We start from the raw sequence: 56633 nt of genomic DNA, 5'->3' as shown, positions 1-56633 counted from the left end.
GCACTCGCCCGCCGGCTGGCGGTCATCATGCACCGCATGTGGGTGGACGGCACCGAATTCCGCTGGACGCGGGAGGCCTCGCCAGCCGCTATCTGACCGGGAAGGCCGTAAGGAGAGAGACAAGTTCCGCCACCGGCGGAAGCACGTCCTTCGCGGGACGATGGATGAGGCGAGTTCGTTGAAGCACTCGGACCGGTCGCTCACTGCAGCCGATCAGGCCGCGAATCAGATTGTGCCGCTTCATTCTCCTGATCCCATGCTGGGAGGGCTAAAGCCGATCCCGTAGAGAAGCGAGGCCCCGCGAAAGACGTCAAACGCCGGAGAAGCCGCAAGCTCGAAAGCGCTTGACCTCAACATGCCGAATAGAGAAGTGCTTCAGGACTGCTGCAACCCGGACTTTTTCAACACTATCGGTGTGGAGGTAACCTTCTGCCAGCCGTCGCCGAGGCGTTTTTGTTTTCAGGTTTCAAAATCGACTTTGCCTATTCAGCTCTGCGATCGGACCTGCTTGGCGGCAGCCTCGAGCGACCGTTCAAACGCGTCGATCACCTGGTCGACCTGCGGCTCGGTGATGATCAGCGGCGGGCAGAAAGCCAGCGCATCGCCCATATTGCGCGAGATGACGCCGTTCTGCTGCATGAAGCCGTTGACGAGCCCGCCCAGTTCACTGGTCTTCCCCCACGGCGCCTTGTTCGCCTTGTCGCCGACCAGTTCGACCGCCGAAATCAGGCCGATGCCGCGCACCTCGCCGACAAGCGGGTGCGAAGCGAGCGTGCGCAGCCGCTTCAGCATATGCGCGCCGACCGCACGCGCATTGCCGACAAGGTCGCGCTCCTCGATCAGCTTCAGGTTCTCGAGCGCGACCGCTGCCGCAACAGGATGGCCGCCGCCGGTGAAACCGTGGCCGAAGGTGCCGATACGGTTGCTTTCGTCGGCGATCGGCTCGAATACCTTGTCATTGATCAGCAGGGCTGAGATCGGCAGGTAGGACGAAGAGATCTGTTTCGATAACACCATGATGTCGGGCCTGATGCCGAAGGTCTGCGAGCCGAACATCTCACCAGTTCGGCCAAAGCCGCAGATCACCTCGTCGGCGATGAGCAGGATGTCGTATCTCGACAGGACCGCCTGTATCTTCTCCCAGTAGCCCGCCGGCGGTACGATGACGCCGCCGGCGCCCATGATCGGTTCGCCGAAAAAGGCGGCGATGGTTTCCGGTCCTTCGGCGAGGATCAGCTTTTCCAGTTCGTCGGCAAGCCGCGTCGAAAACAGCTCCTCGCTTTCACCCGGCAGCGCCTCGCGCCAATGGTGCGGCGTCGAGGTATGCAGCACATTGGCAATCGGCAGGTCAAAGGAAGTGTGGTTGTTGGGCAGTCCGGTCAGGCTTGCCGAGGCGATGGTGACGCCGTGATAGCCCTTCTTGCGGCTGACGATCTTCTTGCGCGCCGGCTGGCCGAGCGCATTCGACCGGTACCAGATCATCTTCATGGCCGTATCGTTGGCCTCGGAGCCGGAATTGGTGAAATACGCCTTGCTCATCGGCACCGGCGCCATCTGCACCAGTCTCTCGGCGAGATCGATCAGCGGCGAATGCGATTTGGAGCCGAAATCGTGATAGTAAGGCAGCTTCGACATTTGCCGTACTGCCGCATCGACCAGCCGCTTCTCCGAAAAGCCGACCGCGACGCTCCAGAGCCCCGCCATCGCCTCGATATAGCGGTTGCCGGCAAGGTCCTCGACATAGATGCCGTCGCCCTTCTCGATGACGAGCGGCCCCGACTCCTGATGCTTGCGCGCATTCGTATAGCCATGCATGTGAAAGCTTATGTCGCGGGCTTCGGGTGAATTCGGTCGTGCGTCCATGACGGCTCCTGATGCTGACGCGGAACAATCCTGCCGCCGGTCCGGCTCGGCAGGTCCCCGTGCGTTATGCCGTTTGATGCATCTTTCTCGAACGGTATAGTGTCAAGCGCTTTCGGCAGGGCCAGCGGATGGATGGACGCATGCAGAACTTCGGCTTGACCTAACCGTGGACCATGTCGACTGCATTGTCGCTGGCGCCGGCGTTGTTGGCCTGGCGATCACGCGAGAGATGGCGCAGCGCGGCATCGATACGCTGGTCCTGGAAGCCGAGAACGCTATCGGCACCGGGACAAGCTCGCGCAATTCCGAGGTCATCCATGCCGGCCTCCACTATCCGGTTGGATCGCTGAAAGCCCAGTTCTGCGTGGCCGGCCGGGAAAGACTCTATCGCTATTGCGAGGAGCGGGCGGTCCCACACGCGCGCTGCGGCAAGCTCATCGTTGCCACAAGTGCCGAACAGGAGCCGGTGCTCGCCTCAATCCGGGCCAATGCACGCGCTTGCGGCGCCGGCGACCTGTTGCGCTTGAGCGAAGCCGAGGCGCATACGCTGGAGCCCAGCCTTAAGTGCACGGCGGCGCTGCTGTCGCCCGCCACCGGCATCATCGACAGCCATGCCCTGATGCTCGCCCTGTTGGGCGACGCCGAGGAGCACGGGGCGGCACTTAGTCTCAACACGCGCATCGCCTCCGGCCGCATCGAAGCAGGCCGCGTCGTGCTCGAGACGGTGGACGCTGCCGGCGGCGAGCGCTTCGAGATCGCCACTCCGCGTTTCGTCAATGCCGCCGGGCTTGGCGCCGCAGCACTTGCCGGTTCGCTTGAAGGGCTCAATCAGCAATTCGTGCCAAAGCTCCATTATGCCAAGGGCAATTATTTTTCGGTGGCCGGACGGGCGCCGTTCTCGCGATTGGTCTATCCGGTGCCCGAACCCGGCGGGCTCGGTGTTCATCTGACACTCGACCTTGATGGCGTCGCCCGCTTCGGGCCGGACGTCGAATGGACCGATCAACTCGACTACCGCGTCGACCCGGCTCGTGGCGAGCGCTTCTACAGCGAGATCCGCAAATACTGGCCGGACCTGGCCGATGGCAGCCTGCAACCCGCTTACAGCGGCATCCGGCCAAAACTGTCCGGTCCCGGTGAGGCCAATGCCGACTTCGTCGTCCAGGACGTGGCGGTGCACGGCGTGGATAGCCTGGTCAACCTGTTCGGCATCGAAAGCCCCGGCCTGACCTCCTGCCTGACGATTGCCGACCACGTCGCGCAGTGCCTCGCGCCGAAGTTGTAGCGTGCGGCGCCCCGCGCCGCGATCTGCACTGTATCAAGGCGCATTGCGTGAACTTTCAGACGCAAGTCGCCTATGAGGCACATCGCGCACTTGCAGCCCGCTCCGCGCTCTGATTCCCTGCATTCTGGGGCTGTCCTGATTCGCACTGCCCGGTTCAGAGTTTTCGCAGTGCGCCCGGGACAAGCTTCCAGCGACCACTCGGCGTATCCAGGGAGAACGGCAATGAACACCGCGACGAGGCCGGTAATCTCGGAGATGAGGCCCAAGATCACCGTCGTCGGGGTCGGCGGCGGCGGCGGCAACGCCGTCAACAACATGATCGCCGAAGGCCTGCAGGGCGCGGAATTCATCGTCGCCAACACCGATGCCCAGGCCCTTGCCATGTCGAAGGCAACGAGGCTGATCCAGTTGGGCGCTCATATCACCGAAGGTCTCGGCGCCGGGTCCCTGCCCGAGGTCGGCCGTGCCGCGGCCGTGGAATCCATCGACGAGATCATGGATCACCTTGCTGGAACGCACATGTGCTTCGTGACCGCCGGCATGGGAGGCGGAACCGGCACTGGTGCCGCGCCTGTTATAGCACAGGCAGCGCGGGCAGCCGGAATACTGACCGTTGCCGTCGTCACCAAGCCATTCGTCTTCGAAGGCAGGCGCCGCATGTACGCTGCCGATGAGGGCATCGAGCGCCTGCGCGAAAGCGCCGATACCGTCATCGTCATTCCCAACCAGAATCTGTTCAGGATCGCCGACGCCAGAACCACGTTCGCCGACGCCTTTGCCATGGCCGACCGGGTCCTCTATGCGGGTGTCGGCTGCATCACCGATCTGATCGTCAAAGAAGGCCTGATCAATCTCGACTTCGCCGATGTGAAGTCGGTGATGCGCGACATGGGCCGCGCCATGATGGGAACCGGCGAAGCCGCCGGAGAAGGCCGCGCCAAGAAGGCAGCGGAAGCGGCAATCGCCAACCCGCTGCTCGACGAAGCCTCGATGATGGGCGCCAAGGGCGTCCTTGTCTCGATATCGGGCGGCATGGACATGACGCTGTTCGAGGTCGACGAAGCCGCTACCCGCATCCGCGAGGAGGTCGACAACGATGCCGACATCATCGTCGGCGCCATCTTCGACAAGGCACTCGCCGGAAAATTCAGGGTGTCGGTCGTGGCGACCGGCTTGCGGCGTGGCCTGGAGATCCCACTGCTTGCCGAACCGGAAGTTCGCATGAACTGAACGCGTATCGCTGCAACTCGCTCAGCCGACTGCCAGCCTCGCGTCACCAGGGCCGCGCGCCGTCGATGACTTCCACGGCGCGTACAGCAAAACAGCCGGCCAGCGGTGCCACATCCGCCGCATCGGCCGCAACCGCGCTGCCGGCCAGCACGCGGTCGGCGATGCCGACGAAGATCACGGCAAAGCGGAACATGGCAAACACCAGATGGAACCGCTGCAGCGGCGCCGTCGGCACGGCGTAGGCGAAGTAATGATCGAGGAATTCGCGCTGTGTCGGAATACCGAGGGCTGCCTGATCAAGGCCGAGGATGCCGCCATATTCGTCCGATGAGGAATGCCAGGGCATCGAGCAGAAGCCGAGATCGGCAAGCGGATGGCCGAGGGTCGATAACTCCCAGTCGAGTATGCCGATCACCTCGGGCCGCTCGGGATGGAAGATGAGATTGCCGAGACGGAAATCGCCATGCGCGATCGAAACGTGGCCATCATCTGGCGGAAGATGTCGCGGCAGCCATTCGGCGACGGCTTCGAGCGCGGCAATGCGCTCGCTCGGCGATTCCCGCAACTGTCTGGTCCAGCGCGCGATCTGTCGCTCAAAATAGTTCCCGGGACGGCCATAGTCGCCGAGCCCAACCTCTTCCGGCCGGACGGCGTGCAGCTTTGCCAGCGCCTCGGCCATGCCGAAATAGATGCCGCGCCGCTCGTCTGGCGTCAGTCCCGGCAACGCGCCATCGTGGAACACCCGGCCGTCGAGCCGCTGCATCAGATAGAACGGCGTGCCGAGCGGCTCGTCGCCGTCGTGATAGAGCACCGGCCGCGGCACCGGCACCTTTGTCGATGCTAGCGCCTCGATCACCCGGTACTCGCGATCGACCGCATGAGCGCCGCGCAGGATCGGTCCCGGAGGTTTCTTGCGCAGAACCATGCGGCGGCCGCCATAGTCGACGAAATAGGTCGGGTTGGATTGGCCGCCGACGATCCGCTCAAGCGACATTTGGCCATCGCCAAAATGCGCTCTCAGAAAATCCTCCAGGCGTACTGGATCGAAATCCATCCTCATTGCCGGCTCAGCGGTTCCCGCCGCGACCTGTTTCGTCTTGTCTGCCGGCTTCGACATGCCAGCGCCAGAAGCCCGCACCTTCCTCGTTGAGAAAGCGGTTGAGCACCATCTTGTGGACCTCGTCGGCGCCGTCGACCAGGCGAGCCTGGCGGGCGTAGCGGTAAATCCATTCGAGTACAGTGTCTTTCGAATAGCCGCGGGCGCCGTTGATCTGGATCGCCACGTCGGCGGCGTCATGCAGCACGTTGGCGACCTGGATCTTGGCCATGGAGACCTCCTTGCGGGCAAAGCCACCGCGATCGAGCTCCCAGGCCGCCTTCATCACCAGCAGCCGCCCGATCTCGATGCGCATAGCAAGGTCGCCGAGCATCAGCTGGATACTCTCACGGTCGGCCAAAAGCTGCCCGAAACCGCTACGCTCGGCGGCATAGGCGCGCGCGATCTCGATGCAGCGCTTGGCAAGACCGAGCCAGCGCATGCAATGGGTGAGCCGCGCCGGACCGAGCCGGACCTGGGTAACCCGGAGGCCGCTGCCTTCGCCGGCAAGCACGTCCTCGACCGGGACTTCCAGGCCGTCGAACTCCAGCTCGCAATGGCCGCCATGTTCTTCCGGTCCCATGATTTCGATGCGCCGCACGATCCGCCAGCCCGGCTGGTCCTTGTGGAACAGCAAGGCCGAAAGGCCGTGACGCGGATCGTCCGAAGTGCGCGCAATGAGAATGAAGTGGCTCGCCTCTTGCGCGCCGGTGATGAACCATTTGCGGCCTGTGACGACATATCTGTCGCCACGCCGTTCGGCTCTGGTCATGATCATCGACGGGTCGGAGCCGCCGCCCGGGTGCGGTTCCGTCATTGCGAAGGCCGAGCGCACCTTGCCCTCGACGATCGGTTTCAGCCATCTTTGCTTCTGCTCAGGCGTTCCCAACCCTTCCAGCATCATCATATTGCCATCGTCGGGGGCCGCGGAATTGAACACGACCGGACCGAAGATCGAGCGGTTCATCTCTTCATAGCAGACGGCCATATCCACCTTGGAAAGGCCGGCCCCGCCGGTCTCGGGTTTGAGCTGCAGGCACCACAGGCCGGCTGCTTTCGCCTTGCCGCGCAGCGTTTCAAGCAGCGGCAGCGCAATATTGCCATGGCCGTCATAGCAAGCCTTGTCAGCCTCGAGCGGCAGGATTTCGCGCTCGACGAAATCGGCGATCCGGCTGCGGAAGGCCTCGGTTCGGACGGAAATGTCGAAATTCATGGCGCTCACAAGGATGAAACGAGATGCCGCCATCGGCTCCGATGGTCGCGCCGGTAGTGTAACTGCCGTCGTTGAATGGGAGCAACAGCAGTTCGCCGGCCGTTCCTTGCGCACGTCAAAGCGCCGGTTCGATATGGATCGATGCCGGCGTGCTGCCGATGGCGGTCGAATTCCAGGATCAAAGAGTACTCAGGTTTCGTATCGCTGACGTCCGCGACAATGCTCAGATCAATTCGAGGACAGCGCAGCCATAGCCGTCCAGCGTCAACACTCCGGAGACAGGTCCTTCGCTATCGAGCAGGTTGCTGCCGAAGGGAACGCCGGTTACCGTAACGGGCGTGTCTTTGACGTTTTGCACGAACAACAGCCGGCGTTCGTCATTCTCGCGCATCGTGACCTCGACGCCGTCCGGCAGATCCGGAACCAGAGGCTCCACATTCGCATCCACGAAAGTGCGCGTAGCGAGTTGAGCTGTCAGCTCCGGCGTTAGATAAGTGCCGACATAGAGCACACGGCCCTTGCCGACGGCGCGGGAGGTAATTGCAGGCGTTCCCGCCGCGTAGCGGTTCGACCAAACCCCTACAATTTCGACTTCCGGTTCGACTGCGAGGTTCTCATAGAAATAACCGGCATCGAACTCGTGGTTTCCGACGGTGAAACGACGGATACGGCGGCTGGATTCGGCCGGTCTGTCGGGAGGAATGACGAGCCCGCCGGAGCGCGACATGGTATTGAACAGGCCATTGGCCCCAGGTGCCGCCAGCCGCCCGAAATCCTCGACGCGAACGCCGGTCAGCTTCGACAGCGACCGGCCCGGCGCTGTCTCGCGGATGACGTGGTTGTTTTCGTCGCGGGTTCCCGTGCGCGCGCCGATGATGACGGTACCGCCATTTTCGGCAAAGACTTGCAGCCGCTCGGTCCAGCTGTCCTTCCAGATCACCCAATGCGGCACGTAGAAGACCTTGAGCTTCGATAGATCGTCTTCCGGGTGGATGAAGCCGCAGGCGATGCCGCGGTCATAGCAATACTGATGCAGCAAGGTTGCATCATCCTGCGGACTTGGCAGGCCGATGGGGAAGGTCTTGTGGGCTTCCTGATTGTCGAAGTCCGAGCCGGCGATGCCGACATCCATCCGCACATGGGTGCCCAGGATCTTGTCTTTAAGCGCCGTCACCTCGGTGGCGAACTGCCTGGCTTCGTCATAGCGGCGGCGAGCGACATCATCGTGGTCGATGATGCCCATCCAGTATATCTCCGCACCGAAATGCGCGGGGCGCCAGCGGAAGAACATGATACCATCGGCGCCACGCGCAACCGACGACATCGCCATGCGTCGCATTTCGCCCGGCTCCGGCGTCAGCGTGCAGAAGCCCGGCTGGGCGCCAAAGCCCGACTGTTGTTCCGGCACTATGTAGTTGCCGGAAAATCCCCTGCAGATGTCGAGATGCAGCGCCTGGATCTTGGCGTGGTTGCCGAGGCGAAAGAACTCGTCATAGAGGAACGGATAGATGTCGTAGCCGACGAAGTCGAGATCGGTGGAGAATTGGCCGCGAAAGTCGATGTCACGCAATCCGCCGAGATTGTGGAAAATGAACCAACTGGCATTCGCTTTTCTCAGGATCTCGACCTGGTCGTGCTGGAACCGTGCTGTCGAAAAGGCGAGAAAACGGTGGTAGTCCTGGAGGTGACCGGGACCGGGAAAGGACGGGGAAAAATCCAGCGGGAAGACAATTTCGCTGAAATCGCCGTAAGCCGTCGCCCAGAAATCGCCACCCCAGGCGAAGTTCAGCCTGTCTATCGTCTTGTAGGTTTCCTGGAGGTAAGCCTGGAATTCCTTCAATGCCGACGGCGAATAGGATTCCGGCATGCTGGTGTTGAGTTCATTGTCGGTCTGCCAGCCGATGACATTTGCGTTGTCGCGGTAGTGGTCCGCCATCGCCCTGGTAATCTTGCGGCTGTAGTCGCGAAACACCGGGCTGCTGGTGTCGGCATACTGGCGCGAGCCGTGGCCCATCGACCGGCCATTTCCATCAAGCCGCAGGATTTCCGGATGTTTTGCCGTCAGCCAGCGCGGCGGGGTGGCGGTCGGCGTGCACAGGATCGTGTTGACGCCGTGACGCGCGAGGCCCTCGATTGCCCGGTCGAACAGGTCGAAATCGAAGGTGCCTTCACGCGGTTCGAAAATGTGCCAGGCGAATTCGCCGAGGCGGGCGACGTTGAAGCCGGCCTCGGCCATGCGCCTGGCGTCATTGTCCCAGTAACTCTCGTCCACATGCTCGGGGTAATGCGGCGCGCCGACCAGAAAGCGGTCGGTCTGGATCGTGCGCCAGACCGACAGGGCGCGGCCGTTTGAAGTCTTGTTCACGAAGGATACTCCTGCAGGTCAGTCGGTGATGGTGGATTTGCGGGCACTGATTGTCCGCTCATCGACAGAGGAAAAGAGATAGACGTCACGCGGCTCGACCTTGAAGCCGACGGTCGCATCGGCAGCGACGGCACTCGCATGGCCGATCTGGACGGTGACGTTGCCGCTGCCGCTTTCGGAACTGACGCATTGCAGCGGGCCGGCGTCGGCATAGAGGATGGTCTCGCGGCCGAGATGCTCGACCAGCCGTACCCGTGCGGCAAAACTCACCGTCTCTTCCGCGGCCAAGCTGATGCTCTCCGGCCGGATCCCCATCGTCACCCTATCGCCGACCTGTACGGATGCCGCTTCCGTCAGTTCGACAGTCAAAGGAGAAAGACCGGCGGTCGACAGCGTGGCGACGCCGCCGGAGACAGCGGCGACCGTCACTTCGAAAAAATTCATCCGGGGTGCGCCGAGGAAGCCCGCGACGAAGAGATTGGCCGGATTGCGGTAGAGTTCGAGCGGAGCGCCCACCTGCTCGACCGAGCCGCGATTGAGCACGACGATACGGCTCGCCATTGTCATCGCCTCGGTCTGGTCGTGCGTGACATAGACCATGGTGGCGCCGAGCCTGGCGTGCAGATCGGAAAGCTCGACGCGCATCTGCGTGCGCAGCGCTGCGTCGAGGTTGGACAATGGTTCGTCGAACAGGAACACGTCGGGCGAGCGGGTTATCGCACGGCCGATCGCCACACGCTGACGCTGGCCGCCGGAAAGCTGTTTCGGCCGCTTGTCGAGCTGGTCGGTAATGCGAAGGATCTTGGCGGCTCGCAGCACGGCGGCATCGATCTCGGCCTTGGGGCGATGCGCCATGCGCAGGCCGAAACCCATGTTCTCGGCGACGGTCATATGCGGGTAAAGCGCATAGGACTGGAAGACCATGGCAATGCCGCGCTCACCCGGCTCGGTGGTGGTGACATCACGGCCGTTGATGAGAATCTTACCGGTCGAGACGGTTTCAAGCCCGGCGATGATCTTCAACAGCGTTGACTTGCCACAGCCGGACGGCCCGACGGTGACAATGAACTCGCCCTGTTCGACGCTGAGATCGATGCCGCGCAGCGCGTGGTAGCTGCCATAATTCTTTTGTATCTGCCGGAGTTCAAGACTGGTCATGGAGCCCTGCTTGCGAAATCAGTTTCGGATCGGGTGGGCGACGCCTTGAAGCCATGATCGCTCATCCCTTGACCGCTCCCATGGTGAGGCCGGTGATGAAGTGCTTCTGCATTAGGAAGAACATGGCAACCGGCGGCAAAGCCACGACGATGGTGCCAGCCGAGATCAGGTTCCAGGCCGAGACCCATTCGCCGCGCAGGTTGGCTAGGCCGGCGGTTACCGGTTTGACGGTATCGCTGATGGTGAGCACGACCGCCCAGAAATAATCGTTCCAGATAAAGGTGAAGAGCAGGATGGCCAGCGCCGCGAGAGCCGGCCGCACCAATGGGACCACGACATGTACCAATGTCTGAAACGGCGTCGCGCCCTCGGCCCTGGCGGCCTGAAACAGTTCTCCCGGCAAGGCGGCGATGAAGTTGCGCATGAACAGTGTCGCAAACCCGGTCTGGAAGGCGATGTGGAAGATGATCAGGGCCGCCATCGTGTCGTAGAGATTGAGCCGCACCATGAGATCGCGCACCGGGATCATCATGATCTGGTGCGGCAGGAAGTTTCCGCCGACGAACAGGGCGAAGACGAGCATATTGCCGCGAAACCGGTAACGGGCGAGCACGAACCCAGCGAGCGTGCTCAAGATGAGAACGCCCATCACCGAGGGGATGGTGATCGTCAGGCTGTTGAGGAAGTAGCGGGCCATCGGCGTCTGGGTGAAGACCGCCGTGTAGTTGTCGACCAGGCCGAATTGGGTCGGCCAGCCCCACAGATTGCCGCCCATTACATCCTGCATAGAGCGGAACGAGGTAAGGATGATGGCAAAGAGCGGCGCCAGCCAGACAATCAGGATGCCGACCACCAGCACGACATAGAGGCCACGCTGCGAAATAGCAGTCTCGGGGATCGGGCGGGGAAACATCAGCCGCCTCTTTCATCGGCGCGGATCATCCGCGTCAGGTACCAGGCGATGAAGACCGCCATGATCACGAACAGCACCAAGGCAATGGCCGCGCCATAGCCGAAGCGGTAGGAAAATATGGACTGCTCGAACATCTGATAGGCAAGCACCTCGGACGAACCGAAGGGGCCGCCGCTGGTCATCACCGAGACCATGTCGAAGGAACGCAGTGCGCCGACGACGGTGACGGCGATGGCGATAAAGGTGACCTGCGTCAGCTGCGGCAACACGATGTGGCGCAGCATGTTCCAGCCCCTGGCGCCGTCGACCCGCCCGGCGCCGATCAGGTCCTCGCTGAGATTGTTGAGGCCGGCGAGATAGAGCACCATGCAGAAGGCGATCTGCGGCCACAACGCTGCGATCACGACGGCGAAGGTGACGAAGTTTTCATCCGACAGCACTGCCGGGGCGGTCGCGCCGAAGGTGCGGAAGATCAGGGCGAGAAGTCCGAATTCCGGCGTATAGACCCAGGTGAAGACAACGCCGACGGCAACCGAAGCCAGCACCAGCGGAATGAAGAACAGCGATTTGAGCAGGCGCATGCCGCGGATTTTCTGGTTGACGAGCAGCGCGATGGCGAGGCCGAGCGGCGGCGCCAGCATGAACATCACCAACCAGATCAGATTGTTCTTCAGCGAAACATAGAACTGCGGGTCGGCGAACAGTTCGCGGTAGTTGCCGAGGCCGATCCAGACCATCGGGCTGAAGCCGTCCCATTCGTGCAGGCTGATCCATAGGCTCTCGACCGCAGAGGCCAGAATGACGACGGAAAACAGCACAGCGGCTGGCAGGATCAGAAGTGTCGGTGTCAGCCACCAGCGATGGCGGCGCCAAAGCTTCGTCATTTTGGGGGACCTCATTCACGGAAAGCATCGGGGAGCAGAGCACGAACCCCGCTCCCCTCCGCTGGGAGGCGCTAGATCTTGAAGATCCGGCGACGGGTTCCCTCGAGACGCTGAAGAATGGCGTCCCGGCGCTCCGGCTTGGCCATGAATTCCTGGAAGCCGACCAAACCCGCCTGGGCCATGTCGGGATCGGTGTCACGGTCGTAATATTGCGACGTGCCGGCCACCGTCTTCAGGCTTTCCGCAGCCGCGTTGACCAGCGGGTCCTTGCTGGCCGGAAGGTCGTTGCGCGGCGGAACGTTGCCGCCGGGTTCCAGATAAGGGCCGAAATTTTCCGGCCGGTAGAAGAAGGCGAGGAACTCGCGGGCACCCGCCTTGTTCTTGGCGTTGGCCGGGATGTGGACCGAATTGACCGAGAATTCTTCGTAGCGTTCGAGGGCGCCGTCAATCTTCGGGAAAGGCGCGAATGTCAGCTGCTCGAGATCCTGCTCAGGGAAAGTAGCTTTCACGAAGGCGCCGAGGTTCATCATGCCGGCCTTCTTCTGGGCGAGGAAGGCGCCGGCCTCCTGCCAGCCGAACGACGTCTGATCCGGTGTGAAGAAACCCTGCTTGATCAGCTCTTCCCAGTGGTCGAAAACAGGCGTCAGCGCCGGGTCGGTGTAAGCCATCTTGCCTTTCATCAAGGCAAAGTGCTTGTCGAGACCGTTGATCCGCAGGTTCATCTGGTCGAACCATCCGGCCGCCGGCCAGAGTTCCTTGGTGCCGATGCTGACGGGAATAAGGCCGGCAGCCTTGGACTTCTGGCCGTAAGCAAGGAATTCGTCCCAGGTCGCCGGCACCGTCAGTCCGTGCTCGGCAAAGACGTCCTTGCGATAGAACATGCCCCACATCGTGCCGCCAGTCGGCAGGCCATACTGCTTGCCGTCGACAGTGACGGCACCGGTCGTGGCACCCAGCACGTCCTTGTACTTTTCCTTCTCGAACAGATCCGAAATGTCGTCGAACAGGCCGCGGGTGACGAAGGCGCGCATGCGGTTTCCGGAGAACCAGAAGCAGACATCCGGCGCGCCGGCGACAAGGTAGTTGCGGATCGCGGTCTTGTGAGCCTCGTGATCCATATTGTTGATCACAACCTTGGTGCCGGACTGCTTCTCGAAGTCGGCCGCGATGCGCCGCAAGATCCGCAGGGCATCGGCATTGTTTTCGTCTGAAATGATGGTGACTTCGCTCGACTGGCTGAGTGCCGGCATCGGGAAGCCCGCGAGGGCTCCAGCGGAAATGCCCCCAGCTCCCTTCAGGAAATTGCGCCGCGTCGACGGCTTTTCAATCCACTTGAACGTCATTGTTACTCCTCCCGTGTTGTCAATTCTCTACTGGCACACCGGCCGGCGCGGTTGTTCTTCTCACCGGCTCGGCTCACCTCCCGGGCAAGGCAATATACTTGCCCGCTCCTTCAGAGCGCGGTGACATTGCTAACCGGATTAATTTCGCTGACCCCCGGTTCGGGTGTTGAACAGTCGGGCAAACTTACGCATATGTTTTCTCGAGAGGCAATAATTAATTTACAAAATTAAGAAAGCAGATCCGTGAAGCTCAAGGGTGACCCGAGCACGACTCGGGCGATGAACCGCAGACTGATCCTCAATCTCTTGCGGCAGGAAGGAGCGCGCAGCCGGGCCGACATAGCGTCAGTTACCGGCCTTAGTCCGGCAGCGGTCACCTTCGTCGTGGCCGACCTCATCGAGGATGGCCTGCTGATCGAAGGCAAGACAGTCGTGGGCTCGGCTGGGCGCCGCCCTATCCCGGTGGATATCAACTATGCCAACGGCCTTGCCATAGGTTTCAAGCTGATGGTCGGATCGGTCGAATGCGTGGTCACCGATCTTGCGACCAATCCGCTGGGCTCTCTGCGCGTCAAGCTCTCGGACAGCGATCCCGACCATATCATAGCGACCTTGGCCAAGGCGGTACCGGAGCTGATTTCCATTGTCGATCGGCCCGCTGCCAAGCTTGCCGGGATCGGCGTTTCAATGCCTGGCGTCATAGACAACCAGAAGGCTGTGTGTATCCGCAGCAATCGCTACAACTGGGACAACGTTCCCCTTGGCCCGATGCTGGCCGAACTGGTGGACGTCCCCGTGTGGCTTGAGGACGACACCAATGCCTATGCCATTGCCCAGCAACTCTTCGGCCTCGGACGCCAGCACCGCCATATGGCTGTGCTGGCGATCGGTGTCGGAATCGGCTGCGCGCTCGTCTTCGATGGCAAACTCTATCGCGGCGCGAACGGTGCCGCCGGCAAGTTCGGCCACAGCTCTTATGAGGAGAACGGCCGCCTTTGCGAGTGCGGAAAACGCGGCTGCTTGATGGCCTATTACGCCGAGCCGGCGATCCTGCGCACTTGGCGCGAAGCCACCGGGCACAACGAAACGGATAGCAAAGTCAGCCTTATGGCAGCCTTGGCAGACCGCGAACCGCGAGCCGTCGCCATTCTCGAAGAAGCCGGACATGGCATCGGCCGGCATCTCGCCAATCTTGTCAACATCACCGACCCGGAGGTCATTGTCGTCGGCGGTGAAGCCGTGTCGTTTGGCGATGCGCTGTTTGGCCCAATGCGGCTGACGCTTGGGAAAAATACCTTTCGCGCGGCACCACCAATGCTGCTGGACTGGGAGGACAATTCCTGGGCAAGGGGAGCGGCTGCTCTCGTAACGCAGAAGCTCTTTGATTTCGAAACATCTGCCGGCAACGCCGCTCCGCTTTCAAAGCCGGCCCTATGGTCGGCATAGGCGAGTGAAATAGACAGCCCTGCGCCTCAGGCCGCTCGAACGCTGCGCGCTCCACGCGCCCATGCCGGCAGCCAATCGCCATGCGCAACCAGCAAGTCATCGACCAGCGACCATATCTGGTCGAGGTCGAGCTCGGCCGCCGTGTGCGGGTCCATCATCGCCGCGTGATAGACGTGCTCGCGGTTCTCGGTCATCAGCGCCTGGACCGTCAGCTCCTGGACGTTGATATTGGTGCGGATCAGCGCGGTGAGCTGCACCGGCAGGTCGCCAATGAACGTGGGTTGAATGCCGTAGGCGTCGACGAGGCATGGCACTTCGGCCGCGCAATTATACGGCAATGACGTGATGCAGCCATTGTTGCGGACGTTGCCGTAGATCACCGACGGCTCGCCGGTCCAGACCGAGTTCATGATCGAGGACGCATATTCCTTCGACTGCTCCACTTCGATCTTGTCAGCCGAGCGATAGGCTTCCGCTTGCCCCTTCCAGCGTTCGATCTGCTCGATGCAGCGCTTCGGGTATTCGTCGAGCGGGATACCGAATTTCTCGATCAGATCCTCGCGCCCGTCCTTGATGAAATAGGGCGTGTATTCCGCGAAATGTTCGGAGCTCTCGGTGACGAAGTAACCGAGGCGCTTCAGCATCTCGTAGCGCACCTTGTTCGGGCAGCGCGGATTCCATCCAGGCTTCGGCGCCCGCCCTTCGCTGTAGGCGCGCAGCAGATCCGGATAGAGATTGCGGTAGGAGCCGTCCGGCTGGCGATGCTCGAACTTCAGGTAGAAGGCCATGTGATTGATGCCGGCCGAGCGGTAGCGAATCTCCTCGTAGGGAATGTCGAGATCATGCGCCAGTTCCATCGCCGTGCCTTGCACCGAATGGCAGAGGCCGACCTGCTTGATGTCAGGGTATTTCTCCGCGATCGCCCAGGTGTTGATCGCCATCGGGTTGACATATTGCAGCATGATCGCCTGCGGGCAGACCGCGAGCATGTCCTCGCAGATCTTCCAGAGATGCGGCACGGTTCTCAAGCCTCGCATGATGCCGCCGACACCGAGCGTATCGGCGATGGTCTGGCGCAGCCCGTATTTCTTCGGAACTTCGAAATCAGTTACCGTGCAGGGCTCGTAGCCGCCGATCTGGAAGGCGACGACGACGAAATCGGCGCCCGCCAGCGCCTTGCGCTGGTCCGAATAGGTTTCGGCTTTGGCCTTTACGCCAAGCGTCGAGATCAGCTTACCGACGACGATTGCGCTTTCCTCGAGCCGTTGCGGATTGATGTCCATCAGCGCGATCGTCGAGCCGGATAAAGCCGGACGCTGCAATATGTCGCCGACGATGTTCCTCATGAACACCGTCGAGCCAGCTCCGATGAAAGCGACCTTGGGATTTCTTGCCACAACAACCTCCGGCATAAGCAATTAGGCTACCTCGAAAGCGGCTTTGACCAGCCGTTCGGTGTAAGCGGTCTTGGGATGGGACAGGACTTCGTCGACCGGCCCCTCTTCGACGATCTTGCCGTGCTGCATGACGATGACGCGGTGGCACAGCGCCCGCACGACCTTGAGGTCGTGCGAGATGAAGATGTAGCTCAGGCCCCGTTCGCGCTGCAGCTTGCGCAGCAATTCGATGATCTGCGCCTGGACCGAGAGATCCAGCGCCGATGTCGGCTCGTCGAGTACGATGAATTCCGGTTCGAGCGCGACGGCGCGGGCAATCGCAATACGCTGGCGCTGGCCGCCGGAAAACTCGTGCGGGAAGCGCGACAGGATATCGCCGGGCATGCCGGCGCTGATCAGCGCCTCGCGCACCCGCTCGATCCGATCGTTCCTGGTGGCGCCCATGCGGTTGACGACCAGCCCTTCCTCGATGATCTGGCCGATCGTCATGCGCGGGTTGAGCGACGAGAACGGATCCTGGAAAACGACCTGCATGCGCGACCGCAACGGCCGCATCTGCGCCCGCGAACAGCCATGGATCGGCTGGCCATCGAAATAGATCTCACCGCTGTCCGTGGTGTTGAGCCTGAGCAACGCCTCGCCGAAGGTGGTCTTGCCCGATCCGGATTCGCCAACGAGACCCAGCGTCTCGTGCCGCCGAAGGGTCAGGCTGAGGCTGTCGACGGCAACGAGTTCGCGCAGGTCCGGCCTCATGAACGTGCCATGCCGCAGCATGAAGGAGACGCGCACATTCCTAGCTTCAAGAATAACGTCGGCGCTTTCCGGCAACGGATTGGCCTGGCCGCGCGGCTCGGAGGCAAGCAGGTGACAGGTGTAGGGATGCTGCGGATTGGCGAACAGCTTCTCCGTCACATTGTGCTCGCGCATCTCCCCATGCTGCATGACGTAGACATAGTCGGAGAACTGCCGCACCACGGTCAGGTCGTGCGTGATCAGGATCACCGCCATGCGCAGTTTCTTCTGCAGGTTTCGGATGAGATTGAGGATCTGCGCCTGAACCGTGACGTCGAGCGCCGTCGTCGGCTCATCGGCGATCAGCACATCGGGATCGTTGGCCAGCGCCATGGCGATCATCACACGCTGGCGTTGGCCGCCGGAAAGCTGGTGCGGGTATTGTTTCAGCCGCGCCTGGGGCTCAGGAATCTGTACCTGCTGCAGCAGCTCGAGCGCTCTTGCTTCGGCCTGCCTGCGGCTCATCTTGCGATGCACCCGTATCGCCTCGACGATCTGGCTGCCGATCGTGTAGATCGGGTTAAGCGAACTCATCGGCTCCTGAAAGATCATCGAAATGCGGTCGCCGCGCAGTTTGCGCCGCGCACGCTCGGAAAATTTCAGGATGTTCGCCCCGTTGTATTCGACAGTCGATTTCGGCGACACGACTGCGCGCTTCGACAACAGTCCCATGACGGTGCGCGCCGTCACCGACTTGCCCGATCCCGACTCGCCGACAATGGCGATCGTCTCGCCGCGATAGAGCTGGAAGGAGATGTCCTTGACGGCTTCGATCATGCCGTGTTCGACCTTGAAATCGACGGCGATGTTGCGGGCATCAATGACCGGGTTTTCCGAACGGCCGTCATGGTCGAGCCGGACAGGCGGTGCGAAGGATTTGACGAGCGCGTGTTGCATCATCTCATGCTCAATAAGGATCGACCGCATCGCGCAGTCCATCGCCAAGCGCGTTGAACGCGAAGACGGTGACAAGCACGAAGCCGACCGGTGAGAGGATCCAGGGATAGGTGCCGATGACCGAATACGTCGCGGTGTCTTGCAGCATCAGGCCCCAGGAGATCAGCGGCGGCTTCACCGCGAAGCCGAGAAAACCGAGGAAGGATTCGAGCAGAACCACGCTGGGGATTGCCAACGTGACCGCAACGATCACGTGGCTCATCACGTTTGGAAAAATGTGTTGCATGATGATGCGGCCATCTGTGGCGCCGACCGCCATCGCCGCACGAACGTAATCAATCCGCGCCAGTGCCAGGGTCTTGCCGCGCACTTCGCGCGACATCTGCGCCCAGCCGAGTGCCGACATGACAACGATCACGAAGGCCAGGAAGACATTCGTCGGCGCCGTCACCGGAACCAGCGAGGTCAGCGCCAGATAAAGCGGCAATTGCGGAAACGCGAGCACCAGTTCGACGAAGCGCTGGACCCAGACGTCGAATGTGCCGCCGAAATAGCCCGACACCATGCCGACCGTCGTGCCGATCACGGTGACGATGAAGACCACGGTCAATGCGATCATCAACGAGATGCGCGAACCATAGATCGCACGAGCCAGCACATCGCGACCGAATTTGTCGGTGCCAAGGAAGTGCACCGGCTGGCCGTCGGTCGAGCCGAAGAAGTGCCGGTTCGCGGGAAGCAGGCCGAGCAGTCTGTACTCCGCTCCCTTGACGAAGAAGCCGAGCAGCCGCGGATGGTCGTAGTCCGGCCCGACGACGGGTTGGAAGGTGACCGGGTCGAGGTCTTCCGAATCCGCCAGGGCATAGACGCGTGGCTGGAAGACGAAGTTGCCGTCCTTGTCATGGAAGCTCATCATCTGCGGCGGGGCGAAGCCGACATCGGTCACCTTGGGATCCATCGGTGCGAAGAAGTCGGCAAACACCGCCAGCAGCACCAGAAACGCGACCAGGATGAGCCCGGCCATGCCGGTCCAGGACCGTTTCAGGCGGCGCCAGACGAGTGCGATGTAACTCTCATTGCCGCGCGGCTTGATCTTGGCCGGTTCCTCGGCAAGTGGCGGCAGCGAGGGCTCGAAAGCAAGCATCTCAGGACCCTGCATATTGGCGCACACGCGGATCGAGCATGACGAGCAGCATGTCGGCGATGATGTTGCCGACGATCAGCGTCGCCGACAGCACCATCATGAATGTCGCCGTGACATAGACGTCGCCGACCGCCATCGAGCCAACGATCGCCGGGCCGACGGTCGGCAGGGCAAAGATGATCGCGGTCTCGATCTCGCCGGTCAGCATATAGGGCAGCACCACGCCCTGATACATGACCAGCGGATGCAGCGCATTGGGCACCGCATGGCGCATCACGACCGCACCGCCGCTAAGGCCCTTGGCGCGAGCGGTTTCGACATATTGCGCGTTCAGCGTGTCGAGCAGATTGCCGCGCATCACCCGCATGTTGTAGGCGAGCCCGCCGAAGGTGGCGATGGCGACAACCGGCCAGACATGCCGGACGAGATCGACGAACTTCGCCCAGGACCACGGCGCCCCGCCAAATTGCGGCGAAAAGAAGCTGCCGATCTCGGAAACGTTGAACTGGAAGACCAGCAGATAGACGATGATCAGCGCCATCAGGAAGCGCGGCACCGTCATGCCGAGGAAGGAAATCGCTGACAGCGTACTGTCGATCCAGCTGTACTGCCTGGTCGCCGCCCATATGCCGAAGGTGATACCGAGGACCGAGGCCAGCAGATGGCACACCAGCGCCAGCAGCAGCGTGCGCGGCAGCCGCTCGCCCACCACATCGGCCACCGGCTTGTTGTAATAGAGGCTGTAGCCGAAATCGCCGCGGGTGATGATGCCGCCGATCCAGTTGAAATACTGGACGGGCAGCGGCTTATCGAGACCGTGTTCTATCCGATAGGCCTTGGCCTGCGCGTCGGCCTCGGCGAATGAGGCCCCGCCCTGATTGATCAACTGCGAGCGGATGTAGTCGGCATAGTCGCCCGGCGGCGCCTGGATGATGGCGAAGGTGACCAGGCTCAGAATGGCGAGGACCGGGATCGCCGACGCTATGCGCGTGAGCAGGAATCGCAACATCGGTCGGTCCGCTTCCTTGTCTGGCCGGTCGCTCTCTTTGAGCGTACGGAGGTTTGCTTTGTCCGGCCGCGCCAAGTTGCTGGCCCGGAGTTCTCAGTCAGGGGAGGTAAACCTAGTTCATCGGGCCCTTGTCTCCGGGCTTGCCGGGAAGCTCTTCGGGGAACAGCTCGTACTTGGCCTGCTTGTCGGCAGCGACAAAGACCCGCTCGCGGACGATCGAATCCTCGGCCCAGTTGAACATGAAGATCGGCGTGCCCTGCGGGATGTTGGAGAAGCGTTTGTTGATGATCAGCGCGCCGGGATATTCCGTCAGGCCGACATTGTAGACGTGCTCGGTCGAGATCTTCTGGAACTTTCTCATCAGGCTGGCGCGCTCGTCATTGTCCGCGGACGAGACAAACTTGTTGACGATGTCGACGAGGTCCTTCTCGAAAGGCATCATATCGACCTCGCCGTTTTCCGGCGCACGATGGTCCCAGCTGGTTCGTGGACCGACCGGGGCCAGCTGATCGGTATTCTGGACGACGGAAGTCAGCTCCTGATCGTTGCGCCGTACCAGCCAGTCGAAGCGGCCGGAGTATTGCGAGGCATCGCGCTGGGTGCCGTTGAGTCCGTTCAGCACGATCCGCAGCCCTAGCTTTTCCATCTGGGCGACGACACCTTCGGCAAGGCTCTTGTCGGTGGTGTAGTCGTTGTTGACGAGCATCACGATCTCGACATTCTTGCCGCCGGCGGTACCTGCAGGAAAATTGACGAAGCCGTCGCCATCCGTGTCCTTCAGGCCTGCCTTGGCGAGTTCCGCCTTAGCGCCTTCGAGATCGAAGGGGTAGTAGACCGTCGACTTCCGGTCGTAGAAGCTCGTGCCCGAGGATAAGCCGCCCGGATAGATGGCAGTGAACGGACCCTTGACCAGCGAGTCGCCGAGCGCCTTGCGGTTGAGCGCCATGGTGACGCCTTTGCGGAAGTCCTCGTTGCGGTTCAGCTCGCGTATCGCCTGTCCGCGCTCGTCGGGGTTGCCCCAGCCATTGGCTGAGAAATTCATGCGCAGATTATAGCCGATCAGCCGCGCGCCGAACGCAAGCCGTGCCGGTGCGTCTTTTTGCGCCGCGCGCTTCAGCGAGGCGACGAAGTTCTCTGGCTGCTCCAGATTGGAGAAGTCGCCCGCCCCCGATACCGCCTGAACGTCGCGGTCGGCCCAGGTCGACAATTTGTAGTGCAGTTCATTGAGATACGGCAGCTGGTTGCCCTTCTCGTCGACCTTCCAATAGTACGGATTGCGACGCATGACGATGATGTCGTCGGGGCGGTATGCCACCGGCACCCAGGCACCCATCACCGGCATGTTCATATATTCCGGCGGGAACGCGTTCTTGAACTGCTCGTAGGTGTTCTTCGAATATTTCGGATGCTGCGGCTTGAGGATATGCGACGGTCCCGGACAAAAGGTGCCGTAAGCCATGGCGTAAAGGTATTGTTTCGGAAAGGCGTCCTTGAACGTCCACTCGACGGTGTAGTCGTCGATTTTCTTCAACGTCGTGCCGACGCCGAAGGTCTCCTGCGTCGCGCCGTTCAGCGGCGACACATTGGGGTCGATCACCTCGTCGTCCCAGTAGAACATCACATCGTCGGCGTTGAACGGAACGCCGTCCGACCATTTGGCGCCTTCGACCAGATGCATCGTCAGCGTGTGGCCGTCCTTCGACCAGTCCCAGCTCTTGGCGAGGTTCGGCAGCGGCTCCGTGTCCTTGGCCTCGACCTGGAACAGCGGCGCGGTGCGCGTCAGGCATTCGGAAAGGCCGATGTCGATACCGCCCCAGCCTTGCGTCTGGCCGGCGCCGTAGTTCCAGCCCTCCGGCCGGCCGCCGATGACATGACGCATCGTATCACCGTAGACACCGACGCCGTCCGGCATATTGCCGGTCTTGAAGACCAGCGGCTCCTTCGGCAGCCGGTCCTTGACCGGCGGCAGCTTGCCTGCCTTGACGTATTTGTCGGTGACCCAATCGGGTTCGTGGTATTCCGGAAGTGCCTTGAACTCCAGGATGGAGTCGCGCGCGACGTATTTGATCTTTCCCTCGGCGGGAAATTGCGCAGGCACCGGCGGCACGGTCGGCTCGGATGCATACGCGTTCAGCGCCGAGGCCGAGACGCTAAGCGCCAGCCCGGCGAGAATGCCAATGTTTCGAAAATTCCTCATCGTCTCTCCTCCCTGTTGTTCAGGAGCGCGTTGACGCCGCTCCATTTCTCCTCGAACGAATGTACAGACGGGTGCGGAAAAATCCTCCCGAAAGCTCGGCGCGATCCGTCCTGGCGAAATTCAGACGGCCTGCTTGAGAGCCGTTTTTTCCGCACGCAATTCCTCGATCGAACGGACGTCGCGCCTTGCCGCACCGGCCCATTCGCGGGTCTTGACCCTGGATTTCGAAAGCCGCTCCCTCGCGGCCGGCACCGCATCGGCATATTGAGGCAGCCAGCGGGCCTGGGCGACGACCATTTCGTCCACCATCTGCCAAACCTCTTCCGGCGTCGAAACCGCGCCGACCAGCGGATCGTGCAGGACCGCGAGCTTCAGCAGGTCGATATCGCCGGAGATCGCCGCATGAACCGACATGCGCTGGACGTTGATCGAGGAAATGCAAGTGGCGGCGCAGGCCTCCGGCAGCGCGATGCCGGCGGCCATGTTGATGCCGAAGCGGTCGACGAAGCCGGGCGACTCGATGATCGCATCCTGCGGCAGGTTGGTGATGATGCCGTTGTTCTTGACGTTGAAATGGCCGCGATAAACGCGGTTCGTCTCCAGCGCCTCGAGAATGTGGCTGGCGTGCTCGTTGGAGCGCTTGGCGGGGTCGATCGGCCTCGCGGCGGACTCCAGAAATTGCGGGAATTCTGTTTCGAACCAGTTGCGCGTTTCGGTCGAATAGCGAAGGTAGCCGCCGGTCTCGCCGTGGATCCAGTCTGACATGTCGATCCAGCGGGTGATTTCGTCCGGCCGCTTGCGATACCAGGGCAGGTATTCGGAAAGATGGCCGTTGCTTTCGGTCGAATAGACGCCGAAGCGCTTCAGGACATCGATGCGCAGCTTTTCCTGCTGCGAATAGACCGGATGCGCCTCGAAGGCGGCAACCAGCTCGTCCTTACCGATCTTGCGGCCGTTGAGACGCAGGTCGATGAACCAGGTCTGGTGATTGATGCCGGAGCAGACGTAGTCGAGATCGGTGCGCGACTTGGCGCCGAGCACTTCGGCGATCTGGTCGGCGCCATGCTGGACGCCGTGGCAGAGGCCGACGGTATCGACCCTGCCATATTCGATCGCCGCCCAGGTGTTCATGGCCATCGGATTGGCGTAGTTCAGGAATTTCGCCCCAGGCTCGGCGACTTCGAGGATATCCTTGCAGAAATCGAGGATTACCGGAATGTTGCGCTGGCCATAGAGGATGCCGCCGGCGCAGATCGTGTCGCCGACGCACTGGTCGATGCCATACTTCAAGGGAATGCGGATGTCGTCCGCATAGGCTTCGAGACCGCCGACGCGAACGCAGCTGATGATGTAGCGTGCGCCCTCGAGGGCAGCACGGCGGTCTGTCGTTGCCGTAACCTTGGTCGGCAGCCTGTTGAATTCGACGACCCTGTCGAGGATCGACTTGATCATCTGGAGGTTGCGCTCGCTGAGATCGGTCAATGCGAATTCGACATCCCTGAATTCAGGAACGCACAAAATGTCGGTGAAGAGCTTCTTGGTGAACCCGACGCTTCCCGCACCGATGATAGCGATCTTGAAACTCATCAGCCTCACCTCGACCTGATCGAACGCTAGGGCAAAGGCGGCGAAAAGAGGCTGGCCCGCCTGCGACGCTATGCAGGCTGGAATCCAGCACTTCCTCCCATCCGCTCTTTGACCGCGGTTTCTTTTGCTTTTCTCGAGGGATTATGCGCCTTATTCGGCACGCGACCAGAGAAGGATTATGCTTTTAGGGGTAATTTTGTGCTGCGGAACTTGATCGACATCGGGCCGGCGGGCAGGACGGTATCGCTGCCGCGCGGGCGCCAGCGCCTACACACCATGCCGACAAGCACCGGCTATGAAGTGCGCGAGAACGAGGTCTACGACTGGGATGGGCGCAAGCGCGGCCTGACGCCGTTTACCGTGCTCCAGCATACGATCAGCGGCACCGGCCGATTGCGCTACGAGAACCGGAACTACCGCCTGCAAAAGGGCGACACTTTGCTGGTTCTCGTGCCGCACAACCACCGTTACTGGCTGGCCAAGGGCGAACGCTGGGAGTTCTTCTGGATATCGATGAACGGCGAGGAGGCACTGCGCATCCACAGGTCGATCCTTGCCGCCGTCGGTCCGGTGCTGCGGCTGCAGCCCTCGACGATCGATCATCTGGCTGATTGCAGTGTGCGCCTGATCACGGGCGCGGTCTCGCCGGGAGCCGCCTCGGCCGTCGCCTATGAAGCAGCCATGGCGCTCTACGACGATGTCTTCGGCTCGCATGCCGTCACCGACGACAAGAGCGCCATGCAGCCGGTCATCGATCACATCAGGGCCAATCTCGACAGGCCGCTCCGCGTTGCCGATCTCGCTGAGATCAGCGGCCTGAGCCGCGCGCATTTCTCGCGCTGCTTCGCCGAGAGCGAGGGACTTCCGCCCGCCGAATTCGTGCTGCAGCAGCGACTGCAGCTCGCGGCGAAGTTGCTGACGAAGGCCGATTTCCTGCCGGTCAAGGAAGTCGCCATCATGTGCGGCTTCGAGGATGCCAATTATTTTTCGAAGGTCTTCCGCCGCCTCTACGGCATCAACCCGACGCAGTTCCGCACCAACGGGATGTATGCCAGCCTGGGAACCGCCCGATAGCCCGATAGATTGGCACCGCGCTTGGCATCGGATGCGGGAACGCTTTTGCTTCCCCTCGGTTTAGGACAAGAGAGCCTGCTCGCCGCTGCGGCACCCCCGCTCTGGCGGAGATCAGGCCACAGATGTCAGGGAGTGATCGATGAACAACCCCGATCCGAACAACCCGAATCCACTGCCGGACAATCCCAATCCGGAGCCGGCCCGGCCGCCTGCCCCGCCGGAGACTCCGCCGGGAGAACCTCCAGGCGTACCCCCGCCCTCGCCGGATCCAATTCCGACGCCGGACCAGGAGCCGATCGGAGTTCCTCCCGGCACGCCTTCCGAAATTCCTTCGGAACCGACCTTTCCCGGGCCGACCGCCTGAAGGGCAGTCGGGTGGAGGATGGCAAGGGTGATTTCGGCGAAGCGCTCGAAACGGGTCTTGCCATGGAACGTTTTGCGCTGGCGCTCATTCACCCTTTCATCCTGGAAACCGGCGGCGGGCCCTGCAACCAAGGGAGGTTAAAATGAAAGTTGGCAACTGCATGACAAAGGACGTCGAGATCGCCAGTCCGCAGCAAACCCTGCGCGATGCGGCTGAAATGATGGGTCGCCTCGACGCCGGCGCAATGCCGGTGGGCGAGAACGATCGGCTTGTCGGCATGGTAACCGATCGCGACATCGCAATCCGCGGCGTCGCCCAAGGCAAGACACCTGACGCCAAGGTACGGGAAGTGATGAGCACCGAGGTCAGGTATTGCTTCGAAGACGAAGACGCAGAGGATGTTCTGCGTAACATGGCTGACCTGAAAGTGCGCCGCTTGCCGGTGCTGAACCGCGACAAGCGCCTGGTCGGCATCGTTTCGCTGGGCGACCTCGCCACCAACAGCGAGACCGCGACAGCAGGTGAAGCGCTGAGCGGCATCTCGCAACCCGGCGGCGAGCATTCGCAAACGATACACTGACGGCGCACCACCGGCCGGCCTTTGCTACGACCGAACCGCCGGCTGGATAGACGCCGGCCTGCCGGCGAAACTGTTCAGAGCGAACTGGACTGCAACCCGACGAGGAGCAAGCCATGATTACGATGAAGGCCGTCCGTATCCACGATTTTGGTGGACCGGAGGTTCTTTCGCTGGACGCGGTTCCGTTGCCTCAGCCGCATGACGACGAGGTCACGCTCAAGGTCTACGCGGCAAGCGTCAATCCCGTCGACTACAAGGTTCGCGAGGGCTCTTCGGGCGCGGATCTGCCCGTCACGCTCGGCCGCGACGTATCCGGCGTGGTGGAACTGTGCGGCACGCGGGCCCATACGCTGAAGAAGGGCGATCCGCTATATGCCATGCTCGGCAACGACCGCGGCGGCAACGCCGAATATGTCGTCGTGAAGGCAACGGAGGCGGCGGCGAAGCCGCAACGCTTAAGCCACGCCGAAGCCGCCGCCGTGCCACTTGCGGGCCTTACCGCGTGGCAAGGCCTTTTCGATCACGGCGGCCTCAAATCCGGGCAGCGGGTCCTTATCCATGGCGGCGCCGGCGGCGTCGGTCATCTGGCGGTGCAGTTCGCAAAGGCCGCGGGCGCGTTTGTCGCGACGACTGTGTCCGCGCAGGATTTCGATTTCGTCCGCGCGCTTGGCGCCGACCAGGCGGTCGATTACAAGAACCAGCGCTTCGAGGAGCTTGTCGAGGACGTCGACCTCGTCTTCGACCTGGTAGCGGGTGAAACACAGGACCGCTCGTGGGACGTGCTCAAGCCCGGCGGGACGCTCGTCTCAACGCTTTCCGAACCGTCGGCGGAGAAGGCCCGCCTGCATCGGGCTCGCGGCGTTTCCTATTTGACCAAGCCGAACGCGGCGCAGCTTGCCGAGATCAGCCGCCTCATCGACGCCGGGAAGGTCAGGCCATTCGTGCAGGCAATCTATCCTCTTGAGGAAGTCGCCAGGGCCGAGGAACAGCTCGAGAAGCAGCACACGCGCGGCAAGATTGTGCTTCAGGTAGCTGCCTGAGCACTCGCCGAACAACAGGCCGCGGGCCAGTTTGCGGAGTGCTCGGACACAGGCCGTTTTCTGCTGTCCAGAAGCCCGGCGGCCGAGAGTTTGACACAGGACGGCCCGCCGGGCCTGGCCGGCTTAGGCAGGTGCCGGCTAAAGCAGCATGCGCCGGGTTTGCCGGGATGCGCAAATCAAACAAATCAAGGAGATGCAACGGATCGTGAGGCACGTCGCGACGACACCGTCGCACGGCTGCGATCAGTTAACTGCGAAGCGAAGGACATAGCGTTTACCGACAGGCGGGCCAGGTTCCTACCGGCCGCAAGCCGCAAAAACCGCTTCAAACTGTCGGAAACCGGCGATAGGTTCGAACCATGTCTCAACCCGCCAATCCGATCTCCATTGCCCGTCGCGATCAGATGTTTCCAGTGCTGGCTGAGGCGGACCTGGACCGCATGGGCCGTTTCGGCGAAGCCGTGTCCTATGCTGCAGGCGAACAGATCGTCAAAGCCGGCGAGCTGGCGCCCGGTCTGATCGTGGTCCTGTCCGGCAAGGTGGATATCATCCAGGGCGGCAGCTTCGGCCGGCGCGAAACAATCGTCACGCACGGTGCTGGCAATTTCGTCGGCGAGTTGGCGCAGCTTTCAGCCCGACCCTCACTGGTGGATGTGGAGGCGGTCGAGCCGGTCGAGGCGCTCGTCATCCCCTCGCAAAGACTGAGGGACCTGATGGTGCAGGAAGCAAACCTCGGCGAGCGCGTCATGCGGGCGCTGATCCTGCGCCGTGTCGGCCTGCTCGAGAGCGGCACAGCCGGCCCGATCATTGTCGGACCGGTCGACAGCGGCGACGTTTTGAGGCTGCAAGGTTTTCTGGCTCGCAGCGGTCAGCCGCATCGCATTCTCGATTCGGCTGCCGATCCCTGCGCCAGGACCCTGATCGAACGCTTCCATGTCGACATCCACCATTTGCCGATCGTGCTCTGTCCGAACGGCAAGCTGCTGCTCAATCCCGGAGAGAACGAGCTTGCCCGCTGCATCGGCCTGGTGAGGCCGATCGACGCCGGCAGGCTGTACGACGTGGCCATTGTCGGCGCCGGACCGGCCGGCCTCGCGGCGGCCGTCTATGCGGCTTCCGAAGGGTTGTCGACGATCGTGCTCGATTGCCGTGCCTTCGGCGGACAGGCGGGTGCCTCCTCGCGCATCGAGAACTACCTCGGTTTTCCGACCGGCATTTCGGGAATGGCGCTGATGGCGCGCGCTTACAACCAGGCGCAGAAATTCGGCGTCGAGATGGTGATACCGGACGAGGCGAAGTGGCTGGGCAGCGCAAGTGACACGTCCAGTGCCCACTATACGCTCGCCGTCGGCGGCGGGGAGACCGTGCGGGCACGGTCGGTGGTGATCGCCAGCGGAGCGCGCTATCGCCGCCTCGACATGGCAAACCTGGCGCAATTCGAGGGAACCTCCGTGCATTACTGGGCTTCGCCGATCGAAGCGCAGCTTTGTGCCGGGCAAGAGGTAGCCCTGGTCGGCGCCGGCAATTCGGCTGGTCAGGCTGCCGTCTACCTGGCGGCGCATGTGAAGAAGGTATGGCTGCTGGCGCGCGGCAGCAGCCTCGATGCGAGCATGTCGCGCTATCTGGTGGAGCGCGTCAGGGCACAGCCGAACATCGAAGTGCTGGCTGAGACGCAGATTGCGGCACTGGAAGGCGACGACGGCAATCTTGGCAAAGTGCGCTGGCGCAACCGCGACACCGAGACAGCACGTCCGATCCGCCACCTCTTCCTGTTCATCGGCGCCGATCCGAACACCGACTGGTTGGCGCAATGCGGCGTGGCGTTGGACGCGAAGGGCTTCGTTCGCACCGGGCCTGACATTGGCCAGGAACGTGGTGCGCTGGAGACGAACCGCGGCGGGGTGTTCGCCATCGGCGATGTCCGCTCCGGCTCGATCAAGCGCGTCGCCGCTGCCGTCGGCGAAGGCGCCCAGGTGGTTGCAGCGCTGCATGCATATCTCGCGCGAAACGGCAGTCTTGCCGTGGCGCCACAACTGGTCAGGAGCGTATGATGGCAGACGAATGCAGGCACGCCGGGCACATTCGCGACGTGACACCGAGCGCGCTCGGCTGCGAGGAATGCCTGAAGAGCGGTTCGCAGTGGGTGCATCTGCGGCTCTGCCGCACATGCGGCCATGTCGGCTGCTGCGACGACTCGCCCAACCGTCATGCCACCAAGCATTTTCGGGCAACCGGCCATCCTGTCATCGAAGGCTACGATCCACCGGAAGGTTGGGGATGGTGCTACATCGACGAAATCTTCCTCGACCTCGGCGACCGCACCACGCCGCAAAACGGTCCGATACCGCGCTTCATTTGAGCTTTTTGCGAGCGGGCCGTTTCCGTGAAACGATGAACCGTTCTAAAGCATGTCGCGCAAAAGTGTGCAGCGGTTTTGCGATAACGACATGTATAAAACAAGAATCTAAAGCGCGTTGCATGAGGCCGATCGAACGCGACGCGCTTTAGTCCAAGGCTGCTTCGGCTTGAGCGGGCGCATCGCGTCCCTCTGGTGGTGCCGATGACCGCTCGCGCATATGCCTGACCGTCTGGAGGACACGATCGGCAAGAAATGCCAGCGCGCCCTGTGCCGTGCGCGTCCCGATGACGGATTCCAGCGTAACCGCCTGCGTTGAGAATTTGTGTTTGAACGACTCTGCGCCACAGAGGAAATCGACCATGCTCAAACCGTGATCTATCGACCACTGCACGTAATCCATCAACAGGATCACACCCGGCGACGCCCGGCCGAAATCCGGATCGAACGTCGTCACGAAGGCCATCATCACGTCGTGCTGGACGAAATTGATCGACACCGCGACCATCACGCCATTGCATTCGAGGACGAAGATATGCAGCACGCCGGCGCGCGCCAACGCACCGACGAGCGCGGCGAGTACCGGGACGCCCTCTTCGAACAGGTCTGACTCACGCATGCGCTCGGTCAGCCATTTCCGCTTCAAGGCCGCGAGGCGCTCCAGTACCGGTTGCAGCGGCTCGTCGGGGGCAAGCAGGCGAAATCTCACCTCTCCGGTTTCTTCCAGCGCTTTGATGCCGCGCCGATAGTTCTGGCGCGTCTTTTTCGACTGGCCCGCGAACCATGCCGCTCCGCTTTCCCATTGTCCGGCAACGCGATAGCTGACTTCCGTTCGGTGAAACGGACGAAGCCTGATGCCGCCGGAAGCTCCCGGCGTGAAAATTTTGCGGGCCGCCGCATCCGGCGAGAGACGACTGATCAAGGCAAGGTCGAAGCCGCCGGCATCGCAGAGTTGGGTCCATAGCTCCTGCAGCGCCGATAACGAGCATTCCGGAGCAACGAGAATATCCCCATAGTCGGTATAGCTGCCGGCCGCCCATTCGAGAAACCGCAGCCCCCTGCGCCTGCCGATCGCCAGCGGAACGACAGCAACGAGTCTCTCGCCCTTCCAGACCAGGCCGATCCGCAACGCGCGCTGGTCACGGCGTTGTACGGTACTCCACCATGCCGAAATCCAGGCATGGCTTTGAAAGATCAGCCCGTCGGTACGATGCCAAAGCTCCATCCAAGCGGCTTCGATCGCAGCCAGGCGATCCGCCGAACGGACGATTTCCAGGCGCTCCGCGCTTAGGACGTCGATGGAAACAGCGGTGTTCATGAAGGAGAACTGTCCTGTGGCTGCGCGACCACATTGGGCCGTCTGTGAAACAGTCGCATGACATGCCTTGCCATCTTCTTGAGCGGCAGGATGTAGAGCCCAAAGAGCGACTGGTAATCGCGCACATCGCGATCGACCAGGCCAAATTTCAGGTCTTCATCGGGCTCCGGGACAAATTGCGTTCCGAACAGACGATCCCAGAACGAAAAAAGCAGGCCGAAATTCTTGTCATAATGACGAGGGTCGATGCTGTGATGCACCTGGTGCCAGTGCGGACACAGGATGATGTTGTTCAACGGGCCGAACGATATCTTGAGATGCGTATGGCGAACAAAGTCCATCATCAGGATGTTGCGGATGACGTAGACGTTGATGCCGAAGATAGCGACCTCTACCGGATCGAGTGCGATCAGGCTCCAGATCCCGAAGCAGATGCCCGGGATGACGCCATCCCACATACGGTTCATCAGATCGTCCAGCGGATGAACCCGGTCCTTGGTGATCCCCACCATCACCTCGGCCGAATGATGTACCTTGTGCAATTCCCACAGGAACGGGAAACGGTGCTGGGCGACGTGGTAGAGGTAGTATGAAATATCATAGGCGACCAGCATGGTTGCGGTGAAGATGACGATCGTCACCGGTCCCGCCGGGGCGCCGAGAAGCGGCGCGTGGATGTTAAGGAGCCAGCCAATTGCCTCGCGTGTGCCATAGCCCACCGCGACGACGAAGGTGACGCCGGCAGGAATAAGCAGGAAAGGCATCATCGCCCGTTTCGTGATCCAGAACATGGCGTCGGCTCGCGCCGACGGGTGCAGGATGACTTCCTGTGGGAAGGCGAAGTCGAAAAAGTCCCTGAGGGACTTATGTTCGGCAGTTCGCCAGTAGGCGATCACCGCGCTGCCCAGTGCGGTGAGGAGAAGCAGGCCGAGCGTGGTCAGATTGACGTTCGAAAGCTTTTCCACAATCGCTCTGGCAAATTCGGAAAACATTGATGCAGCGGCTCCTGGTCGTAAGAAGGCAGTCTGGGGGTCGTAAGAAGGCGATCTGGCGAATAGCAAAGCACAAAATTCCCGCCAAACTCGCTACGCCGCCTGCAACCAGTGGCTGTTGCGGGGCGCAGCGGGCAAAGCAGGCTGGATGGTGCGAGACTAGCAGATCAACGGTAACGAAACCGCTAAATGTCCAAACGTAATTAATGTCGAATACGGCTGGAACTCACGCGGCAACTCTACGTTGGCACCGGTTTTTGCTGTCGCGGCGGGTGAATTGGGGCAAGATGGATATCGATCCCGGCTTCGCCCACTTCACCGTGCCAGGCGAGGCGTTCGGCTTGCTGCCTGCTGCCAAAACGCAGTGAAACCCAACCGCCTTGGCCCGGCATGTCACCGCCGGCGCCGATATCGAGCACAGTATCAGGAAAGCGGATGGCCAACAGTACCTCGTCGCCGCGCAATACCGCGACCGTATCTTCGTGCCGGTCGGCATGGAGGCCGGGGGCCAGTTGGAAGACGATCTCGGACTGGCGCCTGCCGCCGAGCAGTTGGTCGGTGATGAGGATGCCATCGGCCTGGCGCGCCAAAGTGCGCTGATGCACGACGCCGAAGCGGCTTCTATAGCCGTCATGCCGGGCGCTCAGCCTCCAGTGCGGTTCCGGTTCGCTCTCCACCAGCGCTGCGACTGCCTTGTGCGACCAGTTGAAATTTCCAGCGATGGTGCTTTGACTCTTGCCCTCGATGTTCAGCGTGTTGTGCGCCGGTGTGGAGCGGAACCAGTCGCGCCATGCGCCTCCCGAACCGTAGAGCCAAGTGCCGGGATCGACCAGCACCGGCTCATCGTCGATGCACAGGGTGAGCGACAGCGCGTCGGCATGGCCGTGCGCCGCTATCGAGAGATAGCCGAGCGGTCCATGGTCGAACGTCAGTTCGACATTGCGGCCATTCATTGCTCCGCGCCAGACGGAGAGCCCGCCTTGCGTGAATGTCTGCAAGCCATGCACCGCGGGCGCCGGGCCTGACGGCGCACCAAAGAAAAGCGAACGAAAATCGTCAGGCTCCGGCGCGTTGCCCGGCGTCCCCAGTAAGCCGTGGATGGCGGCCGCGACGGATCGGATATAGTTCGGCTCGTCGCCCAGCTTCAGCACATGGCCCTCATCGTCGTCGCCGAAGCGGGCGGCTTTCTGTGGCAGCCAGCCGACGAAATTGGCGAAGGCGCCCAGACGCGCTTCGACGGCCGAGGGAAACGGCGTTCCCGCCTGGCGCGCCGCGGCGGCGCACAGCAAGATGAGTTCGGCGCTGAAGGCTGCATAGGTAGGCGTTTGCTCGGCACCGGCGCCGTCGGCAAGAATCTGCTTGTGCGTCTCATTTAAGAGGGCGCTGCGGGCAATTTCGGATTCGGCCCCGAGCGCCAGGCCAACCAGATATTCGCCAGCCAACTCTGCGACGAGATGGTTGTTGGCGGAGGAATATCGCGACGGAAACCGCGGCAGCCAATAGGCGCTTGCCGCGAGTATCTCACCGGCTTTCCGCAGCGTCGCCGGGTCAAGCCGGTCACCGATAAGGTCCAGGGTGACGATGAGGCTGATGGCTCGCAGCGCTACTTCGATGCCGGAAGCCCAGCCAATGCCTCGGTACGGCGGATTGGCGGAATGCCAACTGCCGATTGCCGCCTCAATGGCACTCCTGGATCGATTGTCCTCGCTGAGGAGCAGGTGTGCAGCCAGTACTGGCAATTGCTGCAGCCGGTTGATCTCCCAGACATATTTTATATCGCCAAGGTCGCCGCCATCGCGAAAATCGATATCGAAAGTATGAGCCTCGGCGCCAGGCCAAAGCCTGCCGGTTACCGGATCAAGACGCCAAAGCTCAGCAGGAAACAAACGATCGGGCTCACGCTTTGGCCATGTCCGCCCGAGTGCCGAAAACCGGCCATGAAGCATCTCTTGCGCGGCCGCCGCTATGGCCTGCCGTTGAGCGTCGGTCGCTGCCAGCGCAGCATGGCGAAATCCGGGCAGCACTGGGTGCAACTGCGGCGATGGATAGCGTTCCCACCCATCATCGCGGCGGCGCGACGCGATCCTTCGACGTTGCTCGCCCAGCCGGTGCAACACCTCGGCCGGTCCCATGCTGCGCAATCGGTTGATGTACCAGCCGATTCTCATGCACGCCCCGTCAACGTTTCGGTCCTTGTATACCATGCCGTCGAAAAGCTGCGGGCCGGCAATCTTCTTTCCCGTTCGTTGCGGTTAATATCTCCCGCGAGCATGCGGAGGGAGCGATGCGAAAAGCGGTGTATTTTGTTGCCTGGGTGCTCGCCTTGCTTGTGGCGGCCGAGGCAGAGCCCATCCCTCTCAAGCGCGGCGTTGGCGTGCATCAGTGGCTCAACTGGTCGCCGGTGGCGAAAGACGGAACCTACGTTTGGCCGCCCTATCGCAGCGAAAAGGAGTGGCTTGCGGAAAGCAGGCCGCTCACCGACTGGCCGGCCGGGGAGGTGTTTGCCCACATCCGATCGATGGGCTTCGACTTCGTCCGGCTGAGCGTCGATCCCGGCCCGCTGCTTGCCAGCGGGGACGCCAAGCGGCAGCAGGCGCTGGACATACTTGCCGCCGCCGTCGAGCGGATCACGTCGACCGGCCTCAAGGTGGTTTTCGACCTGCATGGCGTCACTCAGGTTCCCGACTACAGCATGGAGATGATCTATGGCGGCGCCGACAGCGAGGGCGTTGCCCGCTATCGTCACATGGTTGTGGCGGTCGCCGCCATGCTGGTCAAGATAGGCACCGACAAAGTCGCCCTCGAACCTTACAACGAGCCCGCATACTACCCTTGCGATGCGAGCGGCAGCGATCACTGGCAGCGGATCATGGCAGGGACCGTCCACGACATTCGAGCGGTCAACAGCGAACTTACCATCGTTGCAACCGGCGCCTGCGGCGGCAGCATTGCCGGATTGGTCAACCTCAGCCCCGGCTTTGATGACCCAAACCTCTATTACAGCTTCCATATGTATGAGCCGCACAGCTTCACCCACCAGCGGCCCGATGACACGATCAGCTTTGCTTCGGGACTTCCCTGGCCGGCCGACAGCAGTACACCCGAAGTGGTGACCGAAACCCTTAGAGCGCGGATGGACGCTGCCGGCTTGAGCAGGGTCGAGCAGGTCATGAACATGGCCACCGCGCGCCAAGCAATCGCGAACTATTTCGAGCAGAACTGGGGCCAGAGCCAACTGGAGGCGAGCTTTCGCCAGGCTGTCGACTGGGCTGAAGGCCATGGCATTCCCAGCCGGCGGCTCTTCATGGGCGAATTCGGCGCTATCCTCATGTCCGCGGACGGCCGCATGGGCGCCTTTGAGGCCGACCGTTCGCGCTATCTCAAGGCAGTGCGCCAAGAGGCCGAACGCTTCGCGATCCCATGGTCTGCCTGGGAGTTCTCCAATCCCTATGGGATGAGCCTCATCCCGCCCGATGGTCCCCCAGTTCCCGACCCGGAGATGCTGCAGGCATTGGGCCTGCCATAGGTGCCATCACTCGCCCTCACCAGCGAACAACCGGTGGCAACCCCTGACGGCCAGACTCGATCGAGGAACGGCCCGTGGCAGCTTTCTCCCGGTTGGGTTGTATTGGCACGAAGTGTTTAACACATTTGTTGTACTGAGTGGGGAATGCGCGCGCCTAGGGGGGAACAATGTGTGGAATTGCCGGATGGATCGGGCGAAGGGCTAAAAATCCACAAGAGCGGGCCGCCAAAATGTCAAACGCATTGCGGCATCGCGGTCCCGATGCCGAAGGCACCGAGATATTGGACCTGAATACCGGCGAGCAACAATTGGCATTGGTTCATCGCCGTCTGGCGATCATTGACCTAGCGCCCGAGTCGAATCAGCCGATGCAGATTGAGGACGGTCGTCTCAAAATAATTTTCAACGGCGAGATATATAACTACATCGAGCTGCGCCAGGAACTGATCGGCCTTGGCCATCATTTTCGAACGCGCTCCGATACCGAGGTGCTGCTCCGAGCCTACGATCAGTGGCGCTTGTCAATGTTCGACCGGCTGAGCGGCATGTTCGCCTTTGCACTCTGGGATGCTCAGAGGCAGGAATTGATCCTCGCCCGGGATCCCTTCGGGGAAAAGCCGCTTTACCTCATGCAAAGCGAAAAATTGCTGCTATTTGCCTCGGAGATCAACGCATTGTTGTCATCGCAGCAAGATGCTCAGGAACTCGATCTGGATGCCGTGCACGAGTATCTGAACTGGCGTTATGTGCCGGGACCGCGCACGCTCTTCAAACAGATCCGCAAACTCAATCCCGGAAGCTATGCTGTCTGGTCGCAAGGGGTAGTCAAGGAAACGCGCTACTATACGCCTCCGGACCAGGCGGCCGTTACCGAGCGGATCGACGGAAAAACCGCCAAGCGGCGATTTCTGGAATTGCTCGACCATTCCGTCGAGATCAGGATGCGCAGCGATGCACCTTTTGGGGCCTTTCTCTCCGGAGGGCTCGACTCCTCGGCTATCGTCGCGCTGATGGCCAGGCACAGCGCCACGCCCATTCGCACGTTTTCCGTCGGGTTCGACAACGCAGCCTATAGCGAATTTGCATTCGCCCGACGCGTTGCCGATCATTTCAAGACCGATCATTGCGAACTTGTAATCCAGCCAGGCGATCTGATGGATCATCTGCCGACGATGGTTCGCCAACGCGGGGCACCTGTTTCGCAAAGCAGCGATATTCCAATTTACCTGATGTCGGAGCGAGCCTCGCAAGACGTCAAGATGGTGCTCACCGGAGAAGGAGCCGACGAGATTCTCGGCGGCTATCCCAAGCATCGCGCGGAATCACTGGCCGGGATCTACCAGTCGCTTGTTCCAGCCTCGCTGCACGATAACGTCCTTTCCCCTTTGGCACGCGCCATGCCGGGCGCGTCGGCCAAGGTCGATACATTTGCCCGCACCGCGGGCGAAAGGGACTTTGCCGCCCGGATGGTCTCCTGGTTTGGAGCCGTTTCGGCGCAGCAGAGCGCCTGCCTGATCGGCGCGTCCGCAAATCGCCGTTATGAGCGCAACGACTTTCCGTTCTCGTCAAGCGCTGCGGCTTCCCATCTTCGCCGCGTGCTGTTTTTCGATCAGACATCGTGGCTGCCTGACAATCTCCTGGAACGAGGCGACCACATGATGATGGCCGGTTCAATCGAAGGAAGAATGCCGTTCCTCGATCGAGACCTGGTTTCATTCGTTAGCAAATTGCCCGATCGCTACAGGCTGGGTTGGTTGCACAGCAAGCAGATCCTGCGCGACAGCATGGCCAATATCCTCCCGGAGGAAATTCTCAGCCGCCGCAAGGTCGGGTTCAAGGTACCGGTCGCCGAATGGTTTCGCGGATCGATGAGGAACTACGTGCATGACCATCTTTGCTCGCCTCACTCCGTCATTCGCAGCTATCTGAGTCCGAAACAGCTAGATCAAATCGTCTCGGAACACACAACGCGTGCTGCAGACCACGAAAAGCTGATATGGGCGCTGTTGAATTTGGAGATATTCCACCGCGAATTCAGGCTCGACGCGCCGCCGCGATCGTCGGCCTCAGCGCTTGACCGGTTGACGGCTTGACGCGGCCGACCGCCAGACATCGCAGATTGCGCCAACAAACGGGGCGAGCTCAAGCCGTTCCCGATGCACGGCCATGGCACCGGCACCAAGCCTTGCCCGCAGTGCCGGGTTCTCCACGAGGCGGCTCAGCGCCTCGGTCAACGCTGTAACATCGCCTGGCGGCACCAGCAGCCCGGATTGCCCGTCGGTGATTATGTCTTCGACGGCGCCAACCGGGGTCGCCACCACCGCCAAACCGGCTGCCATGCCTTCGATCACCGACATCGGCAGATTTTCGGCGAAGGATGGAAGAACCAGAATATCGGCCGAAGAAATCAGCGATGCGACATCGTCCGGTCCCACCCAACCCGGAAAGGCGATCCGGTCTGCAATCCCCAGCGCGGCCGATTTTGCCCGTGCCGCCTCGACTTCGCCATCGCCGGCAATCGTGGCACGCCAATTCTTGACAGGGCTCATGCGGTGCAGTGCCTCGAGCAATTGCGGTACGCCCTTGCGGTCGCCGATGCGGCCCAGGAACAGGATATGCACATGGTCGCCGCCGCCGACATGCGCCAGCGACGGGACTTCGGTCGCATTGGGCACGATCACGATATTGCCGGCTGCGCCCGGCGCCCGGCTGGCGACGAAATCGCGCCAAAGCCTGCCCAAAACGATCACCCGATCGGCATGCTCGAACAGAGCTTTGATACGGCGGCTAATGAAACCGCGGTCGGCTTTCCAGAATGTCTGATACTGCGCCCCGTGCAAATGCAGGACATAGGGTATCGACAGCAGCCGTGCGCAGGCGGCGATCACCATCTTGCGGTAGGTGCTGCCGGAAACTGAGATGTTGATATGAATGACATCGGCGCGTCCAGCCAGACGCGCTTTAAGCATCCGTAAGCAAAAACCGAGCATATAGAAGATCGAAAGTCCGACATGCCCCGGGCCACGACTGGCAAGGAAGCACACATCGATGTCGGCGATTTCTTGCCGTTCGAACTCCTGCTTCAGCGCGCCCATGATGCGGTCGATGCCGCCCTGCCCCGAAACGCCCGAGGGCGTCGCGACCAGGACATGTATTTTTCGATCGGATATGAGGCGCTGCAACATGATGGTACTCTAAATAACACAGACCGGGTAACTGCAAAGCAAACGTTCCCGATAAGTTTTACGGCAAATCTTTTAGTTCAAACTGAATCTGTTCACCCTTCGGCGTCATCGGGCTGGATTTTCCGCCAGTCGGCGGCTAGTCGAAGGTGAGTTTTCCAGGGACACGCCCTTGCTGCTCCGTTCCACGCTCATTTATGCTCCGGCGATCCTGCTGACGCGAATTTCGGCGCTGCTCCTGCTGGTCGTCGTGACGCGTTTGATCGACCAGACCGAGTATGGCCTGCTCACCCTGGTGGTGACCGTCGGCGAAATGACCGACATTGCCGTCACCAACTGGCTGCGCATCGCCTTGCTCAGGCTTGGCGGCAAGGGCGAAGTCAGCCGCGGCAGCCTGATGCTGGCCGGGCAGGTGTTGCTTGCCACCACGGCACTGGCGCTGGTCATATCGGTAGGCGCGTCGGCGGTGATCGTGCCTGAACGCTGGATCGAGTTCGCGATCGCAGTCTGCGGCTATCTGGTCGCCGGGTCCATCAGCCGCTTCGCGTTGACGGTGCTGCAGATGCAGCAGCGCCATTCGGTCTATTCGATGCTAGAAGCCCTGCGTGCCCTGCTGCAACTCGCGTTACCGATCGGCGCTATCCTTGTCTTTCAGGATAGCTTTCTGACGGTGTCGCTCGGCTCGAGCCTCGGCGCCTTGATTGCCGGCATCGTGGCGGGCATCATGGCATCGCGACGGCTCGTTGCCGGTCCGCCGCGTTTCACCCACAGGGACTTCTTTGCGCTCGGTGTGCCGCTGATCATCATGGCGCTGGTTGGCTTCGGGCTCAACAGCGCGGAGCGTCTGTTCCTCAAGTTCTATTACGATGCCAGCGCCGTGGCGATCTTCGCCGCAGCCTATGCGCTGGCCCGCCAGCCGATCGATATGGTCGCCAACGCCATCAACATGGGCGCCTTTCCCGAGGTGGTTAGCCGGTTCGACGAGGATGGGCCCGCGGCATCGGGTCGGTTGCTGTCGCAGTTAATGGCCTTGATGATGCGGCTTTGCCTGCCGATTGCAGCGATGCTGGTCGCGCTCAGCAGCGATATCACCGAGCTCATGCTGCCCTCGCAATATCACGGCCGCTTCGGCCTGCTGTTTCCGATCATTGCCTTCAGCGTGCTGTGCGCCAACCTCACCAGCTTCGTCTATGGCGTCGTGGTGCACGCGCACAAGCGGCCGTGGCTGCTGATCATCGCCAATCTCTTCGGCTCGGTGGCAACAATCGCATTGTCCCTGCTGTTGATCCCCCCGATGGCGGAGATCGGCGCCGCTTTGGCGCTGGCGGGCGGCTCGGTGGTGGGCTCCATAACCTGCATCATCATCAGCGAGCGGCTCACACCGGTGCCGGTGCCGTGGCGCGACATCGGTGTTTCGGTAATCATCTCGCTCAGCACGGGGGTGGCCGCCAAGCTTGCCAGCATGGTGGCCGGCGACCTGCCGGCGATCTTCTCGCTTGTCGCCGGCGGCACCACCGGCGCCGCGGTTTTCTTCGGGCTGACCTCGTTGTTCCACCCCGTGGCAGCGACGCAATTCGTCGCCCAGCTGCGAGCGCGGCTACGGATCGCGTAATTTCCAAGCGATCTGTAAGCAGGTATTTCTGAGGCTTACAACACATGGTGTACCTTGCCGGGGACGGGCTCGTTGCATATCCGACATTCGGTCTCCGGGTGTTCGGGTCATGAGAGCGAGGCGCCATAATGGTCCGCACGTCGCGCTCGGCGGAAAAATGCCAACGAATCCGCGGGATCGCAGTCGGGCGAGAAACGGATGATTGAAAAGCTGCAATCATCGGCATTTAGTCGAACCCGGCTTCTTGTCCAAGTCTGAGGGGGCAATGTGATTTCCCGATCCAAGAAGGTTAAACAATTTCGCGCTCTTCATAAATCCGGCTGCTTCGTGATCCCAAACCCTTGGGACGTAGCCGGCGCGCGGATGATGGCTGGTCTGGGTTTTAGGGCGCTGGCGACCACCTCTTCGGGCTACGCCTTTTCGAAGGGGAAGAAGGACGGAGCAAAGGAAGTCGGCCGCGCCGAAAGCTTGGCATATGCCGCCGAGATCGCAGCCTCGACGACCGTGCCGGTCACTGCCGATTTGGAAGATTGTTATGAAGACACACCAGAAGGCGTGGCTGAAACCGTCCGGCTTGCCGCCGAAGCGGGATTGGCTGGACTTTCGATCGAAGATCGACAACCAAATCCCGGCCAGCCAATACGCGATTTTGATACCGCGATGGCACGTGTAGCGGCGGCGGTTGCGGCTGCTCGAAAATACGACATCGTACTCACCGCCCGCGCCGATGGGATGGGTAAAGGCGTATATGGTCTCGACGAGGCAATTCGCCGCCTGAAGGCCTTCGAAGCTCTTGGCGCTGAGGTGCTGTATGCGCCGGGCGTCCCGGACCTGGCGTCTCTCGAGCAGATTTGCAGCTCTGTCAGTGCACCAGTGAATCATGTCCTTGGCCAAGGTGTTTCCGGTCTCACATTCGAGCAGATTGCCGAGGCCGGTGTACGGCGGATAAGCGTGGGCGGCTCACTTGCGCGCGCCGCTGGCGGAGCACTAATGAAAATATGCCAGGAGATCGCAACCGGGAAATATACGGCGTTGGAAAGCGCTCTGGCCTGGAACAGTCTTCGCGATCCTAAGCCTGTGGTCGAAAGGGGGCGACGCCTGCGTTCCGGACATTAGGCGCCGCGCCGCTGGAGCCCCGTAGGCGAAACTATAAACCGGCGTTTCGGCGCCAGCGACGCTCCCAGAACTCCCGGCACAGCAGTCCCGCATAGGCAGTGTTGGTATCGTAGTAGCGGCGCCACAAGCGTCGCGGCTCCTGGACGACGCGGAACAGCCACTCCAGGCCGGCCGCTTGTATCAGCTTCGGCGCGCGGGCAACCTTGCCCCCATAGACGTCGAAACTGCCGCCCACGCCCATCACGAAACTTGAGGCGAGTTCATCGCGGTAGCGTTTGAGAAAGCGTTCCTTGCGCGGTGTCGGCATGGCCACCAGCAGGCAGTCGGCGCCCGAGGCGTTGATCGCCGCGACGATCCCGGCCTCGTCCTCCGGCTTGAAATAGCCGTTGCGCATTCCCGCTATGACGAGGCTCGGATGGTCCTTGGCAAGTCTCACTACAACCGCGTCGAGAACGTGCTGTTCGGCCCCCAGCAGATACGGCCTGAATCCACGCTTCGCGCAGAGGCTCAGCAGATTGATCATGATGTCGACGCCCGCCACCCGCTCGGGCAGCGCGACGCCGCACAGACGTGCACCCCAAAGCACGCCGATGCCATCGACATTGACCACGTCCGCCCCGGCCACGTCCTCGCGCAGCTCGGCATTCTGGCGCATGGTCACCAGTTTGGCGACGTTCACGACCACATGATGCAGCGGCCGCCCCAGGGTCATCGCCTCGTCGGCGATGGCCAGTGTCTCGGCCATGGTCAGCGCATGGATCGGTGCGCCAAGGAACTCCCGGCGCCGTGATGCCAACAGGGAATGCTGCGCCCATGCCGGGGCGTGCGCGTTCATGCGGCCTGCTCCCTTGCAGGTGTCACTTGTGCGACCTCTGGTTTCTTGCCTTCGATGCGGGCGTCGGGCTTGCGTGCCTTGCGCCATGTCCACAGACCCCTCGTATCGACGAGCTTCTTATCCTTGAGCGCTTCGGGGTCGACCAGATTGAACTGCCGATGGTCGACCAGGAGGACGACGATATCGGACTTGTCGATGGCCGAAAGTGCGTCGGTGAACACGATGCCCCTGCCCTCGAGCTCATGCGGCAGCGCATTTGTGTTGGGTTCAGCCGCAATGATCTTCACATTGGGGATATCGGACAGAAGTTTCACCACCTCGACGGCCGGGCTCTCGCGCAAATCGTCGATGTTGGCTTTAAAGCTGAGGCCAAGACAGGCGATCGTCTGTTTGCGGGAGGGGTCAAGCAAGGCCTCGATATCCCTGACCACCGACATGGGCCGTTCGGAATTGATCCGGCGTGCCGAAGCCATCAGCCGCGTGCTGTTGGGTGCGGCGTCGATGATAAAATATGGATCGACCGCAATGCAGTGACCGCCAACGCCCGGGCTCGGCTGGAGGATGTTCACGCGAGGGTGTCGATTGGCGAGATCGATCACTTCCCATACATTGAGCGACAGATCCTGACACACGGCGGCAAGCTCGTTGGCAAAGGCGATGTTGACGTCGCGGAACGCGTTCTCCGTCAGTTTCACCAGCTCAGCACTTTCGGCCGTTGTCATGAACAGGTCGCCGGTGACGAAGGTCGAATAGAGTGCCGCGGTCCGCTCCGACGATTTGCGGGACAATCCGCCGATCGAGCGATCGTTGTTGATCAGCTCGGTCAGCACCTTTCCCGGCAGCACACGCTCGGGGGAATAGGCGACCAGCACATCGGCGTCTTCGCCATGCTGGACAGGAAATTTGAGATCAGGCCGCAACTCGGCAAGCAGCCCGGTCATGATACGCGTGGTTCCAACCGGCGATGTCGATTCCAATACCACAAGGTCTCCGCGCTTCAGCACGGGGGCGATGCTTCGTGCCGCCGCGAGCACGTAGGTCACGTCCGGCTTATGATCGTGGGTCATCGGGGTCGGCACGGCGATGATATAGGCGTCCGCCGGCTGCGGCGTGCTGTAGGCCATGAGCTTGCCGTTCGCCACGACCTTCTGGATCAGACCGTCAAGGTCCGGCTCGACGATGTGGATTTCGCCACGATTGACCTTCTCGACCACCGCTCCGTTGACATCGACGCCAATGACGTTGAGCCCGCGGCTGGCAAAAATGGCGCAGGTCGGCAGGCCGATATATCCCATGCCGACTACGGAAACGGTTTTGATTTCAGCCATGATGCAGCAGTTCCTCAACAATCCGGTTACTGGCCCGGCCATCGCCATATGGGTTGTGTCGTTCCGCCATGCCGCGATAGGCAGCCTGATCGTCGAGCAGGCGATTGGCGTTGAACAGGATTTTCTCGACATCGGTGCCGACAAGGCGGGCGGTGCCGGCCACGATCCCCTCGGGTCGCTCGGTATTTTCGCGCATCACCAGCACCGGCTTGCCGAGCGAAGGCGCTTCTTCCTGCACGCCGCCGCTATCGGTAAGCACCAGATAGCTCTGCTTCTGCAGGTACAGGAACGGCAGATAGTCCTGCGGCTCGACCAGATGGATGTTCGGCACGCCTTCCAGCTCTGCGTTGACCACCGAGCGCACATTGGGGTTTGGATGGACAGGGTAGACGATCTGCACGTCTCCGCGCGCCGCCAATCCCTTCAACGCCGTACAGATGCGCTGGATGCCGCCGTCAAAATTCTCGCGGCGATGTCCGGTGACGAGGATCATCTTCTTGGAAGGGTCGAGGAAGGGGAAGCTGGCAGCGAGCTTCGCCTTCATCAGCCTGTCGGCATCGATCGCGCTTGAAAAATGCAACAGCGTGTCGATCACCGTGTTGCCGGTCACGAAGATGGTGCTTTCGGCCTTTCCTTCGGCGATGAGATTGTCGCGCGCTTGAACGGTCGGCGCAAAATGCCAGGTGGCGATGTCGCCGGCAATCTTGCGGTTCAGTTCTTCAGGAAACGGCGAGTTGATGTTGTGGCTGCGCAATCCTGCTTCGACATGAGCGACGGGGATACGCTTGTAGAAGGCAGCAAGAGCCGCGGCCATTGCCGTGGTGGTGTCGCCCTGTACCATGACGATATCGGGCTTCGCCTTGTCCAACACCTCGGCCATGCCCAGGAGCACGCGCGAGGTCACATCGAACAGCGACTGGCCGGGTTGCATGATGTTGAGATCGTGGTGCACAGGCAAGCCGGTCAGCTCGACAACCTGGTCGACCATTTCACGATGCTGGGCGGTTATGCATATTTCGGTGATGAAGCCTGGATGAGCGAGGGCGGCACGCGCCACTGGAAAGCATTTGAGTGCCTCCGGCCTAGTGCCGAACACGATCAGCAGTTTCTGCCTGGATGGCAGTTTTGGACGTGAAAGGACGTTCATCGCTGATCCTGGTCGCCTGCAGCCTTCGGGACATGCCGACTATTGCCCGCAAGAGTCATAATAGCGCCGGAAAGCGCCTTCGTGATCTCAATTCTCAATATATGATTAACAACCAAGGCCGCGTTCTCCCGGTTTAACTCTTGTGAAAGGTTGGGCTGACAAGTAGTCTATGGCAGTAGTCTTGAAAAAGAATATATTGGATTGACTAATATTTTAATCATCGGCCACGCCGACCCATCCCGGCGCTGGGAAAATGAGCTTCTGGCGCGGTTGAGTGCGGCTGGACATGCGGTTTCGAGTTGCCGCGCGCCGACGCCTGAACCCAATGCGCGCACGATGGATAATGTGCTGGCGCTCGAGGGCCGGCGCTTCGGCCCCTCACTGGCAAGCCGTTCCCGGCCGTTGCCGTCCGGCGACACCGGCCCAGTCGATCTTATAGTCGATCTCACGGCTACCGCCGCACGACGCGGCACGCCTGTCCTGACGCTCGAATTTTGCGGCCAAAGCAGCTTTGCCGCAGGCATGACCGAGATGCTGGCGAGCGGGCGGCTGCCCGAACTCACCGCGCGCCTCGACGGCGTTGCCGTCGCCAGGGCGCGGCCGATGATCAGCGACCGGTTGTGGCTGTCCCGAACCAGCAACGACCTGCTCGCCGGCGCCATCTCCCTGATTGCCCAATGTGTCGCCCGCTTTTCCGCGGGCAAACTTGCGCCGATTGCCGAGAGCCCGGCGCCGCCCCTGCAGAAAGGCGGATTTATCGGGCACTATCTGCCCTTTTTCGGCAGGGGGTTAGTCGACCGCGCCGTGCAAAAACTGCGACGTGGTCGGCGTCCCTTCTATTGGCAGGTTGCTTATCGGCTGATCGACGGTCCAGGCGTCGCCGAAACCGGACTGCTGGATGGTAAGCCCTTCACCGTGCTTGCCGATGACGGGCAGCGCTTCTACGCCGATCCGTTCGTTCTCGAGCGCGACGGCCGTCATTTTCTGTTTGTCGAGGAGTTTCCCTACTCCACCGGCCGCGGGGTGATTTCCGTCGCTGAACTTGGCACCGACGGCACTTTCGGCGTACCGAAAGTGGTGCTGGAGGAAGCGCATCATCTGTCATATCCGCAGGTGTTCGCTCACTCCGGCGAGATTTTCATGATCCCTGAAAGCGCTACGGCGCGAGAACTGGTGCTCTACCGTGCCGTGCAGTTTCCGGATCGCTGGGTACGCGATACGGTGCTGATGACGGACAGGGATTTCAACGACGCCACGCTGCTCGAATCCGACGGCCGTTTCTGGCTGTTGGGGACGGGGCGGTTCGGTTACGGCAGCGCGTCCGACACGATGGCCGTCTATTCCGCCCCGGCGCTGCGTGGGCCGTGGGCTGCGCACGCGCTCAATCCCGTCGCCGTCGATCACTCGGCCACTCGGCCGGGCGGCGCTTTCATCCGCCAGGGCGACGCTTTGCTACTGCCCGTGCAAAACGGGTCTAGAGCCTATGGCGGCGGCCTGGGATTGATGCGGTTGGATCGCCTTGACGACTTCGATGTCCTGTTTGCACCGCCCCACCCGATCGGCCCAGGACCGGCATGGGCGCGGGCGGGCATCCACACGCTCAATCGCGCAGGCAATGTCGAGGTTGTGGATAGCGCCGGCTGATGCGTCTGGAGCCTGCGCTTATCCAAGCCGATCCAGTTTCGGCTCGGATGCGACAGCGGTCGAAGACGTGCTCTTCGGCTGGTTTCTATACGGCACGTTTCTATAGGCAAGCAGCAACACCACGATAGTCGTAATATCCGGCGCTTTTGACGAGAGCGCGTTGTTCGACAGCGCAGCAAGCAGGAAGGTCATGGTGCCGATCCATGCCGGCAGCGGCGCCGCGCGCAGCAGCCGAAAAATGAACCAGAATACCAGCACTATGAAGAGCACAGCTATCGGCAAGCCGAAGAGCATGGTGATGACCACCGGAGCGCTCTCGATATAGGGCAGATGCAGCTTCTCTTTGACGATCGCCAGGAGGTCGTCGACGTTCATGCCAAACAGGATGTCTTTCCAGCTAACAAGTCCGAATATCTGGTAGATCGTCACCCGCGCCATGAAATTCTCGTCAAAGATCGTGTTGCCGAATCGATTCAGCAGCCCGCCCGAAAATAGTATGGCCACCAGCACTGCGCCGCTCACCAGGGCGAACAGCAGCACGACGGACTTGGCCTGCCGCTGGTGCTTGAGAGTCAGGCGCGGCCAAGGCACGAACAGCAGCAGAATGAGGGTTTCTCCCGCAGCGAGCATCAGGGCGGCGCGGGCGCCTGACGCAGCACAACCGACGAGCAACACGAGAATCGATGCCACCCGCACCCATATGCGCCAGCGCGTCAGCGGCACGAATCCGATGGCTGTGGCGCAGAGCGCGCCTAGCGCCAGCGGGTGCGCCGATAGGCCAATTGGCCTGAACTGCAGTTCGTTGAGACCGTAAGGCATAAATCGATGTTGAGTCACCGCTTCGATCGTGCCGAGCACAGCGCTGAGGATCACCATTCCAAGCACGACGTCGCCCAACGCCCGCCGCACTTCCGCGTTCAAGGCCAGCATCAACAGGCCTGCGGCGCCGGCCACCAGATAAGAATCGATGATGAACCCGGAGGAGCCCGCACGGCCGGTGACGAACAGATAGGGCACCAGCGCGAACATCAGCACCGAAAAGCGAATCAACGCTTTGAATATCCCAATTTCGTCGCCCTGCAGCAGAAACGGTCGGCTGAAAAGAACGACGGCAAGGACCAGGAAGATCGCATAGGTGCCGAAATGCAGCTTCTCGTAGAACGAGCCCCCCTGGGCCGTATAGTCGACGACCATGTTCATCACCTGCGGCGACACCGTAAAGCGAAGCAGGAGCGCGAAGGCGGCGCATAGGAAAAACAGCAGCGACAGCGCGTTCTCACGGCGCGCTCGACTGGGCAACAATCGTTCCGATGCGGCAGCGGGATAGCTCATGGCCCATCCAGGTGAAGGTATTCAAACAGCATTCCGGGCAACGAGACCCCTTCAACGTCCGCCGGACGGACAGCGAGAGCGGTAAAATGGGCCAACTTGGAAAATAAGATGTTAACGATGTTTCTGTAGAGCAGGCCAAGCGTAATGATTTAACAAGGGTTGTCACCATGTCTGCCGGTTCCGGCACACCCCCTATCTCCGCGACGGCTTCCAATAACAGTGCATTCGAGCGTATCGCCAATGCACGGCGCAGGGCATTGCTGCAACAGCATGGCCCAGTCGCGGGGCTAAGCTCCGCGCCGGTGACGCCGCAACCTCCAGAGCCTGTCGCAACGGTGACCCTGGACAAGATCGGCGATTTCCTTGAGCTCGATTTTCGGCGTCTGTTCGTCTGGCTGCGGGCCGGCCTCGCCCTGGCCTTCATGCTGGCGGTAGTCGGCGGCATTGTCGGCGGCGCCTATGCATTGCTGAGCAAGCAGCGTTACACCGTCACGACCGAGGTCCTCATCAACCCATCCAATTTGCAGGTTGTGGAAAACGACCTCTACTCGCAACCGGGCCAGGTCGATAGCCAGTTGCTCAGCACGCGCAGCAAGCAGCGCATCCTGACCTCGGGCAACGTGCTTTCCCGTGTGGTGGACGAACTGAATCTGACTCACGATCCGGAGTTTTTCGATCCGGACCGGAGCACATCCTCGTCCGGCGCTGTGGCGAAGCCCGACCCGAGGCTCATCGCCTTGAAGAACCTGGCGGACCGGGTAGACGCCATCGCGGATCCGACCTCGTTTGTCACAACCCTCTCGGTATCTGCGGAAACCACCGCCAAGGCGATCCTGATCTCGCAGGCCATAGTCAAAAACTTCCAGGAAGAACTGGCTAAGGCCGAAGCTGCCGGCGCCAGCCGTGCCGCGGCTGCCCTTGACAGCCGGCTTGGCCAACTCAAGAGCGACGTGCAGGCAGCCGAAGAGAAGGTCGAGAGCTACAGGCGCAGCCACAACCTGTCGTCCAGCAATGGCCAGCTCGTCAGTTCGCAGACGCTGACGCAGCTCAATGGCGAAATCGTCGATGCGCAATCGCGTGTCATCGCCGCGCAGGCAAGCTACGACGCCCTGGTTGCCTCCGGTATCAACGGGGCCAATCCCGACCCCACGGTTTCGGAAGCGCTCGCTGCGCTGCGCGACAGGTCAAACAGCCTGCGGCAGCAGATCGACTCACAGTCGATGACCTTCGGTCCGCGCCACCCGACGATTGTCAGGCTCAGGACGGAACTCGAGACCGTCAACTCGCAACTCCGGGCCGAGTTCTCCCGCACCGTCGGCACGGCAAAGGCCAGCCTGGACAAGGCCCGGGCCTCGTTGGCTTCTCTCAACGCCAGGATGAACGATCTGAAGGGCAATGTATTCACCGACAGCGAATCCGAAGTCGCCCTGCGTGAACTTGAACGCGATGCCGCGTCGAAGAGAGCGGTCTATGAGAGCTTCCTGTCACGTGCGCGCCAAATCAGCGAGCGCGAGCAGATCGACACCACAAACGTACAGGTGATTTCGACCGCAGTGCCCCCGCCCGCACGCTCATGGCCCCCGCGCACTGCCCTGGTGGCAGGCGCCGGAGCGTTCGCAGGCTTTGCCCTGGGGATGCTGCTGGCCATCGGCATGGGCATCATCCGCGACATGCGCCGGCCGCCGAACCGATCAGGCGTTGCCGCCAGCCGAGCCTGAAGCAAGGCATGGTGAAGCGCATCGTTTTCCACATCGCCAGCCTGAGGGGCGGCGGCGCCGAACGTGTTTTCGTCCTGATGGCAAATGAACTGGCATCGCGTGGCCACGAGGTCACGCTTTTTACCTGGAACGCGGAAGGCCCTAACGCCGCGCTGCGTTCCGCTGCCGTGCATCTGGTCGACTTCGGCCTTCCCTTGCGCGGCGAGGGTTACGCCAAGTCGGCGACGCTGAAAGGCATCGTGCGAAGCGCAAATTTGTTCCGCCGCCTTGATCCTGATGCGGTCTATAGCGCCCCGGAATTCGCCAATCTGGTGATGGCGCTGTCACTCATGTTGGCCAGAAGCCGGGCAAAATTCTTTCCAAGCTTCCATGCCGCGGCCTCGCTGCCTGCCAGCGGCCTCGGCGCCAGGCTGGCGATCTGGCTTTCCGCGCTGGTTGCAGCGCGCGCAACCAAGGCCATCGCCGTTTCGGCGGGTGTCGGCCGTGACATCATCGCCCGAGGCTTCCCCGAATCGAAGGTTGTCGTCATCAATAACCCGCTGCCGCCAGCTGTAGCACCGCAGAGGAATTCCTATGCCTGGCAGGCAGCGTTGGCGGCGATGGGCGATGGCCCGGTCATCGCCACCGCGGGACGCCTGGTGCCGGTCAAGGACCACCGGACTTTGCTGCGGGCCTTCGCTGCCCTGCGCGCCGGCCGCCCTGCCCGGCTTGTCATCTTCGGCGAAGGTCCGCTGGCTGCCGAATTGCACGCCTGTGCCGAGCAGATCGGCATTGGCCAGGACGTACTCTTTGCCGGCTACGTCAACGATCCCGCGGCTTGCTATGCCGCAGCCGATCTGTTCGTCCTTACATCCACGAGCGAAGGCTTTGGCAACGTCTTGGTCGAGGCCATGGCCGCCGGTGTCCCCGTAATCTCCACCGATGCTCCGCACGGCCCGCGCGAAATACTCGGTGACGGCCGCTTCGGCACCTTGGTGCCGGTCGGTGACGCCGCGGCCCTGGCGAAGGCGATGGCCGAGACGCTGGACCACCCCACCCCTGCTGCCGTGCTGAAAAACAGGGCGGTGGATTTCACAGTCGACAAGATTGGCAATCAATACGAAGCGTTGCTCTAGTCGTTACGCACTGGCAGCAAATCGGCGTTGGATGCGGTCGACGTAGTCGGGCTTTGATTGCGATAATCTCTTCACGGGCTGGGGCGCAACGAATTCATCGTGAGACGTTTCCTCGTTCCTTGAGTTGTTGGGCAAGGAAATCCTTGACCGAATCGAGAACCGCGTCCCGTTCATGAGATATGCCTGGCAGCAAATCGAAGCGCACGCGCGCCCCCGCCTCCTCGAACGATCGACACAATGCCACGAGGCGTTCCGGCCGTGTTCGCCCGGCATCGTTGGCGCCTGGCATCCAATGGGTGCTGCCTTGGACATGAGTGATTTCCCAAGTCTCCAGGTCAGCGCCGCCGACGATCATCTGGAAAGGCACTTTTGCCAGCGCTGCGGCATCGAAGGTGATGCCGAACTTCTCCGGCAGATCGCGAATGCCCACCCACCAGTCATGCGTCGGATCGAGCAAGGTCACCGAACCTGGCGCGCCGATTGAGGCCGCCCAGAGCCTGTCGGGATGCAGGATAGCAAAACGATGCGTGAAATGTCCGCCGCCGGAAAATCCGAACATGGCAAAGCGGCTCCAATCCTGACTGTATTTGGCGCTGACCTCCTCAACCATGGCGAGCAGCACCTGATCGTAGCGTATGTTGCCCTCGAGCAAATATTTGTACCCGCTGCGGGCATCATCCCCGAGAACGCCGATTGGAAACAGCGGACACAAAACGGCGCAGCCGTTCCAGCGTCCGAACTCGGAAAACGCGTCGCGGAATCCAAGAAAAGAGGTGCGGCCGGTGCCATGGACAGCGACCATCAGATCGACTTTGGCCCCTTCCCCAACCGCGGGAGGCACATACAGGCAATAGTGAAAGCGCGGGTCTGATTTGGAAGCAAAGATGGCGGTCGCGCCAAGGTCATAGGCAGCGCGACCGCGATCCGCGACAGGTCCCCTGGCAACGCTTGTCAAATCGATAACTCCTTAATAGGCCCGGCGTTCCGGCAACAATATACCGGTCGGCCGACCTCGTGAACTGGAGGCGCCTCCAGGCAGCCGCGAGGAGGACCTCGTCGTGCACCGGAAGCAGGGCGCCGGCGGGACGATCAGGGACAAAAAGAATGCCTCCGCCAACGCCTCGGAAAGCCGCCATTAACTTTTCGTTAACCATGCCGGGCTAGCCTTAACCAATCAGTAAGGACTCGCCTCTGTGACCTGCGTCGCTCCCATTCAAAACAAGTCCATACGCTTTCGAGCGCGCTCGTTTGTAGCCTTCACCCTCACCCCTGAGGCCCCGCTAGGGGAATGGCTGCAAAGCCTCGATCACTGGACCGAAAACTCTCCCGGCTTCTTTGCCGGCCGCCCGGTCGTGCTCGATCTGAATATACTCAAGCCCGAGGTGGGCGAGATGCGGGATCTGGTCTTACAACTCGCGGAGCGCGGGATTCGCATCTACGCGATCGAGGCCGATGGCAATGTAGCTCTCGATGCCGATCTGCCGCCGCTCCTCGTTGGCGCCAAGGAGGCCACCGCCGACGCGCTTTACGTGCAGCCGGACCCGAAGGCCGCAGCTGAGGCCAAGACGGAAGAGCCGCAGGCGCCGAACTCATTGATGATCAAGGCACCGATCCGCTCCGGCCAGTCGATCTTTCATCCCGATGGCGATGTGGTCATTGTCGGCTCCGTCAGTTCCGGTTCCGAGATCATCGCCGGAGGATCGATCCACGTCTACGGCACGCTGCGTGGACGTGCGTTCGCCGGCGCCACGGGAAATTCCGCGGCTCGCATCTTTTGCCGGAAAAACGAAGCCGAACTTCTGGCGGTGGACGGCTGGTACCGCACTGCCGAGGAGATGGACGCCTCCTCGCGAGGAAGGCCGGTACAGGCCTTTCTCGAGGACGGCGCACTTTGCGTCGCACCGCTCAACTAACAACATTGGAGGCACAAATATGGGCAAGGTAGTGGTTGTCACATCCGGCAAAGGGGGTGTCGGCAAGACGACCTCGACGGCCGCTCTCGGCGCCGCGGTCGCGAAAACCGGCAAGCGGGTGGCTCTCGTCGATTTCGACGTCGGCCTGCGCAACCTCGATCTGATCATGGGCGCCGAGCGGCGCGTTGTTTTCGATATCGTCAACGTCATTCAGGGAACCGCCAAGCTTTCGCAGGCGCTGATCCGTGACAAGCGGCTCGAAACGCTGTTCCTGCTGCCGGCCTCGCAAACGCGCGACAAGGATGCTCTCACCGAGGAAGGCGTCGCCGACGTCATCGACAAGCTGCGCTCCGTTTTCGACTACGTCTTCTGCGACAGTCCGGCCGGCATAGAGCGGGGCGCGCAACTTGCCATGCGCTTTGCCGACGAGGCGGTAATCGTCACCAACCCGGAAGTGAGCTCGGTCCGAGATTCCGATCGCATCATCGGCCTGCTCGACTCTAGAACGATGAAAGCCGAGCAAGGTGAATCGATTGTCAAACACGTCCTCGTCACGCGCTACGATGCTGCGCGCGCTGCCCGCGGCGAGATGCTGAGCATCGATGACGTGCTCGAGATCCTGTCGACGCCCTTGCTGGGAATAATTCCCGAGAGCCAGGACGTGCTGCGCGCATCCAATGTGGGCGCGCCGGTTACGCTCAGCGAAAACACTAACCCCGCCGCACGCGCCTATATCGACGCGGCAAGAAGACTCGAGGGCGAGGACCTGCCGGTCATTCTGCCTTTCGAGCGGAGGGGCCTCCTCGACCGGCTGTTGGGAAGGAGGGCAGCATGAACCTGCTCGATATCTTCAAGCGCCGCGGCAGCGCGCCGGTGGCGCGCGAGCGCTTGCAACTGCTGTTGGCTTACGAGCGTCGAAGCCGCAACCAGCCCGATCTCGTCTCGGTGTTGCGCGAGGAGATCATGGCGGTGATCGCCCGGCATGTTCAGGTCGACCAGGATTTCCTGCAGGTGAGCATGGATCACGGCGAAACGACGTCGAGATTGGAGATCGACATCCAGATCCCCAACAAGGTCGCAATGCCCATAGCCGCGGCGTTCTAGAGCGGAATGCATTTGGATCGAATCGGGCATTCCGCTCTATCTGTTTGTTTCAGCCGCATTTGTGCGACGCCAAGTGGTTCCACTTGGCTGCAAAATGCTTAGCGGAATCCTCCAGTCAGGGCTTGCGTCGGCTGCTGCCGAGGTTGCGGCGCCGTGGTTGGCGTGTTTGACCCGGTCGCCACCGGCAAGTCGCGCAATTCGAGGACAATAATCACTGCCTCACTAAAAACCCGCGGCCGTTTCCAGCCGCGGGGTGCCTTGGGAGGGCCTTTCGAAACCGGTGGTCAGATGTTGGCGAGCAATTCGTTGACGCGGCTTTCCATGTCGGCAAGGGCGGTGTCGATGTCCTTCTGGCCACTGATTGCTGCACTCATCTCTTCGCCGATAATGTCCTGGATCGCAAACTGACGCTGTACGGCGGACGGCAGCGGCTTGCCGAGATCAGCGACCGCAGAGATCGTGTTGCGATGCGGCAGGGCCTTGAAGGCGTCCGAGGTGATGACGGCCTTATAGGCCGGCAGGTGACCGGTGCGCGACCATTCGAAGTCGTTGTCGGCGAAGAACTTCAGGAATTTACCGATGGCCGCGATCTGTTCGGGCGTGCGGTCTTTCTGCGAAACGGCCCAGGTGTGGCCGTCGGCATACTGCGCGTGGGCGCCGCCAAACAGCTGCGGATACGGATAGACCGCATAGCCGCCCTTGTTGAGCGCCGTACCCTTGGTCTCGGACTGCGCGTTGTAATCGCCGACCACCCAGGTGCCGTTAAGGTGGACGCCACCCTCGCCGGCAAGGAAGGCGTTGATCGACCCGCCATAATCGAGATCCTTGGTGGTGTAGCCCTTCTCGAAGATCGCCTTGTACATCTCGATGACCTTCTTGGCTTCCGGCGTATTCAACTTCACATGCTTCGGATCGGCGAAGAAATCGGAATCCTGCTGGAAAAGATAGGTATAGAGGTTGCGTGTGTAGAGTGCAGTCTCATTGGTCAGGTTCTGGACGAAATAAGGCTTGCCCGTCTTCTGCTTGAACTGTTCGGCCTGGGCGAGCAGTTCCTCGGCCGACTTTGGAAAAATCGGCGTGCCGTCGGCATTGACCAGGCCGGCTTGTTTGAAAAGATCCATGTTGACGTGATAGAGCATCGTCCAGCTGTCGATCGGCAGGCCATAGACCTTGCCGTCTTTGGTGGCGCCATTGCGTGCCGCGTCGGTGAAGGCGTCGGGTGTCACGCCGACCGACTTCAAGAGATCGTCGAGCGGCATCAACAGGCCCTTCGACTGATAATCCGACAGTACGGATTCATGGATCGTGACGATGTCCGGAGCGTCGCCTGAAGCGAACTGCGCGGTCAGCTGATCATAGCCGGGCCATTCCACGGTGGTGACGTTGACATGGACATCGGGATTGTCGGCGTTGAACTTGTTGATTAGCGAGGTGATGATGCCGCATTCGCCAACGGCCTTGGTGGCATCGGTGTTGGTGCCGAAATCGGCATCGCAGGCGCCGAAAAAGCGCTGCACGCTCAGCTCCGTGGCCGCGAAGCTTGGACTTGCGAGCATCATTGCGCCCGCAGAGACTGCGGCAAACAGTATTTTCTTCAGTTTCATATCAGTTCCTCCTACTGAGTTTCCGCCGCTCCACCCTGGATTGGCTTTCGTGCTTCAATTGCTGCGCATTCCCCCCGGCCGTCAGGCAATCTTCGTTATCTCACCGCAGCGCCGGAGACTGCCGTGACGATGTATTTCTGGAAGAACAGGTAGACGATCAGGATCGGTGCACCGGCGAACACCGCCTGCGCCATCAGGAAGCCGATGCCTTCGGACTGGGCGAAGTTGGTCTGGGTCGAGGCCATGCCGACCGTCAGCGTGAACATGTCCTTCCTCGTCGCCGAAATCAGCGGCCAGAAGTAGTCATTCCAGGCGCCGAGAAAGGTGAAGATGCCGAGCGTCGCCTGCGCAGGCAGCGTGAGCGGCAGAAGCACCTTCCAGAAAATTCTGAGCCGGCTGGCGTTATCGAGCATGGCGGCTTCGTCCAGCTCCTTCGGGATGGCCTTGAAATACTGGGTCATCAGGAAGACACCGAACGGAGCCGAAAGGCCCGGCAGAATGAGCCCTTGATAGGTGTTGTGGAACTTCAGCATGCTGAAGATCTGGTGACGGGCGACAAGCACGGCCTGTTCCGGGACCGCCAGACCGAACAGAACGATCACGAACAGCGCGTCTCGGCCGGGGAAATTCAGCCGTGCAAAACCGTAGCCCGCGAGCGACGACAGGATCAACGTGCCGAGCGTCAATCCGCCCGAGACGATGATGCTGTTGCGCACCCAGATGAACACGGACGAGGTGCCGACGGTGTTGATGTAGTTCTTCAGCGTATAGGGTGCGTGAAACACCGAGTTCGGATCGGCCATCAGCTCCGTATTGTCCTTGAGTGATAGACCGACGACCCACAGAACCGGCGCGATCATGACGATCGAAAGCAGGATGACCAGGGCCAATAACAAATGGTCGCCAAATGCCCGGCCCTTGATGGAAGCTGCTGGGGCGCTCATGCCTGGTCTCCCCTGCTGCGTGTCACCAGGTACTGGGCCATGGCCGCGACCAGGATGAGGATGAACAGGATTTCCGATGCGGCGGCGCCCAGGCCGAGATCCCAGCGACGGAATGCGGTATCGTAGATATAGAGCACGATCGGCTTGGTCAGATTGTTCGGACCGCCGCGCGTCATTAGCCAGGCCTGGCCGAACAGCTGGAATTGCAGCACGATCTGGATGATGATCACCAGGATGAAGGTCCGCTTGATCGACGGCAGCGTGATCGACCGCAGCGTTTGCCAGCGATTGGCATTGTCCAGCGCTGCCGCCTCGTAAATGTCCTGCGGGATCTGCTGGAGTGCTGAGAGAAAGAGCATCATCGGCAGGCCGATGCACCACCAGATGGTGGCAATGGCGATGCCGACCATCGCCAAGCTGGGATCGGAAATGAAGGCCGGAGCCGTTGCGCCGAACCATCCGTAAATCGTCGACAACAGCCCGACATTCGGAATGAAGACGATGCGCCAGATCAGCGTGACGATGGTGACCGATAGCACCGACGAGGAAAAGAACAGCGTCCGCAAAACCGCGGCAACGCGCGTGCGGCGGTTGAGGCAAAGCGCCAGGAAAAGGCCGATCAGCGCCAGCGTCGGCACCGTCAGAAGCACGAAATAGAAGGTGTTCCAGATCGATTGCAGGAAGACCTTGTCGTGATACAGCCTGGCGTAATTGCCGAGACCGACAAAATTTCCGGACGAGAACGTGTCGGCCTTGTGGAAACTCAGCCACATCCCCCAGAGCAGCGGGAAGAGCAGCAGCGTGGTGAAGAAGAACAAGAATGGCGCAACGAAAATGACGTTTCGCCATTGCGGCGCATAGATGTCGGCGGTAGGGGCTCTGACGCCGACAGCAAGTGTCGCGGTCGGGGACATCGCCAGCCGGTCAGCCATCTCAGGCCTCCCTCGCATGCCAGGCGCGGCCGGTCTCG

Annotated in this window: 46 protein-coding genes (1 of these 46 only partly in view); 19 read left to right on the top strand and 27 right to left on the bottom strand. The window is 61.4% G+C overall.

Translation table 11 applies throughout. The features are described 5' to 3' along the window. Positions 1 to 486 precede the first annotated feature (486 nt). A complete protein-coding gene (locus NKH33_RS19710) occupies positions 487 to 1863 on the bottom strand; it encodes an aspartate aminotransferase family protein (protein ID WP_352823277.1) in 1377 nt (458 codons plus the stop codon). Between the two features lie 166 nt (positions 1864 to 2029). Between NKH33_RS19710 and NKH33_RS19705 the strand changes: the two genes are divergently transcribed. Together NKH33_RS19705 and ftsZ are read left to right on the top strand one after the other, a co-directional pair. Continuing rightward, a complete protein-coding gene (locus NKH33_RS19705) occupies positions 2030 to 3148 on the top strand; it encodes an NAD(P)/FAD-dependent oxidoreductase (RefSeq protein WP_352817273.1) in 1119 nt (372 codons plus the stop codon). Between the two features lie 222 nt (positions 3149 to 3370). Further along, positions 3371 to 4378: a cell division protein FtsZ gene (ftsZ, locus tag NKH33_RS19700; protein ID WP_023677189.1), complete on the top strand. Its 1008-nt coding sequence runs from the start codon at positions 3371 to 3373 to the stop codon at positions 4376 to 4378. 43 nt (positions 4379 to 4421) lie between these two features. Here ftsZ and NKH33_RS19695 read toward each other — a convergent pair whose 3' ends face one another. The 7 genes from NKH33_RS19695 to NKH33_RS19665 form a co-directional block, all read right to left on the bottom strand. After that, complete coding sequence (locus NKH33_RS19695) at positions 4422 to 5438, bottom strand: phosphotransferase family protein (RefSeq protein ID WP_352769551.1); 1017 nt, start codon at positions 5436 to 5438, stop codon at positions 4422 to 4424. Between the two features lie 7 nt (positions 5439 to 5445). Beyond that, a complete protein-coding gene (locus NKH33_RS19690; RefSeq protein WP_352541731.1) occupies positions 5446 to 6687 on the bottom strand; it encodes an acyl-CoA dehydrogenase family protein in 1242 nt (413 codons plus the stop codon). Positions 6688 to 6910: 223 nt separating this feature from the next. Beyond that, positions 6911 to 9052 carry a beta-galactosidase gene (locus tag NKH33_RS19685; protein WP_352921102.1) on the bottom strand — a complete coding sequence of 714 codons (2142 nt, stop codon included), beginning with the start codon at positions 9050 to 9052 and terminating at the stop codon, positions 6911 to 6913. A gap of 18 nt (positions 9053 to 9070) precedes the next feature. Next, positions 9071 to 10210 carry an ABC transporter ATP-binding protein gene (locus NKH33_RS19680; protein ID WP_352921100.1) on the bottom strand — a complete coding sequence of 380 codons (1140 nt, stop codon included), beginning with the start codon at positions 10208 to 10210 and terminating at the stop codon, positions 9071 to 9073. 61 nt (positions 10211 to 10271) lie between these two features. Next, the gene (locus NKH33_RS19675) at positions 10272 to 11123 is read right to left on the bottom strand and encodes a carbohydrate ABC transporter permease (protein WP_352921098.1); all 852 of its coding nucleotides are present in this window, start codon (positions 11121 to 11123) and stop codon (positions 10272 to 10274) included. Beyond that, positions 11123 to 12007, bottom strand: coding sequence for a carbohydrate ABC transporter permease (locus NKH33_RS19670; RefSeq protein WP_352921096.1), 885 nt, complete (start codon positions 12005 to 12007; stop codon positions 11123 to 11125). The genes NKH33_RS19675 and NKH33_RS19670 overlap by 1 nt, the downstream gene beginning before the upstream one ends. 71 nt (positions 12008 to 12078) lie before the next feature. After that, positions 12079 to 13350, bottom strand: a complete 1272-nt coding sequence (locus NKH33_RS19665; protein WP_352921094.1) for an ABC transporter substrate-binding protein — start codon at positions 13348 to 13350, stop codon at positions 12079 to 12081. 243 nt (positions 13351 to 13593) lie between these two features. Here NKH33_RS19665 and NKH33_RS19660 point away from each other — a divergent pair, with 243 nt between their 5' ends. Then, positions 13594 to 14796, top strand: coding sequence for an ROK family transcriptional regulator (locus NKH33_RS19660; protein ID WP_352921092.1), 1203 nt, complete (start codon positions 13594 to 13596; stop codon positions 14794 to 14796). A gap of 26 nt (positions 14797 to 14822) precedes the next feature. Here NKH33_RS19660 and NKH33_RS19655 read toward each other — a convergent pair whose 3' ends face one another. The 6 genes from NKH33_RS19655 to NKH33_RS19630 form a co-directional block, all read right to left on the bottom strand. After that, a complete protein-coding gene (locus NKH33_RS19655; RefSeq protein ID WP_352921090.1) occupies positions 14823 to 16193 on the bottom strand; it encodes an alpha-glucosidase/alpha-galactosidase in 1371 nt (456 codons plus the stop codon). Between the two features lie 21 nt (positions 16194 to 16214). Continuing rightward, positions 16215 to 17882, bottom strand: a complete 1668-nt coding sequence (locus NKH33_RS19650) for an ABC transporter ATP-binding protein (RefSeq protein WP_352541732.1) — start codon at positions 17880 to 17882, stop codon at positions 16215 to 16217. Positions 17883 to 17892: 10 nt separating this feature from the next. Beyond that, positions 17893 to 19026 carry an ABC transporter permease gene (locus tag NKH33_RS19645; protein ID WP_352467677.1) on the bottom strand — a complete coding sequence of 378 codons (1134 nt, stop codon included), beginning with the start codon at positions 19024 to 19026 and terminating at the stop codon, positions 17893 to 17895. A 1-nt stretch (position 19027) separates the two neighbouring features. After that, complete coding sequence (locus tag NKH33_RS19640; RefSeq protein ID WP_352452370.1) at positions 19028 to 20035, bottom strand: ABC transporter permease; 1008 nt, start codon at positions 20033 to 20035, stop codon at positions 19028 to 19030. 112 nt (positions 20036 to 20147) lie between these two features. Then, entirely contained in the window at positions 20148 to 22232 is a 2085-nt protein-coding gene (locus tag NKH33_RS19635; protein WP_352541688.1) for an ABC transporter substrate-binding protein, read from the bottom strand. 120 nt (positions 22233 to 22352) lie between these two features. Then, positions 22353 to 23819: an alpha-glucosidase/alpha-galactosidase gene (locus NKH33_RS19630; protein ID WP_352921088.1), complete on the bottom strand. Its 1467-nt coding sequence runs from the start codon at positions 23817 to 23819 to the stop codon at positions 22353 to 22355. Positions 23820 to 24017: 198 nt separating this feature from the next. Here NKH33_RS19630 and NKH33_RS19625 point away from each other — a divergent pair, with 198 nt between their 5' ends. The 6 genes from NKH33_RS19625 to NKH33_RS19600 all read left to right on the top strand — a co-directional run bounded on the left by NKH33_RS19625 (position 24018) and on the right by NKH33_RS19600 (position 29236). Further along, a complete protein-coding gene (locus NKH33_RS19625; protein WP_502896436.1) occupies positions 24018 to 24893 on the top strand; it encodes an AraC family ligand binding domain-containing protein in 876 nt (291 codons plus the stop codon). Between the two features lie 375 nt (positions 24894 to 25268). Further along, positions 25269 to 25403 (top strand): hypothetical protein, encoded by a 135-nt coding sequence (locus tag NKH33_RS19620; protein WP_352501351.1) that lies wholly within the window; start codon positions 25269 to 25271, stop codon positions 25401 to 25403. Next, entirely contained in the window at positions 25400 to 25837 is a 438-nt protein-coding gene (locus NKH33_RS19615) for a CBS domain-containing protein (protein WP_352472517.1), read from the top strand. The genes NKH33_RS19620 and NKH33_RS19615 overlap by 4 nt, the downstream gene beginning before the upstream one ends. Positions 25838 to 25950: 113 nt before the next feature. Beyond that, positions 25951 to 26877 (top strand): NADP-dependent oxidoreductase, encoded by a 927-nt coding sequence (locus NKH33_RS19610; RefSeq protein WP_352449638.1) that lies wholly within the window; start codon positions 25951 to 25953, stop codon positions 26875 to 26877. 359 nt (positions 26878 to 27236) lie between these two features. After that, the gene (locus NKH33_RS19605) at positions 27237 to 28928 is read left to right on the top strand and encodes an FAD-dependent oxidoreductase (protein ID WP_352921086.1); all 1692 of its coding nucleotides are present in this window, start codon (positions 27237 to 27239) and stop codon (positions 28926 to 28928) included. Beyond that, positions 28925 to 29236 (top strand): UBP-type zinc finger domain-containing protein, encoded by a 312-nt coding sequence (locus tag NKH33_RS19600; RefSeq protein WP_352821385.1) that lies wholly within the window; start codon positions 28925 to 28927, stop codon positions 29234 to 29236. Before NKH33_RS19605 ends, NKH33_RS19600 begins: the two co-directional genes overlap by 4 nt. 145 nt (positions 29237 to 29381) lie before the next feature. Here NKH33_RS19600 and NKH33_RS19595 read toward each other — a convergent pair whose 3' ends face one another. The 3 genes from NKH33_RS19595 to NKH33_RS19585 all read right to left on the bottom strand — a co-directional run bounded on the left by NKH33_RS19595 (position 29382) and on the right by NKH33_RS19585 (position 33711). Next, positions 29382 to 30551 (bottom strand): GNAT family N-acetyltransferase, encoded by a 1170-nt coding sequence (locus NKH33_RS19595; protein ID WP_352472515.1) that lies wholly within the window; start codon positions 30549 to 30551, stop codon positions 29382 to 29384. Then, on the bottom strand, positions 30548 to 31543 hold the full coding sequence (locus NKH33_RS19590; RefSeq protein ID WP_352821389.1) for a sterol desaturase family protein: 996 nt from the start codon (positions 31541 to 31543) through the stop codon (positions 30548 to 30550). Before NKH33_RS19590 ends, NKH33_RS19595 begins: the two co-directional genes overlap by 4 nt. Before the next feature lie 239 nt (positions 31544 to 31782). Beyond that, positions 31783 to 33711 (bottom strand): heparinase II/III family protein, encoded by a 1929-nt coding sequence (locus NKH33_RS19585; RefSeq protein WP_352921083.1) that lies wholly within the window; start codon positions 33709 to 33711, stop codon positions 31783 to 31785. Between the two features lie 116 nt (positions 33712 to 33827). Here NKH33_RS19585 and NKH33_RS19580 point away from each other — a divergent pair, with 116 nt between their 5' ends. Together NKH33_RS19580 and asnB are read left to right on the top strand one after the other, a co-directional pair. Continuing rightward, positions 33828 to 35069 carry a glycoside hydrolase family 5 protein gene (locus tag NKH33_RS19580; RefSeq protein WP_352683201.1) on the top strand — a complete coding sequence of 414 codons (1242 nt, stop codon included), beginning with the start codon at positions 33828 to 33830 and terminating at the stop codon, positions 35067 to 35069. Positions 35070 to 35236: 167 nt separating this feature from the next. Then, complete coding sequence (gene asnB / locus NKH33_RS19575) at positions 35237 to 37162, top strand: asparagine synthase (glutamine-hydrolyzing) (RefSeq protein ID WP_352683199.1); 1926 nt, start codon at positions 35237 to 35239, stop codon at positions 37160 to 37162. Here asnB and NKH33_RS19570 read toward each other — a convergent pair. Next, positions 37136 to 38254: a glycosyltransferase family 4 protein gene (locus tag NKH33_RS19570; protein WP_352541695.1), complete on the bottom strand. Its 1119-nt coding sequence runs from the start codon at positions 38252 to 38254 to the stop codon at positions 37136 to 37138. The two genes, asnB and NKH33_RS19570, sit on opposite strands and share 27 nt — an antisense overlap. 169 nt (positions 38255 to 38423) lie before the next feature. Between NKH33_RS19570 and NKH33_RS19565 the strand changes: the two genes are divergently transcribed. Both NKH33_RS19565 and NKH33_RS19560 read left to right on the top strand, forming a co-directional pair. After that, positions 38424 to 39863, top strand: coding sequence for a lipopolysaccharide biosynthesis protein (locus NKH33_RS19565; protein WP_352541696.1), 1440 nt, complete (start codon positions 38424 to 38426; stop codon positions 39861 to 39863). 267 nt (positions 39864 to 40130) lie between these two features. Then, on the top strand, positions 40131 to 40979 hold the full coding sequence (locus NKH33_RS19560; protein WP_352541697.1) for an isocitrate lyase/PEP mutase family protein: 849 nt from the start codon (positions 40131 to 40133) through the stop codon (positions 40977 to 40979). Positions 40980 to 41010: 31 nt separating this feature from the next. On the opposite strand, the gene NKH33_RS19555 is transcribed toward NKH33_RS19560, so the two are convergent. The 3 genes from NKH33_RS19555 to wecB are packed head-to-tail and all read right to left on the bottom strand — an operon-like array spanning position 41011 to position 44289. Next, the gene (locus NKH33_RS19555; RefSeq protein WP_031211886.1) at positions 41011 to 41814 is read right to left on the bottom strand and encodes a WecB/TagA/CpsF family glycosyltransferase; all 804 of its coding nucleotides are present in this window, start codon (positions 41812 to 41814) and stop codon (positions 41011 to 41013) included. Further along, a complete protein-coding gene (wecC, locus tag NKH33_RS19550) occupies positions 41811 to 43142 on the bottom strand; it encodes a UDP-N-acetyl-D-mannosamine dehydrogenase (RefSeq protein WP_352921080.1) in 1332 nt (443 codons plus the stop codon). Before wecC ends, NKH33_RS19555 begins: the two co-directional genes overlap by 4 nt. Continuing rightward, entirely contained in the window at positions 43135 to 44289 is a 1155-nt protein-coding gene (gene wecB / locus NKH33_RS19545; RefSeq protein WP_352472506.1) for a non-hydrolyzing UDP-N-acetylglucosamine 2-epimerase, read from the bottom strand. Before wecB ends, wecC begins: the two co-directional genes overlap by 8 nt. 201 nt (positions 44290 to 44490) lie before the next feature. Between wecB and NKH33_RS19540 the strand changes: the two genes are divergently transcribed. Continuing rightward, complete coding sequence (locus NKH33_RS19540) at positions 44491 to 45933, top strand: glucosamine inositolphosphorylceramide transferase family protein (RefSeq protein WP_352821397.1); 1443 nt, start codon at positions 44491 to 44493, stop codon at positions 45931 to 45933. 18 nt (positions 45934 to 45951) lie between these two features. Here NKH33_RS19540 and NKH33_RS19535 read toward each other — a convergent pair whose 3' ends face one another. After that, entirely contained in the window at positions 45952 to 47265 is a 1314-nt protein-coding gene (locus NKH33_RS19535) for a VpsF family polysaccharide biosynthesis protein (RefSeq protein ID WP_352472504.1), read from the bottom strand. A gap of 167 nt (positions 47266 to 47432) precedes the next feature. Between NKH33_RS19535 and NKH33_RS19530 the strand changes: the two genes are divergently transcribed. Together NKH33_RS19530 and NKH33_RS19525 are read left to right on the top strand one after the other, a co-directional pair. Beyond that, entirely contained in the window at positions 47433 to 48983 is a 1551-nt protein-coding gene (locus NKH33_RS19530; protein WP_352472503.1) for a GumC family protein, read from the top strand. Between the two features lie 8 nt (positions 48984 to 48991). Then, positions 48992 to 50098, top strand: coding sequence for a glycosyltransferase (locus tag NKH33_RS19525; protein ID WP_352921077.1), 1107 nt, complete (start codon positions 48992 to 48994; stop codon positions 50096 to 50098). 94 nt (positions 50099 to 50192) lie between these two features. Here the strand turns inward: NKH33_RS19525 and NKH33_RS19520 are convergent, their stop codons facing one another. Further along, on the bottom strand, positions 50193 to 51053 hold the full coding sequence (locus NKH33_RS19520; RefSeq protein WP_352851241.1) for an alpha/beta hydrolase: 861 nt from the start codon (positions 51051 to 51053) through the stop codon (positions 50193 to 50195). Between the two features lie 238 nt (positions 51054 to 51291). Between NKH33_RS19520 and minC the strand changes: the two genes are divergently transcribed. From minC to minE, 3 genes are read left to right on the top strand one after another with little or no spacing between them, the layout of a single operon-like run. After that, positions 51292 to 52011, top strand: a complete 720-nt coding sequence (gene minC / locus NKH33_RS19515) for a septum site-determining protein MinC (RefSeq protein ID WP_352817232.1) — start codon at positions 51292 to 51294, stop codon at positions 52009 to 52011. Between the two features lie 19 nt (positions 52012 to 52030). Further along, positions 52031 to 52846: a septum site-determining protein MinD gene (gene minD, locus NKH33_RS19510; protein WP_023677152.1), complete on the top strand. Its 816-nt coding sequence runs from the start codon at positions 52031 to 52033 to the stop codon at positions 52844 to 52846. After that, complete coding sequence (gene minE, locus NKH33_RS19505) at positions 52843 to 53115, top strand: cell division topological specificity factor MinE (RefSeq protein ID WP_352683186.1); 273 nt, start codon at positions 52843 to 52845, stop codon at positions 53113 to 53115. The genes minD and minE overlap by 4 nt, the downstream gene beginning before the upstream one ends. A 284-nt stretch (positions 53116 to 53399) precedes the next feature. Here minE and NKH33_RS19500 read toward each other — a convergent pair whose 3' ends face one another. From NKH33_RS19500 to NKH33_RS19485, 4 genes are all read right to left on the bottom strand, one after another. Further along, a complete protein-coding gene (locus NKH33_RS19500) occupies positions 53400 to 54719 on the bottom strand; it encodes an ABC transporter substrate-binding protein (RefSeq protein ID WP_352921074.1) in 1320 nt (439 codons plus the stop codon). A 95-nt stretch (positions 54720 to 54814) separates the two neighbouring features. After that, positions 54815 to 55663 (bottom strand): carbohydrate ABC transporter permease, encoded by an 849-nt coding sequence (locus NKH33_RS19495; RefSeq protein WP_352921072.1) that lies wholly within the window; start codon positions 55661 to 55663, stop codon positions 54815 to 54817. After that, complete coding sequence (locus tag NKH33_RS19490) at positions 55660 to 56577, bottom strand: carbohydrate ABC transporter permease (RefSeq protein WP_502896440.1); 918 nt, start codon at positions 56575 to 56577, stop codon at positions 55660 to 55662. Before NKH33_RS19490 ends, NKH33_RS19495 begins: the two co-directional genes overlap by 4 nt. A 19-nt stretch (positions 56578 to 56596) precedes the next feature. Continuing rightward, positions 56597 to 56633: the 3' portion of an ABC transporter ATP-binding protein gene (locus tag NKH33_RS19485; RefSeq protein ID WP_352921068.1), read on the bottom strand. 1055 nt of this gene lie beyond the right edge of the window; 37 of the gene's 1092 nt are visible here — the last part of the coding sequence; its start codon lies beyond the right edge, outside the window; the stop codon is at positions 56597 to 56599.

It is taken from the genome of Mesorhizobium sp. M1182 (assembly GCF_040318335.1).
Taxonomy (GTDB): Bacteria; Pseudomonadota; Alphaproteobacteria; order Rhizobiales; family Rhizobiaceae; genus Mesorhizobium.
This window is presented reverse-complemented; position numbering and strand designations above follow the sequence as displayed.

What these genes read in the sequence shown, in the direction of transcription:
- NKH33_RS19605 (WP_352921086.1), top strand. Translation starts at nt 27,237, where the DNA reads ATGTCTCAACCCGCCAATCCGATCTCCATTGCCCGTCGCGATCAGATG.
- NKH33_RS19525 (WP_352921077.1), top strand. Translation starts at nt 48,992, where the DNA reads ATGGTGAAGCGCATCGTTTTCCACATCGCCAGCCTGAGGGGCGGCGGC.
- NKH33_RS19570 (WP_352541695.1), bottom strand. Translation starts at nt 38,254, where the DNA reads ATGTTGCAGCGCCTCATATCCGATCGAAAAATACATGTCCTGGTCGCG.
- NKH33_RS19645 (WP_352467677.1), bottom strand. Translation starts at nt 19,026, where the DNA reads ATGCTTGCTTTCGAGCCCTCGCTGCCGCCACTTGCCGAGGAACCGGCC.
- minD (WP_023677152.1), top strand. Translation starts at nt 52,031, where the DNA reads ATGGGCAAGGTAGTGGTTGTCACATCCGGCAAAGGGGGTGTCGGCAAG.
- NKH33_RS19650 (WP_352541732.1), bottom strand. Translation starts at nt 17,882, where the DNA reads ATGCAACACGCGCTCGTCAAATCCTTCGCACCGCCTGTCCGGCTCGAC.
- NKH33_RS19710 (WP_352823277.1), bottom strand. Translation starts at nt 1,863, where the DNA reads ATGGACGCACGACCGAATTCACCCGAAGCCCGCGACATAAGCTTTCAC.
- NKH33_RS19530 (WP_352472503.1), top strand. Translation starts at nt 47,433, where the DNA reads ATGTCTGCCGGTTCCGGCACACCCCCTATCTCCGCGACGGCTTCCAAT.
- NKH33_RS19580 (WP_352683201.1), top strand. Translation starts at nt 33,828, where the DNA reads ATGCGAAAAGCGGTGTATTTTGTTGCCTGGGTGCTCGCCTTGCTTGTG.
- NKH33_RS19490 (WP_502896440.1), bottom strand. Translation starts at nt 56,577, where the DNA reads ATGTCCCCGACCGCGACACTTGCTGTCGGCGTCAGAGCCCCTACCGCC.
- NKH33_RS19665 (WP_352921094.1), bottom strand. Translation starts at nt 13,350, where the DNA reads ATGACGTTCAAGTGGATTGAAAAGCCGTCGACGCGGCGCAATTTCCTG.
- NKH33_RS19690 (WP_352541731.1), bottom strand. Translation starts at nt 6,687, where the DNA reads ATGAATTTCGACATTTCCGTCCGAACCGAGGCCTTCCGCAGCCGGATC.
- wecB (WP_352472506.1), bottom strand. Translation starts at nt 44,289, where the DNA reads ATGAACGTCCTTTCACGTCCAAAACTGCCATCCAGGCAGAAACTGCTG.
- NKH33_RS19675 (WP_352921098.1), bottom strand. Translation starts at nt 11,123, where the DNA reads ATGTTTCCCCGCCCGATCCCCGAGACTGCTATTTCGCAGCGTGGCCTC.
- NKH33_RS19680 (WP_352921100.1), bottom strand. Translation starts at nt 10,210, where the DNA reads ATGACCAGTCTTGAACTCCGGCAGATACAAAAGAATTATGGCAGCTAC.
- NKH33_RS19640 (WP_352452370.1), bottom strand. Translation starts at nt 20,035, where the DNA reads ATGTTGCGATTCCTGCTCACGCGCATAGCGTCGGCGATCCCGGTCCTC.
- NKH33_RS19630 (WP_352921088.1), bottom strand. Translation starts at nt 23,819, where the DNA reads ATGAGTTTCAAGATCGCTATCATCGGTGCGGGAAGCGTCGGGTTCACC.
- minE (WP_352683186.1), top strand. Translation starts at nt 52,843, where the DNA reads ATGAACCTGCTCGATATCTTCAAGCGCCGCGGCAGCGCGCCGGTGGCG.
- NKH33_RS19635 (WP_352541688.1), bottom strand. Translation starts at nt 22,232, where the DNA reads ATGAGGAATTTTCGAAACATTGGCATTCTCGCCGGGCTGGCGCTTAGC.
- NKH33_RS19595 (WP_352472515.1), bottom strand. Translation starts at nt 30,551, where the DNA reads ATGAACACCGCTGTTTCCATCGACGTCCTAAGCGCGGAGCGCCTGGAA.
- NKH33_RS19585 (WP_352921083.1), bottom strand. Translation starts at nt 33,711, where the DNA reads ATGAGAATCGGCTGGTACATCAACCGATTGCGCAGCATGGGACCGGCC.
- NKH33_RS19610 (WP_352449638.1), top strand. Translation starts at nt 25,951, where the DNA reads ATGATTACGATGAAGGCCGTCCGTATCCACGATTTTGGTGGACCGGAG.
- NKH33_RS19600 (WP_352821385.1), top strand. Translation starts at nt 28,925, where the DNA reads ATGATGGCAGACGAATGCAGGCACGCCGGGCACATTCGCGACGTGACA.
- NKH33_RS19500 (WP_352921074.1), bottom strand. Translation starts at nt 54,719, where the DNA reads ATGAAACTGAAGAAAATACTGTTTGCCGCAGTCTCTGCGGGCGCAATG.
- ftsZ (WP_023677189.1), top strand. Translation starts at nt 3,371, where the DNA reads ATGAACACCGCGACGAGGCCGGTAATCTCGGAGATGAGGCCCAAGATC.
- wecC (WP_352921080.1), bottom strand. Translation starts at nt 43,142, where the DNA reads ATGGCTGAAATCAAAACCGTTTCCGTAGTCGGCATGGGATATATCGGC.
- NKH33_RS19615 (WP_352472517.1), top strand. Translation starts at nt 25,400, where the DNA reads ATGAAAGTTGGCAACTGCATGACAAAGGACGTCGAGATCGCCAGTCCG.
- NKH33_RS19590 (WP_352821389.1), bottom strand. Translation starts at nt 31,543, where the DNA reads ATGTTTTCCGAATTTGCCAGAGCGATTGTGGAAAAGCTTTCGAACGTC.
- NKH33_RS19555 (WP_031211886.1), bottom strand. Translation starts at nt 41,814, where the DNA reads ATGAACGCGCACGCCCCGGCATGGGCGCAGCATTCCCTGTTGGCATCA.
- NKH33_RS19535 (WP_352472504.1), bottom strand. Translation starts at nt 47,265, where the DNA reads ATGAGCTATCCCGCTGCCGCATCGGAACGATTGTTGCCCAGTCGAGCG.
- asnB (WP_352683199.1), top strand. Translation starts at nt 35,237, where the DNA reads ATGTGTGGAATTGCCGGATGGATCGGGCGAAGGGCTAAAAATCCACAA.
- NKH33_RS19495 (WP_352921072.1), bottom strand. Translation starts at nt 55,663, where the DNA reads ATGAGCGCCCCAGCAGCTTCCATCAAGGGCCGGGCATTTGGCGACCAT.
- NKH33_RS19670 (WP_352921096.1), bottom strand. Translation starts at nt 12,007, where the DNA reads ATGACGAAGCTTTGGCGCCGCCATCGCTGGTGGCTGACACCGACACTT.
- NKH33_RS19695 (WP_352769551.1), bottom strand. Translation starts at nt 5,438, where the DNA reads ATGAGGATGGATTTCGATCCAGTACGCCTGGAGGATTTTCTGAGAGCG.